The sequence below is a fragment of the Bradyrhizobium sp. F1.13.3 genome (genome assembly GCF_040548265.1).
In the GTDB taxonomy this organism is placed as follows: Bacteria; Pseudomonadota; Alphaproteobacteria; order Rhizobiales; family Xanthobacteraceae; genus Bradyrhizobium.
Genome location: NZ_JBEPRI010000008.1, coordinates 286,985 through 343,774, shown reverse-complemented (window position 1 = coordinate 343,774; position 56,790 = coordinate 286,985). Strand labels below are relative to the sequence as shown.

Below are 56,790 nucleotides of genomic sequence, written 5' to 3'. Positions count from 1 at the left end.
AGTGCGGCCTTGCGAATGGCCTCGGGCTCGAAGCTGCCGTATTTCTCCTTGGCGACCGGCAGCACGTTGTTGAGCAAGATCCAGGTCTGGTTGAAACCCATCGAGCAGTGCGGCGGCACGTCGGTGGCGCTGGTCTTGGCCTGGTAGCGCGAGACCATGGTCTTGGTCAGATCGCCGATGCCAGGCGCGAGCTTGGCGGCATCGAGCAGTTGCGCCGGTACCGGATCGATGTTGCAGAAATTGTCGATGTCGGGGCCGAAGGTCGCGCGCAGCTTGTCGAGCTGGCTGTAGCCGGCGCCCGCGCCGAACAGCATCTTGAAGCGCAGGCCGCTCTCGCGGGCCTGGCGCAGGAACAGGGTGATGTCGGGGTTGTAGCCGGCATGCGAGATCACATCGACCTTGGCGCGCTTGAGCTTGGTCACGAGCACCGAGAGGTCGGGCGCGGAAGCCGAATAGCCTTCGCGCATCACCACCTGGATGCCCGCCTGCTTGGCATAGGCCTCGTCCGCCGCCGCGACGCCGACGCCATAAGGGCCGTCCTCGTGAATCAGCGCAACCTTGACGTCCTTCGGGTCCATGCCGAGCTTGCCTTGCGCGTGCTCGGCGACGAAGCCCGCGAAGGCCTGGCCGTACTGATCGGAATGGATCTGCGCGCGAAACACGTATTGCAGGTTCTTGTCCTTGAACACGGCGGTCGAGACCGCGGTCGTGATCCAGAGGATCTTCTTCTGCTGCTCGACCTTCGCCGCCATCGGCACCGCATGCGCGCTGGAATAGACGCCGTTGATGATGTCGATCTTTTCCTGGCTGATCAGCCGCTCGGCCTCGTTGATCGCCACGTCGGCCTTGCTCTGCGAGTCCGCCGCAACAGGCACGATCTTGGTCTTGCCGCCGATGCCGCCCTTTTCGTTGACGAGGTCGATGGCGATCTGGGCACCGACCGAGGAGGCGACCGAGCCGCCGGCGGCGAACGGACCGGTGAGGTCGTAGATCAGGCCGATGCGCAAATTCTCTGCTTGCGCCTGGGCCCGTGTCCAATCGAGGCTGAGTGCGGCGGCCGCAGCCGCCGAGCTCTTCAGCAGCTGCCTGCGTGAAGTCGGCATTCTATCCTCCCTCAAAAACCGTCTTATGATTTGGTCTTGTTATTCTTTTTCGAAGTATGGGGAGCGGGGCGGCGGAAAGTCAACATGGCGAAAGTCGGGGTCCGGCTTCCGCGACGCAGAACGCAATTGCGAAATGGGCGGCGAGGAGATCGCGCGCTATTGTTTCAAGCGACGGGCGAGATAGCCCGCGGTCTTCCCGCCGGCCTCGGCGACCTCTCGCGGCGTCCCTGACGCCACGATACGGCCGCCTTCGTCGCCGGCGCCGGGACCGAGGTCGATGATCCAGTCGCTGTGAGAGACGACATCCATGTCATGCTCGACCACAACCACGCTGTTGCCGGCGTCCACGATACGTTCGAGCTGGGCGATCAGCCGCTCGACATCGCGCGGATGAAGGCCGGTGGTCGGCTCGTCCAGGACATAGAGCGTGTGACCGCGTTGCGGCCGCATCAGTTCAGTCGCGAGCTTGATGCGCTGGGCTTCGCCACCCGACAATTCGGTGGCGGACTGACCGAGGCGGATATAGCCGAGCCCGACCTCGCGGACGACCGATAGCGACCGGTTCAGTGTTGACTCTTCGCGGAAGAATTCGAAGGCCTCGTCGACGCGCATCGCCAGCACATCCGCGATGGATTTTCCGCGGATCTTCACCTCCAGCGTCTTGTCGTTGTAGCGCGCGCCCTTGCAGGTCGGGCAGGGTGCGTAGACGCTGGGCAGGAACAGAAGCTCGACGCAGACAAATCCTTCGCCCTCGCAGGTGCTGCATCGGCCTTTCGCGACGTTGAAGGAAAAGCGCCCGGCATCGTAGCGGCGGGATTTTGCCTGCGGCGTCGCCGCGAACAGCTTCCGGACGTGGTCGAACAGGCCGGTATAGGTCGCAAGGTTCGATCGTGGCGTGCGACCGATCGGCTTCTGGTCCACCACGACGAGGCGATCGACCTGGTCGAGGCCGGCGGCAATCTTCCCGCCCAACGTTTCGACGGTGGGTGCTGCCAGGCTGTCGTCCTCCGCTTCCGCGGCGCGTGCATGGCCGAGATGCTTCGCCACGGCATCGACGAGGAATTGGCTGATCAGGCTCGATTTGCCGGAGCCCGAGACGCCGGTCACGCTGGCGAGAACGCCGAGCGGGATATCGACGTCGAGGCCGCAAAGATTGTTTCGGGTCACACCTCTGATCTTCAAGTGTCCCTTCGGCTCGCGGCGGACCGTCGGCAGCGGCTTTCGTGGATGCGCGAGATAATGGGCGGTTCGCGATTGCGCGACCTGCCCGAGCCCTGCGGGCGGCCCGCTATAGAGAATGTTTCCGCCGCCTTCGCCGGCGTCCGGCCCGACGTCGACCAGCCAGTCGGCATGCCTGATCACCTCGATCTCGTGCTCGACCACGAAGATCGAATTGCCCGCGTGCTTGAGCCGGTCCAGCGCCCGCAGCAGCGCCTCGGTGTCGGCGGGATGCAAGCCGGCGGATGGTTCGTCGAGCACGTAGACGACGCCGAACAGGTTGGAGCGGACCTGTGTCGCAAGTCGTAGCCGCTGCAACTCGCCCGGCGACAGCGTCGGAGTGCTGCGTTCGCAGGCGAGATAGCCGAGGCCGAGATCGAGCAGGACGGCCAGTCGCGCCGACAGATCCTCGCAGATCCGCCTGGCGACGATGGTTTTCTCCGATGCTCCCTCGGTCGCAGTCTTCGCGAACGGCTTCATCATCTCCTGCAGCTGCTTGAGCGGCAGGTGCGACATCTCGGCGATATCAAGGCCGGCGAACTTGACCTTGAGCGCCTCCGGCTTCAATCGCGTGCCGTGGCAGGTCGGGCAATCCTGGGTGATCATGAATTGCGCGACGCGGCGCTTCATCATCGCACTCTCGGACTTGGCGTAGGTTTGCATCACGTAGCGTTTGGCGCCGGTGAACGTGCCCTGATAGCTCGGCTCCTCCTTGCGGCGCAGGGCCCGTTTGACCTCGGCCGCCGTGTAACCGGCATAGACCGGAACGGTCGGCTGATCCTCCGTGAACAGGATCCAGTCGCGGTCCTTCCTGGGCAGCTCACGCCAGGGCTTGTCCACGTCGTAGCCCAGCGTGGTCAGGATGTCCCTGAGGTTCTGTCCCTGCCAGGCACTCGGCCAGGCCGCGACGGCGCGCTCGCGGATAGTCAAGGTGTCGTCGGGCACCATGGATTTTTCGGTGACGTCGAGCATCCTGCCGATGCCGTGACAGGTCGGGCAGGCGCCTTCCGGCGTGTTCGGCGAGAACGATTCCGCATAGAGCATCTTTTGTCCGCGCGGGTAATCGCCGGCACGGGAATAGAGCATCCTGAGCAGGTTCGAGATGGTCGTCACGCTGCCGACGGACGACCTCGTCGTCGGCGCGCCGCGCTGCTGCTGGAGCGCGACGGCGGGCGGCAGCCCTTCGATGTCGTCGACCTCCGGGATTTGCATCTGGTGGAAGAGGCGCCGCGCGTAAGGCGACACCGATTCCAGATATCGCCGTTGCGCCTCGGCGTAGATCGTCCCAAAGGCGAGCGAGGATTTCCCGGAGCCCGACACGCCCGTGAACACGACGAGGGCGTTGCGCGGAATGCTGACGTCGACGTTCCTGAGGTTGTGCTCACGCGCGCCGCGCACGCGAACGAAGCCGTCGTCCTGCACCAGGCCATCGGGTTGTCTTGATCGGTCATCCATCTGGCTGCTCCGGCCCACGTTTGGGAGGTTAACGGCAGGATCGCAGGATGGGTCCACCGATGCCAGCGCACTGGTTGCGTTCTGCACACAACGAAGGCCCGTCGCGGTTGAAGCGACGGGCCTTGCAAGGGTGATGGGGCGCTCGGTACCGAGCCCGGTGGCCGGCCCGGCGTGTTACTGCGACAGCTTCACGAAGCTCGGAAACTTCAGCTTGCCTTCCGCGATCTTCTCCGGCCAGACCACGACCTGCTTGGAGTCCTGCCACTGGAAGACCAGACCGGATACGGTCGTCGGACCCGACTTGATGCCGTGGGTGAACTCGTCGTCCTTGCCGTAGAACTGGATGCGGCCGATCGTACCCTCGTAGTCGGTCTTTTCGAGTTCAGTGACCATCTTGTCGGGATCGGTCGAGCCCGCACGCGTGATCGCCTCCGTGATGAAGTAGACCTCGTCATAGGCGGTGTAGCCGGTATAGGCCGGCGGCGAGCCGAACTTGGCCTTGAACGCCGCCGCGAACGGCTTCGTCTTGGACGTCACGGCGACGTCGGGCGTTGCGACCGCCAGCGACGGGACGCCGTCGGCGGCGCCATTGGTGTCCTTCCAGAAGGTCGGGCTCAGCGCCTGCGCGCTGATGCCGAACATCGGGATCGGCACCTGCTGGTTCTTCCACTGCACCGTCGGCTGCACGCCGACATGCGAGATGCCGGTGACGATCACGTCCGGCTTCTTGGCTTCGATGTTGTTGAAGATCGGCGTGAAGTCGGTGGTGTCGGGCGAGAACCGCACGTGCTCGACGACCTTGAGGCCTGCTTTCGGAAGACAGGCCTCGTAGCCGACGTCGAGAGGCTTGGTCCAGGCGGCGTCCTCGCTCATGATCGCGACCGTCTTGAACTTGAGCTTGTCCACTAGAAGGTCCTTGGCGGCGTCGCAGACGAGCTGCGCTTGCGCGGCCGAGGTCAGATAGCCGTGGAAGGTGTACTTGTTCTTCTCGTAGTCGTTATGGATCGCCTTGGTGATCTCGTTCGAGGCGGCACCGGGGGTGATCAGTGGCATCTTCAGCCGCGCCGCCCAGGGTTCGAGCGCCAGCACGACCTCGCTGATGTAGCTCGCGATCACGGCGGAGACCTTGTCCTCGCTCACCGCGCGCTGGAACGCACGCACCGAGTCCGCCGAGGAGCTCTTGTTGTCGTAGGTCACGATCTCGATCTTGCGGCCGAGAATGCCGCCCTTGGCGTTGATCTCGTCGGCGGCGATCTGCGCGCCGCCGGGCGTCGCGGCACCGGCGATCGATTGCACTTCAGCGATGACGCCGATCTTGATTGGATCCTTCGATTGCGCGTAGGCGGGAGCGGCAAGGCACAACGCGAGCGCGGAGGCGAGGAAAAAGCTGCTGCTCGGATTCGTCGATGGTCGCATGGTCGTTTCCCTTTCGTTTGTTTCTTGTTGATGCTTGCGAACTAGAGAAAATCGGCGCCAGCCTCCGCGGCGAAGCGGCCGGGATCGCCCTCCCAGACGATCCTTGCATGTTCGAGCACATAGACGCGGTCGGCATGCGGAAGCGCGAAGGTCACGTTCTGCTCGCCGAGCAGCACCGTGATCGACGTCGTCTGCCGCAGCCTCGTTAGTGCCTTGGACAGGAGTTCGAGGATGACGGGGGCGAGGCCCAGCGTCGGCTCGTCCAGGATCAGGATCTGAGGCTGCATCATCAGCGCGCGGCCGATCGCAAGCATCTGCTGCTCGCCGCCGGAGAGCGTTTGCGCCATCTGACCCTGACGCTCTTTCAGGATCGGGAACAGCTCGAACAGCCAGGCGAGCTGTGCCGCGCGCTTGTCGTCGGCCAGATGTTGCCCGCCGAGATCGAGGTTTTCCCGCACACTCATCTCGCCGAACAGCTCGCGCGATTCCGGGCACTGCACAAGACCGCTGCGGGCGATCTTCGCCGGCGTCGTGCCGCGCAGCTTCTCGCCGTTGCGCACGATCTCGCCGCTATAAGGCAGGAAGCCGGAGATGGTGTTGAACAACGTGGTCTTGCCGGCGCCGTTGAGGCCCACGATCGAGACGAACTCGCCCTCATGGACGTGGATCGAGACGTTCTCCAGCGCCTGCGCCTTGCCATAGAACACGCTGACATTCTCGACCTGGAGCAGCGGCACCTTGTCCTTGAAGCTGGTCTCGGGCCGCGCATGGGTCTCGATGGCGCCGCCGAGATAGACCCGCCGCACCGTCTCGTTCTTCATGACCTCCTCGGCCTTGCCGGTGACGATCTCCTCGCCGAGATACATCGCGAGCACGCGGTCGACCAGCGCCGCGACGCTCTTGACGTTGTGGTCGACCAGCATCACCGCACGGCCCTCGTCGCGAAAACTGCGGATCAGGTCGGAGAAGACGTCGACTTCCGCGCGCGTCAGCCCGGCAAAGGGCTCGTCCACCAGCACGACCTTCGGGTCGCGCGCGATCGCCTTGGCGAGCTCGAGCCGGCGCAGGTCGGCGAAGGGCAGCGTCGGCGGGCGGCGGTTCATCACGTTGCCGAGCCCGACGCGGTCGGCGATCCATTTGGCACGCTCGACCAGCGCCTTGTCCGGAAAAAGCATGAACAGGCTGTCCGGCAGCAGCGCGACCATGATGTTCTCCAGCACGGTCTGCCGGTTCAGCGGCCGCGAATGCTGGAACACCATGCCAAAGCCTTTACGCGCGATCTTGTGCGCGGGAAGGCCGGCGACGTCCTCGCCCTCGAAGATCACTTCGCCTGATGTCGGGCGCTCGATGCCCATCACGCTCTTCATCGCGGTCGACTTGCCCGAGCCATTCGGCCCGATCAGGCCAAAAATCTCGCCGCTGTTGACCTCGAAGCCGAGGTTCTTCACCGCCGTCAATCCGCCGAAGCGCTTGGTCAGGCCGCGGACTTCGAGCACGGCCCTGTTTGAAGATCGCATATCCATCACGAGCGCGCCTCACGCGAGAGGGCCGCTCCGAGGAAGCCGCCGGGGAAGAACAGCACGACGAGGAGCGCGACCGCGGAGACGATGAAGGTCGCGAGCTCGCCGGTGGGCCTTAAGAACTCGCCGGCGACGATCAGGAAGATCGCGCCCAGCGCCGCGCCAAGCACGGTGCGCCGGCCGCCTAGCACGGCGGACACGATCACGTTGACGCCGACTGCGACGTCGACGACGGTGCCGACCGAAGCGGTGCCGAAATAGAACACCAGCAGCGCGCCTGATAGCCCCGAGAAGAACGCGCTGACGATGAAGGCGGCGAGCTTGTGCTTGACGATGTTGAACCCGAGCGCGCCGGCCTGCACCGGATCCTGGCCGCTGGCTTGCAGCACCAGCCCGATTGGCGATTGCGAGAGGCCATAAAGAATGGCCGCCGAGATCGTCATGAAGCCGAGCGCGATCCAGTAATTGACGCCGGCGTTGATGGAGATGACGTCGGGGATGGTCAGGCCGATCTCGCCGCCGGTGAGGTCGGCAAACACCACGATGAAATTCTGCAGCATCAGCACCGCGACCAGGGTGGTCAGGCCGAAATACGGTCCGCGCACCCGGAGCGCCGGCAGTGCCAGCACGAGGCCGGCGATGACGGAGGCGAGCGCGCCGAGCACGATGCAGGCGTAAACCGACCAGCCGAACTGGGCATTGAGGATGCCGGCGGTGTAGGCGCCGACGCCGATCAGAAAGGTCGGCCCGAAATTGACCTCGCCGGCGAAGCCGAACAGCAGGTCCCATGCCATCGCGAACACGCCGAAATAGAAGGCGACGGTGAGAAGCCCGAGCACGTAGCCGGAGACGTAGAGCGGCAGCGTCGCCGCGATCACGACCAGCGCGAGCGAGATGAAGAACAGGCGGGTCGTAAAGAAGCTGGCCATCTCAGCGCCTCCCCAGAAGGCCCTGGGGCCGGATGTACATCACGAACACGAGCAGCAGCAGCGCCGGAATGGTGCGGTAGGCCGGCGAGACCAGATAGGCCGTGAGCGTTTCGAGATAGCCGACCACGAAGGCCGCGATCAGCGAGCCGGAGACGCTGCCGAGACCGCCGAGCACGACGATCGAGAACGCGCTCGCGGTCAGCGGTCCGACGCTATAGGAGCTGACGCCGAGGAACATTCCGAGCAGCACGCCCGCGATGCCGGCGAGAATGCCGTAGATCGCCCATACCACGACGTAGATGTTGGTCAGCTCGAGGCCGAGCAGGGTGACGCCGCGCGGGTTCATCGAGGCCGCCAGCACCGCCTTGCCGGTGCGGGTGCGGTTCACCAGGAGCCACAACAGCGCGATGACGAAGCAGCACACGATCGCGGTAAAGATCTCGTTCCTGGGCGTGCGTACGCCGAGAATCTCGACGACGCCCTCGACGATCGGCAGCACGGTCTTGGCGTTGTTGGTGAAGAAGTAAGCGATCACCTCCTGGATCATGATCCCCCACAACAGCGTGCCGGTGAGGACGAAGATCTCCTTCTCTTCATTCGGGATCCGCCGGGAGTCCTGGATCGGCTTCACCACCGCGAAATAAGTCGCGAAGGATGTGAGGAGGGCGACACCGACGCCGATCAGTGCGCCGGCGTAGGTGCCGACATTCAGGATGCTGGCGGCGGCCCAGGCCGCCACCGCTGCCGCCACCATGATGGCCCCGTGGGAGAGATTGAGGACGCCGGAGACGCCGAAGATCAGCGTGAAACCGGTGGCACCGAGAGCATAGAGAGCGCTGATGGCAAAGCCATCGATCAGAATCTGGAAAGCACGCATCTAGGATTGGCAATCTGATTGATGAGAGACGATGTTGCTGGAGCCACGTGCGGCGGGAGCCGCATGTGGAAGCTCCCGGGAGCTGGTCCCGGGAGCGTGTCCCGCTAGTTCGAGAGCTTGATGAAGCTCGGGAACTTGATGTCGACCTTGGCGACTTCCTTGGGCCAGACCGCGCTCTGCTTGCCGCCCTGCCATTGCAGCATCAGCCCGGTGATCAGGCCCTTGCCGTATTTGATCGAGTGCGTGAACGGATCGTCCTTGCCGTAGAACTGCACGCGGCCGATCGTGCCTTCCCAGTCGGTCTTCTCCAAGGCATCGACGAGCTTGTCGGCGTCGGTCGAGCCGGCGCGCTTCACGGCGTCGGCGATGTAGTAGACCTCGTCATAGGCGGTGTAGCCGGCATAGGAGGGGTAGTTGCCGAACTTCTTCTTGAAGGCTTCGGCGAACGGCACCGATTTCGGCGTCACCGCGACGCCTGGACCGGAGACACCCTGGTAGAGCACGCCTTCCGCCGCCTGATTGGTGTCCTTGCCAAAAGTCTCGTTGGTGGCCTGCGAGGCGATGCCGAACATCGGGATCGGCACCTGCTGGTTCTTCCACTGCACCGTCGGCTGCACGCCGACATGCGAGATGCCGGTGATGATCACGTCGGGCTTGGAGCCTTCGATCTTGTTGAAGATCGGCGTGAAGTCGGTGGTATCGGGCGAGAAGCGGATGTGGTCGAGCACCTTCAGCCCGATCTTGGGCAGGCATTCCTGGTAGCCGACGTCGAGCGGCTTGGTCCATGCGGCGTCCTCGCTCATGATGACCGCGGTCTTCATGTGCATCTTGTCGACCAGCAGGTCCTTGGCGCCGTCGCAGACAGAAAGCGCCAGCGCGGCGGAGGTCAGATAGCCGTGGAAGGTGTACTTGTTCTTCTCATAGTCGGCATGCACGCTCTTGCTGATCTCGTTGGAGGCTGCACCGGGTGTGACGAACGGCGTCTTCAGCCGCGAGGCCCAAGGCTCCAGCGCCAGCACCACTTCGCTGATGTAGCTGGCGATGACCGCGTTGACCTTGTCCTCGTTCACCGCGCGCTGGAACGCGCGCACCGAATCTGCCGAGGACGAGTGATTGTCGTAAGAGACGATCTCGATCTTGCGGCCCTCGACTCCGCCATTGGCGTTGATCTCGTCGGCGGCGAGCTGTGCCGCCTGAGGGATGGAGGCGCCGGCAATCGCCTGCGCTTCCGCGATCACACCGATCTTGATCGAGTCGGCCGCGAGTGCCGCGCCTGAGGTCATCAACACAACGGCCGCGGCGGTACCGAGTGTTATTCGCAACGCAACAGAGAGCGGTTTCTTCATCTTGTTCTCTCCCTTAACAGGCCTCTTATGAGCCATTATGCGCGCGACTATACCGGCGGAGACATTCTCGGCAAGTGAAACCGCGTTCAGGATTGTGAGGCACGGACTAAAGTCTAGCGCTGCGCAAATAGCTGGCAGGAAAGCTGCCGGACCCGTTTCACGCGCAGTCATGCAGATTTCGTTGGTAGGCATGCGCAGCTATCGCACGCGCGCAGCAACCCAATCGTTGGATTGCGATGCCGTCGCGTCGGCTCAGCGCGCTCGCAGCAGCGATGGATCGAGCGGCTCGAGGCGGGCCGGATCGAATGCCGAGATATCGACGTTGCGCGTCGCACCTTCCGCGATCAGTTGCGCCATGGCCTCGCCCGTGGCGGGCGCATTCAGGATGCCCCACACATTGTGCCCGGTCGCAACATAAAGACCTTCACTTCGCGGCACCTTGCCGATCAGCGGCAGGCCGTCCTGTGTCACCGGCCGGAAGCAGGCTTGCCGCGCAATGATATTCTCGGAGCGGAACAGCGGCGACAGCCGCTCGGACATGGTCTGCAGGCGCGCGATCGCATCGTGGTCCGGCGTCACGGCAGCCGGATCGAGCGGAAGCGGCGCGATGTCGGAGAGCGCGGTGATATGCGTGCTGCCGTCAGCGCGAGGAAAGACCTCGATCGACACGGCACTGCCATTCTCCTCGTAATCCAGGAACAGCGCATCGCCCGGCACATCCGTGCCGGTGTCGTACACGATGCTCGGGCTGCGCTGGCCGTAGACGGCGGGCAGGCTCATCCATTGCGCGGCGAGCAGCGACCATGGTCCCATCGCGATCACGACGGCGTCCGCCTCGACGATGCGGCCGTCGACCTCGACGCCTGTCGCGGTCGTACCGTTCGTATCGCGCATGATGCCGGTCACCTGGCCGGTGCGAAGCTCGGCGCCTTGCGCGAGCGCCGCGTTCATCACGGCTGAGGTGAATTTTCTGGGGTGAACGATCGCAGTGTTCTCCATCGTGCCGATGCGCTGCGCGGTGATGATGCCGTTGCTGAGCCAGCCGAGCGCGGACGGTGCATCCCGGCGCGGATGGCCATCGGCGGCAACGAAGCCGCTATAAGCGGTCATCGGGCGGTAGCCCCAATCGCCTGCGATCTGTTCCGGCAGCTGCGCATGAATCGCAAAGCTCCGTCGCGCCAGCGCATCGAGCGGCGAGCCGTCGCACCAGTCGCGCGCGAGGAAGCCGCCCGCCTTGCCTGACGCCGCGGCCGCGACGTCTGTCCGCTCCACGACGATGATTTCGATGCCGCGGCGGCGGAGAAACCAGGCGGTGCAGGCGCCGATCACGCCGCCGCCGCAGATCACAACGCGCATGAATTCCCTCTACACAATGAAATCCTTCGCATGGAGGTCCACGGTATGGACCCCCGCCAGTGTGATCGTATCGGTCGCCGTCAGGTGGATCACTGCATTTCCCGTGCTGTCATCACTGATCAGGCTTTTCAGCGCCGCCCAATCTGCGAAGCCGTAATCGTGCAAATTGATCACGTCATGCTCGCGCGCCGTGCTGCCGACTGCCTTGTTGCCCTGATCGAAATCGTTGATCACGTCCAGGCCCGAATTTTGGTCGAAGACGAATCTGTCGTTGTTGGGTCCGCCCCAGAGCTGGTCATTTCCACGACCGCCATTCAGCATGTCCTCGCCGCCGGTGATCGAGCCGGCTGTGAACGGGGCGTAGGTCTGTGCATCGCCATAGAGCAAATCGTCGCGGCTGCTGCCGTGGAGGATATCATCTCCGCCGTGCGCATTGCCTGACATGTTCGAGGCATCCCCGACGAGCACGATGGACGTGGAGTCCGGGTTGCCCTCGACCGCCGCGATCAGGATGTCGTTGCCGCCGCGGGTATCGTCGCTCATGTAGCCGGCGTCTCCGACCAGAGACGCGCCTCCGGATTGGGCGGTAGCACCGACGGTGTAGATGAGGATGTCGTTGCCGCCGCGAGCATCACCGCTCATGGAGACGAGGGCGTCGCCCGATATCGAAGCGCCGCCGTAACTGCCGACCTGGGTCACGGTGAGGATATCATTGCCGCCACGCGCATGATCGCTCATGGAACCGGAGTCTCCGCTGAACGTGCCGGACGATCTGTTTCCCATCGATGCCATGACGACGTCATTGCCGCCCCTCGTGTCGGCCGACATGGCGCTTTCGGCATCGCCAGAAATGCCGAGAGTCGCGTAGATCGATGAGGATGCATCGACATGAAGTACATCGTTGCCGCCATGGGCGTCGCCGGACATCGCCTGCGCATCCCCGTCCAGGATCGCGTAGTCGCCGAAGCCTGTGACGGTCGCAGCGAGATGGTCGTTTCCTCCGTAAGAATGTCCTTGCAGGGTCTGGTCGTCGCCAACGAATACCAGGACCGCGTTGCTCCCGTCGACGGTCGCGATCATCTTGTCGCTGCCGCCCCGGCCGTCGTTCGGCAGGCCCGGGTCTCCGAACTCAGTCACGAATTGCTGGTTCCCAACGCTGACGATGATGGTGTCGTTTGGCATACGGCGCATCGCGCAACTCCCGGTTCAAGTCGGGCGCGGCAACGAGAGCATCATGCCTCGCGCCGCGCTGCGGCCCTGCCGCGCGATTCAATCTTCGTTGGATTGATGGCGGAGATTTGCCCGGGGCGTAACTTGATTGCGATCAGGGAACCACGGGCGCCGGCGGTCCACGCCGACGCCCATGCTTGCGATCTCGCGCGGGGGCTCAGCCCGGGCCTGCGCCTTGCGTGGCGGTGTACACCGCATAGAGCGATTGGCTCGCGGCCATGAACAGGCGGTTGCGCTTCGGGCCGCCGAAGCAGACGTTGCCGCACACTTCGGGCAGCCGAATGCGGCCGAGCAGCTTGCCGTCCGGTGACCACGTCGTGACGCCGCTGTAGCCGACGGCACGGCCGGCATTGCTGGAGGCCCAGACATTGCCGTTGACGTCGCAGCGCACGCCGTCCGGCCCGCACTTCACGCCGTCGATCACGCACTCGCTGAACCGCTTATGGTTGGTGAGCTTGTTGTCGGCGCCGACGTCGAACACGAATATCTCGCCCTTGCCGCCGGGACCGGTGTCGCCGGGTCCCTTGCCGGTTGAGACGACGTAGAGCTTCTTGAAGTCCGGCGAGAAACATAGCCCGTTCGGATCGGGCACCTGCTCCTCGGTGACGACGAGATCGACACGGCCGCTGGGATCGATGCGATAGCAATTGGTCGGCAGCTCGCGCTTGCCCGGTGCGAAGCCGGCCGGTTGTCCAATCCGCGGATTGAGCTTGCCGCCGGAATTGCTCGGACCGCCCGCGGCGTCGGGCTCACCTTCGTAGAGCTGGCCGCCATAGGGCGGATCGGTAAACCAGTAGCTGCCGTCGGGATGCGCGACGACGTCGTTCGGCGAGTTCAGCTTCTTGCCGTTGTAGTTGTCGCAAAGCACGGTCGCGGTGCCGTCATGCTCATAGCGCGTCACCCGCCGGGTCAAATGTTCGCAGGAGAGTTGACGACCCTGGAAGTCGAACGAGTTGCCGTTGGAGTTGTTGGACGGCGAGCGGAATACGCTGACGCGACCGTCGTCTTCGCTCCAGCGCATCTGCCGATTGTTGGGAATGTCGCTCCAGAGCAGATAGCGGCCCTGTGCACTCCACGCCGGGCCTTCGGCCCACAGCAGCCCCGTATAGAGACGCTTGATCGCCGTGTTGGGCTGCGCGAGATCGTTGAAGGACGGATCGACCGCGATGACGTCGGGGTCCCAGAAATAGGTGGTCGGCGCGCCGTTGGGACCGAAATCGCGTGGCGGGGTGGTGATCGTCGTCGGCGGCGCGGCCGGTCCGGTCTGGGCCTGCGCGGAGCCGGCGCCGACCATTGTGGCGGCGGCGCCGAGCGCGAGCCCCTGAACGAGCGTTCGTCGTGAAAGCGCAGCATCCTGGTCACGCTGCTTTTGGCGTGTCATCGCGTCCTCCCGATCATGTTCGGCTAGCCGGTTGATCCGGCCGAGCAGGGCAACGTTAGTCCGGGCCGATGACGGTTGCGAGGGGGAGGTACGCATCCTCAGCGAGATCGGGGCGGCAAAAGCGCTGCAACATTGAACATGGAAACGACAAATTCATCCGGCGTGACGGGGTTTACCGGAGCTGCCTTCGGGGACATTGCCAAGCGGGAGAAATGTCAAGCCTTGACCTCCTGCGCGATGCTGGCAGAACGTCATCCGGGGCGTAAGTCGGAGTTTGCTGTGGTCGCTGTCGTCGTACTGGTTTTGCTGCTCGGGATTGCATTTGCGGCTGGCTATTTCACCCGCGACTACGTGTCCCGCAAAAGGCGAGCCGAGGCGCGCCGCTGGCGTGAGTACAGCGAGCCGGATTGGCTCAGTGCCAACGCACCGGCCAATACCAACGAGATCGCCATCGCCGGCAAGGCTGCGCCGATCGCCAACGGCGAGCTCGGCCAGATGCTGAACCGCTGGGAGAGCAGGGCTCGGGCTCGCCGTACGGCGTAGCTCGACGGTCTCGCCTAGGTCCAATCGGCCAGACACACCGGCACCGGGTCCTTCCGCGCATCCGGCGGTGCGATCATGTCAGCCCTTCTGTCCATCTTTTGGCGTTGCAGTTGCTGCCATTTCTCGTCTAGAAACGGAAGATCGAGCCTCCCGGCAACCAACCGTCAACGGTTTTGACCGAGGATTTGAGGGCTCAAAGGGTCTGGCAATGCTGATTCGCGGCCAAATCGATGGGATTTCGGGGGAGGTGGCTCTGGCCGCCGCCACGATCCCGGCCGCGCTGCTGCCCACCCTCCTGATTGGCGGCCTCCTTCTTACTTGCCCCTGAGGGCCGGCTGGGCGCCATGCGCCTGGGCGCTCAGGGGTTGGTCGAGATCACCGGACACCTCAAGCGCCCAGAAGACTGTCGGCGCAAAAGCTCAAAAGGAATTTTCGAAATGGCTCCCGTGAACAAGTCCGACAAGGACCGCGTCATCATTTTCGACACCACCCTGCGCGACGGCGAGCAGTGCCCCGGCGCCACCATGACCTTCGAGGAGAAGCTCGAGGTCGCCGAGATGCTGGACGATATGGGCGTCGACGTCATCGAGGCCGGCTTCCCCATCACCTCCGAAGGCGACTTCCAGGCGGTCAGCGAGATCGCCCGCCGTTCCAAGAACGCAATCATCGCCGGTCTGTCGCGCGCCCATCCGGCCGACATTGACCGCTGCGCAGAGGCGGTGAAATTCGCCAAGCGTGGCCGCGTCCACACCGTGATCGCGACGTCGCCGCTGCATATGCGGGTGAAGCTGAACAAGACCCCGGAGCAGGTGCTCGAGACCTCGGTTGCCATGGTCGCGCGTGCCCGCAACCAGATCGACGACGTCGAATGGTCGGCCGAAGACGGCACCCGCAGCGAGATGGACTATCTGTGCCGCATCGTCGAAGCCGTCATCAAGGCCGGCGCCACCACGGTGAACATTCCTGATACCGTCGGCTACACCACGCCCGACGAATACACCCACTTCATGAAGACGCTGATCGAGCGCGTGCCGAACTCGGACAAGGCGGTGTTCTCCGTGCACTGCCATAACGATCTCGGCATGGCGGTGGCGAACTCGCTGGCCGGCGTCGTCGGTGGCGCGCGCCAGGTCGAGTGCACCATCAACGGCATCGGCGAGCGTGCCGGCAACGCCGCGCTGGAAGAGATCGTGATGGCGATCAACGTCCGCAACGACAAATTTCCCTACTGGAACAAGATCGACACCACGCAGCTGACCCGCGCCTCGAAGGTGGTGTCGGCGGCGACCTCGTTCCCGGTGCAGTACAACAAGGCGATCGTCGGCCGCAACGCGTTCGCGCATGAGAGCGGCATCCATCAGGACGGCGTGCTGAAGGACGCCTCGACCTACGAGATCATGCGGCCCGAGATGGTCGGCCTGAAGCAGTCCTCGCTGGTGCTGGGCAAGCATTCCGGCCGCCATGCCTTCGTGCACAAGCTGGAGGAGATGGGCTACAAGCTCGGCCCGAACCAGCTGGAAGATGCGTTCACCCGGATGAAGGCGCTGGCCGATCGCAAGAAGGACATCTACGACGAGGACATCGAGGCGCTGGTCGACGAGGAAATGGCCGCTTCGCACGACCGCATCAAGCTGACCTCGCTGACCGTGATCGCCGGCACCCATGGCCCGCAGCGCGCGACCATGAAGCTCGACGTCGACGGCCAGATCAAGATCGAGGAGGCCGAGGGCAACGGTCCGGTCGACGCGGTGTTCAATTGTATCAAGCGCCTGGTGCCGCACGAAGCCAAGCTCGAGCTGTACCAGGTCCACGCAGTGACCCAAGGCACCGACGCGCAGGCCGAAGTCTCGGTCCGGCTGTCGCATGAGGGACGTGCGATGACCGCGCGCGCGGCGGATCCGGATACGCTGGTGGCCTCGGCCAAGGCCTATCTCGGCGCGCTGAACAAGATCGTCATGAAGCGCCAGCGCGACACCGTGACGACCGCGGCGGCGAGCTGACGAACGGAGTTCGTCATTCCGGGGCTCGCGAAGCGAGAACCCGGAATCTTGAGATTCCGGGTTAGGTCCTAACGGACCTCCCCGGAATGACTCTGCATGTGGCGGCGAATACCTGCCCTGCTAAGGGCCAATAGCGGCTCCGCCTCCCAGCCGCTATTGATGCAACCGGCATAAGGATAGGCCACCCGCGCGACGGGTGGCCCAAACAACAAAGGGAGAGATTATGCGCATCTTCGCGATCGCTGCGTCCATGGCGGTCCTGGCACTTGGCTTGACCGGGCCGGCATCGGCCCAGTCGCCCATCATCATCAAGTTCAGCCACGTGGTGGCTACCGACACGCCGAAGGGCAAGGCGTCGGAGAAGTTCAAGGAGCTTGCCGAGAAGTACACCGGCGGCAAGGTCAAGGTCGAGATCTACCCGAACTCGACGCTCTACAAGGACAAGGAAGAGCTCGAGGCGCTCCAGCTCGGCAGCGTGCAGATGCTGGCGCCGTCCAACTCCAAGTTCGGCCCGCTCGGGATCCGCGAGTTCGAGGTGTTCGATCTCCCGTACATCCTGCCCGATCTGAAGACGCTGCGGAAGGTGACGGAAGGTCCGCTCGGCGCAAGGCTGCTCAAGCTGCTGGACTCCAAGGGCATCACCGGCCTTGCCTATTGGGACAACGGCTTCAAGGAGATGAGCGCCAACAAGAAGCTGGTGACGCCGGCCGACTATCAGGGCGTCAAGTTCCGCATCCAGTCCTCGCGCGTGCTCCAGGCCCAGTTCAAGGCGCTCGGCTCGCTGCCGCAGGTGATGGCGTTCGGCGAAGTCTACCAGGCACTTCAGACCGGCGTCGTGGACGGGCAGGAGAACACCTGGTCGAACATCTATACCCAGAAGATGCACGAGGTGCAGAAGTACATCACCCAGACCAACCACGGTTATATCGGCTACGTCGTGATCGTGAACAAGAAGTTCTGGGACGATTTGCCGGCCGATATCCGCGACCAGCTTACCAAAGCGATGAAGGAAGCGACCGACTTCAACAACACGCAGTCGCAGAAGGAGAACGAGGACGCGCTCGCCGAGATCAGGAAGAGCGGCAAGAGCGAGATCATCAAGCTCACGCCGGAGCAGGACGAGGCGATGCGCAAGGCGATGGAGCCGGTCTACAAGGACGCCGCAAGCCGCATCGGCCAACCGCTGATCGACGAGTTCCAGAAGGAAGCGAAGGGCACGACGAACTGATTTGACCGGACGACGAATGGGGGCTTCCGTGCCGGCACGGAAGCCCCTTTTGTTGCGAATGATTTCCGATTGCGACTGAACGAAAATTCAGGAGCGTTACATCTTGGAAAGGACGCGCTCCCTGTCCAACTTGTAAGTTGCGCGTAAGCCGCGCTGCGCCCATCCTCACGACATCCTTCCAGAGGAGAGTTCGCATGAGGAAGTTCACCATCGCCGCCATCGCCGTGCTCAGCATCGCCGGCTCGGGCGCGGTCTATGCCCACTATCATCGCCCGTGGATGCACGATCACATGCGCCACATCCGCATGAATCCGGAAGACCGCGCCGCCATGGTCGACGCGCGGATCGCCGCCGTCCATGCCGGGCTGAAGCTCAACGCCGACCAGGAAAAGCTGTGGCCGCCGGTCGAGGCCGCCGTGCGCGACTTCGCCAAGCTGCGCATCGACCGCGCCAATGCGCGGATGAATGCCGGTGACGGCGATGCCGGCAAGGACGCCAATAAGGACGCCAATAAGGACGCCAACAAGGATGCCGACAGGCCGGAGGATCCGGTTGCCCGCCTGCGCCAGCGCGCCGAGGACATGGGGGCGACGTCGGCGGCCCTGAAGAAGATCGCTGATGCCGCCGATCCGCTCTACAAGACCCTGGACGAAGGCCAGAAGCGGCGCCTCGCCGTGCTGACCCGCCACCGCGGCCCGTTCGGCGGCGGCGAAGACGGCCCGCGCCACCACTTCATGGAGCGTGGCATGGACCGCATGATGGAGCGCGGCATGGACCACTTCCACCGTGACCGTTTCGACCGCGACGGCGGCCCAGACCGGGACCGCGAGGGCCGGCTCTGAGCCTGCAAGGGCTGCCGCGATCAACCCTGGCGAAGCCGCTGGAATCCAGCGGCTTTTCGCTTTCTTGGGGGATGTGGGCGAACCCTTGGCATACCCTTGGAAAACTTGCGTGCCATCGCTTGCCAGACCCGGATCGCTTTGCTAAACGACCGGCCTCGCAAGGCTTTTAACCGCCTTTCGGGCGCATAGCTCAGTTGGTAGAGCAGCTGACTCTTAATCAGCGGGTCCCAGGTTCGAGCCCTGGTGCGCCCACCATATAAATCAAACACTTAGCATCAGTCGTGACGCGGTAAGTGGCCTCATTTTACAGGTCATTTTACAGTTTTGTTCGCGCTTCGAGCTTCAGCACCGCAGCTTCGGCGAGCTGAATATCACGACCCAAGTAATGCGCGTCGAGAATGGCTTCGACGTCCTTTAGCGAGTGACCGGTCACGGCAGCGATCTGTGGTACGGTCGCGCCAGCGATCGCCAGCCGCACCACTGCTGTGCCGCGCAGGTCATGAAACGTCAGGCCGCTGATGCCGGCGCGTTCACAGGCCTTGCCCCAGGACGTGCGAAAGCCGTCAGACGTCCACGGCCGGCCGAGCGTGTTCGTCAGGATCAGCGGTCCACGACGCTCAGTGGTGTCGAGGAGAGCGCGCAACGGCCCACCGGCCGGCATCGCAACGCGCCGGCCGCCCTTAGATTGGCGAAGGCGGATATAAGGGCTGTCGTAGGCGGACCAGGGCAACCGCAAGAGGTCGCCCTGTCGTTGCCCGCTCCACAGAGCCAGAATGAGGGCGAGTTGAATCTCGCTCGAAGCGACAGACAGAACGGCGGCAATGTCCTGTTCGGACCAAATCTTGTCTTTGCGGTCGGCCACGTAGAGTCGTCCGCCTCGCTCACATGGGTTGGTTGCGATGATGCCGCGATCTTTCGCAAATGACATGAGGCGCGCCAACGTAGTCCAGGCGTACCCACGCTATCGCAGCATGCGAGAGAAGCCCGCTGCTCCCCGACGAGATCGAAGAATTGTTCGATGTCATTGCAGAGAGCGGGAGTTTGAGGTTCGAGGCCCGAAAGATAAAGGACGACTTGCCATTCATTTTGCGGACGAGCTCGGCAGAAGGGTTGGTCGAGTTAACGGCAAGACTATGGGAATGCGCTGGCCTCGCCCGAAAGCTAGCGGACCTACGAGAAGACCTGCGGGTGGCGCTTCGACTCATCGTCGACATCGACCAAGGGATCTCAAAGCTGGCGGCGCACGTTGAGGATATGGCAGGGGAGGCGGAAATAGCGTGAACTTCGACTCGTGCTGTTGGGTCGTTCGCAGTGACTGACGAAGTGCTAGAACAAAAGAAGCGGGCTCCACATCTTTGTGGAGCCCGCTTTCGTTTATTGCAGTATGCCGAGAGCACTGAACACGTCGGTCGGCATTGGCGTTTTCATCGCATTTGGAGTACCGACTGGTTTTATAATCGCCACTTTGAGATAGAGCGACTGCGCACGGCGCTTTCGGAAGCGCGGGATAGGTCTGGCCAGGGGCCGCGAGTCGAGGGAGCAAATCAGGCGCGATCGACCGAACCAACGGAAGTGGAAGCTACGCCGATTGTAGTTCCCGAGGTCGTTGTTCGGCAGATGCCTCCATATCAGCGGGCGATCTTTCGCGTCAGCACTTCGAACGAGCCGCATGAAGCGCCCGTCTCCACGCTTGCGAATCTGGCTCGAAGGATCGTGGATGCCGAAGGACCGATTCATGTGGAAGAAATCGCTCGACGAGTCGCGTCCTGCTTTGGCAAGGAAAAGGCGGGATCGCGAATATCGAGTGCGACTGAATCGGCTTTGTCGGTCGCCCGATCCGGAAGTGCCGATCTGCTCACCGATGGAATATTCTGGTACACACGAGGTCAGTCGGATTCGCCTCCGGTTCGCGATCGTTCTGCGGAAAGCGGTGCAACTCTCAAGGCTGCGTGCATCTCTATTCTGGAAATACAAGCCGCGTTCAGGATAGCCCGTGAAGATAACGCCGGGGGTGAAGACGAGGAGCTTGTCAGAACAGTGGCTCGCCTACTTGGTTTCAAGCGGGTGGGAGCGGATTTGCAGGCGCGACTAGCCGAGGGCTTAACTTGAGCGGGTCATCGCATCAGGGGAGAAGGACCAGTCGCAGCGGTCTTTAGTCTGACTAACTAGCTAGGCAGGCCGACAAATGAAGCCAGTCCGCTCATAGAAGCTTTGGTCGCAAACGGATTCAGTTCTTCGACTGATAAGGTTTCTAACAAAAGCTTATCAGTTGGGCGCTGGACGGGAGGTGGATGCCTGATTGGCCCGAATAGCAGACCGCAGCTAAACCGCTGGAATGTCAACTATGGGGCGAGAAGCCGAAACAGAGTTTGCCCGATGGTGCCAATCAGTTGAGAGCTTTTCAAGCGCTATGCGATGCGCGTGCTACGGCTCATTTTCTTGATGTGACCACGCAAACAGCAAAGAGTCCAGCGGGCATAGGAGATTGCGGCCTGCCACGCCCGCCCGCACAAGGCGATCTAACCTGTTGCGCGCGGGAGCATGCCCGTTGCCGCAATCTCTGCCGAAAGCTCTTCGATCGTCTTGCGTTGCTCCATGGCGGCTTTTCGGATCAGCGCAAAGGCGGCAGGTTCGGCAAGCATATGCGAATGCATCACCTGGAGAACAGCGGCAAGTACGACACGACGTGACCGCAGGCGTTGCTCGAGCTTGACGATCTGTTGCTTCAATTCGCTTGTGCGTTCGTTTCGCTCGAACGCCATGACGAGCGCTGCATAGATGCCGGCCGATCGCAGCGGCTTGATGAGGAACGAAGCTGGATCGAGCTCGAACACCAACTTCAGGCGGCTTGGGGTCTCGGTGCCGACCAGTGCGATGACAGGTGACCGCGCCAGGTACGCGCGTTGCGCCGGCTGCAGCAAGGGTAGAAACTCGTCATCGATCAGCGACAGGTCCGGTGCGAAGCCGACGTGCTCACCCGGCGTCCATGCGACACCCGCGATCCCGAGACGCTCGAACTGGCGTCGCACGATGATTGCATCGCGTTCGTCCTTGATGGCAACGAGCGCCTTGCGTCCGCGCAGCGAAAACGAAGACGGTCTGCTCATTTCACAACCCGCAAATGCGGCGCGCTCGGCAATGCGCCGCCCACCGAGATCTCCCTCGAAGGGCTGACCGCAACGTCGAGCTGCGTCAGGTAAGGATCAGGCTTAACAGGCGCGTCGGCTTCCCAGAAGATATCAAATTGTCCGTGCGGATTGGATACGGCCAACCGCGGTGTAAGGACGCAATGATTGTTGCCGCCGTCGATCCAGACCGGCCCTTGCGGCGAATTGTAGCGATAGCCTGCCGCGGCGCGCCGCACCTCGGCGATGTCGGATGTGCCCGCGCGCTGCAGCGCGCGCGCCAGCAAATAGACCGCAACATAGGCGGATTGCCCGTCGACGGAGGGGCTGCTGTCGTCACCATACCGCGCCTTCCAGCGTGCGACGAACGCGCGGTTCTCCGGCAGGCGGATGCTCTCGAAATAGGCCGACGACGTGATGCAGCCGGCCGATGCCGGTCCGATGATCGCGAGTTCCGGCTCGCAGAGGCTGCAGCTCAACATGGGAATCTCCAGACCCGCGGCCTTGGTGCCGGCGTGAAAGGCGTGGATGAAGTCGTAGCTCGAGCTTCCGACCAACGTATTGAACACGACTGGCGGTTTGCGACGAACGATCTCGTCGACAATGTGATCGACGGCACCTTCGCCGAGTTCGAGCAGCCGTTCGGCGAGGATTTGGCCATCTGCCGCGCTGACCAGTTCACGGGTGACGCGATTTGTCTCCCAAGTCCAAACGTAGTTGGAGCCGACGCAGAAGATCTCCCGTGACAGATTGTCGAGCACGTATTGGACGAGCGGCAAGACGTTGTGATTTGGAGAAGCGCCGACATAAATCACGTTGTCGGAGCACTCGAAGCCTTCATAGCGCGCAGGATACCAGAGTAGGCGATCGGTGCGCTCCACGATGGGCAGCACTTGTTTGCGCGATGCCGACGTGTAGCAGCCGATGATGTGCTCCACGCGGACATTGCGGATGAGGTCGTCGCAGACCGTATGATACTCCGAGATGACGCCGTGGGGATCGCGAATATGGGGAGCGATCGAGAAATCAAACTCCGCCTGGTTGTTGATCTCGTCGACCGCCATTATGGCGCTCTTGAGGATCTCGCGGCCCATGGCCTGATAGGGCCCGGACTGCGAGCAGATGATGCCAACGGGAACAGACGATTTTGTCATTGCCGACTTTCGGTGGTGCAACGCGACAATGAAATCATCATCGGGGATGGCAGTGCAAGTAGCCTGCCGTTTTGCTGCGCAGCACTATCGAAATTTAGGCAGAGAGCATCGTTGACAATGCGATGGGCAGTTACTTAGACTTTTCTCCTAGGGGTTACCTGCCGAACCTTGCGTGCGCCGATCTGGCCGATGACGTCCAGCTCTTTGCACTAAGTGCTTCGTTCGATTGTGGACCCTAAGCGATAGATCATAGCCGCGGCATTTGAGCCATTCGTTGCCTCATTCGGGAGGGACGGGTGGCTTTTTTCGTTTGCCGCCGGGGAAGCTGGCGATGCGTCCGCGTCGCCAGTGAGGATAGCGCATGCGTGAAGACGACCGTGTGTCACATCGAGTGGGAGGATGATAGGCGATGGCGACAGCAGATCTCCACTATCTAGGACTCGTTGACGTCGGGCGGAAGATCCAGGCGAAGGAGCTATCGCCGGTCGAAGCGACCAAAGCGATGCTCGGGCGGATCGAGCAGCTCGACGGCAAGCTCAAGAGCTTTGCTTATGTAATGGCCAACTCGGCGCTCGCCGAAGCGGCGGCGGCCGAGAAGGAAGTCGCTTCCGGCAAGATCAGGGGGCCGCTGCACGGCGTGCCGGTGGCGGTGAAGGACCTCTGCTGGGCAAAGGGCGCGCCCGCCGCGCACGGCATGACCATCCATCGCGACTTTCGTCCAACCGAGGACGCAACTGTCGTGGCGCGGTTGAAGGGAGCCGGCGCAATCATTCTCGGGAAACTGCAGCAGACCGAAGGCGCTTACGCCGATCATCACCCGAAGATCGACCCGCCGAAAAATCCGTGGAACGCGGATCTCTGGCCCGGCGCGTCCTCGAGCGGCTCCGGCGTCGCCACCGCGGCAGGGCTCTGCTTCGGCTCGCTCGGTACCGATACCGGCGGATCGATCCGTTTTCCGTCCGCGGCCAACGGCATCACCGGGCTCAAGCCGACCTGGGGACGAGTCAGTCGCTACGGCGCGTTCGAGCTTGCGGCGACGCTGGATCATATCGGCCCGATGGCAAGGAGCGCGGTCGACTGCGGCGCGATCCTCGGCGTGATCGCGGGTCAGGACCCCAAGGACACGACGTCGGTCCCGCTGCCCGTGCCCGACTATCTCGCTGGTCTCTCCGGCGACCTGCGTGGCGTGACGATCGGCGTCGACCGGCGCTGGACCAGCGAAGGCGCCGACGGCGATGCGGCCATGGTGTTGGCTGAGGGGTTGCGTGTGGCGGCCGACCTCGGCGCGAAGATCAAGGAGGTCACGTTTCCCGATCCGAAGGCGGTGATCGACGACTGGTTCCCGCTCTGCGGCATCGAGGTGGCCGTCGCGCACGAGGACACTTATCCTGCGCGCAAGGACGAGTACGGCCCGGCGCTCGCGGGCCTGCTCGATCTCGGCCGGCAGCAGTCCGGCATGGACTATCAGAAGATCGTGCTTCGCCGCGAGGCGTTTCGTGGCGCCGTCCGCCTTCTGTTCGAGTCGGTCGATCTCCTCGCGGTGCCGGCGCAGGCATTCGCGGCGCCAACCCTCGCCAAGATGGCGGCCCTCGGCGAGGACGCCTCCCTCATCTCTGGATTGCTCCGCTTTACGTGTCCGTTCGACATGACGGGAAGCCCGACCGTGACGCTGCCCGGGGGCTTCACCGCAAATGGCGGTCCGGTCGGCTTCCAGTTCGTCGGCCGTCACTTCGATGAGGCCGGCCTCGTTCGCGCAGGCGATGCGTTCCAGCGCGTTACCTACTGGCACAAGCGTCATCCCCCGATCTGAGCTGAGGAGCCGATCACATGTCCGAAGACTGGTTGAAGACATCCATCATGGCTGAACGCGCAGTCGCCAAGGGTGCGATCGGCGCGACGCATAGTCTGACCATCGAGCAACAAGGTAGCTTCCACTACGTCTACGGTCCCTATGCCAAGCCGACCTTGTCCATCGATCCGGGCGGAGTGGTCGTCGTCGAGACGGAAGACGCCTTCGGCGGCGTGCTCACCAAGGAGAGCGACAGCCCCACGGCCAAACTGAACTTCCCCTATCTCAACCCGCAATGCGGACCGATCGCCGTCAAAGGCGCCAAGAAGGGCGATTGCCTTGCAATCTATATCCGCGATGTCGAGACGCGGGGTGAACAGCCGGCCGGAACGACCTGCATTATTCCGGAGTTCGGGGGGTTGGTTGGAACAAGCTCGACGGCGCTGCTCAATCCGCCGCTGCCGGAGCGTGTGAAGAAGCTGCATGTCGACAGGAACGGCGTGCGCTGGAACGATAAGATCACGCTGCCCTACGAGCCGTTCATCGGCACAATCGGCGTCTCTCCGGAGATCGAGGCGATCTCGTCGCTGCAACCCGACTACCACGGCGGCAACATGGATCTGCCCGATGTCGCTCCCGGAGCGATCATCTATTTCCCGGTGCATACCGAGGGCGGGATGCTTTACGTCGGCGACTGCCATGCGACGCAGGGCGACGGTGAGCTCTCGGGCGTGGCGCTGGAGCAGCGCGCAACCGTCACGTTGCAGGTCGACCTGATCAAGAACTGGAGCTTCGCCTGGCCGCGGCTCGAGACGAAGGACTTCATCATGACGATCGGCAGCGCGCGTCCGCTTGAGGACGCGGCGCGTATCGCCTATCGCGAACTCGTGCGGTGGATGGCGGCCGATTACGGCTTCGACGAGATCGACGCCTACATGCTGCTCAGCCAAGCCGGCCGCATGCGGCTCGGCAACATGGTCGATCCAAAATACACGATGGGGGCATCGATCCTGAAGAATTACCTCAAGCCATGACGTCCAGACGCTTTCAGAACAGGAGATATCACGATGAATTCGGGACGTAAGCTCAGAATGGTCTTGCTTGGCGCCATGCTCGGTACAGTGGCAGGCGCGTGCGTTGGTCGGGCGGCGGAACCGCCGTTGAAGGTAGGTCTGCTCGAGGATGTGTCCGGGGACCTCGCCTTCATGGGAATGCCAAAGCTGCATGGATCGCAGCTGGCAGTCGAGGAGATCAACAAAAGCGGTGGCATCCTAGGGCGACAGATCGAGCTGATTCACCTTGATCCGCAGGGCGACAACGCGCGCTATCAGGAGTTCGGCCGTCGACTGCTCAACCGCGACAAGGTCGACGTTCTGATCGGGGGCATCACCTCGGCTTCTCGCGAGGCGCTACGTCCCATCGTCGATCGCACCTCGACACCGTACTTCTACACCAATCAGTATGAAGGCGGCGTCTGTGACGCCAGCATGATCAGCATGGGCGCAGTGCCGGAGCAGCAATTCTCAACGTTGATTCCATGGATGGTCGAGAAATTCGGAAAGAAGGTCTATGTCATCGCCGCTGATTACAATTTCGGTCAAATCTCGGCCGAGTGGAACCGCAAGATCATGAAGGATCTCGGCGGCGAGGTCGTAGGCGAGGAGTTCATTCCGCTCGGCGTGTCGCAGTTCGCGCAGACCATCCAGAACATCCAGAAAGCGAAGCCGGATTGGCTACTCACGATCAATGTCGGCGCTGCGCAGGATTCATTCTTCGAGCAGGCGGCTGCGGCCAACCTCAATCTGCCGATGGGATCGTCGATCAAGGTCATGCTCGGCTTCGAGCACAAGCGGTTCAAGCCGCCTGCGCTTAACAACATGCATGCGACTGCGAATTGGTTTGAGGAGATCGACACGCCGGAAGCGACCGAGTTCAAGAAGCGCTGGCATGCGAAATTCCCTGACGAACTCTACATCAACGACATGGGCTACAATGCCTATAATGCGCTCTATATGTACAAGGCGCTGGTCGAGAAAGCGAAGTCGATCAAGCTCGACGACATGCGCAAGGTGATCGCGACCGGCGATGCATGCATCGACGCTCCCGAAGGCAAGGTGTGCATCGATCCGAAGAGCCAGCACACATCGCACCGCATGCGTCTGATCTCGGTCGGGCCGAAGCATGAGGTGAAGGTCGAGAAGGACTATGGGACGATCCAGCCGTACTGGCTTAGCGAAATCGGTTGCGATCTCACCAAGAAGAACGACAAGGACCAATACACGCCAAGCCATCTCCCGAAGAAATCGTGATACCTGACGGGCACGGATTTTGCTCGTATTGAGAGTCGCGTTCTGTACAAGGCCGGCGCCGCAACGATGCGGCGCCGGGATCGACAGAGGAACCAAGATGTCGGCTGAAGTATTCTCAGTGTTCTATCAGTTCGCCGACGTGTTCGCGTTCCTCATTCTCTCGGCTGCAGGTCTTGCCATCGTGTTCGGTATGATGGGCGTCATCAACATGGCGCATGGCGAGTTCATCATGTGCGGCGCTTATGTCACCGTCGGCCTTGTGAATCTGGGCGTTCCGCTCGCAATTGCGCAGATCCTGGCCGCGCTCACGGCGGGGCTCATCGGTGTCCTCGTCGAGTTCCTGGTCGTGCGACGCTTCTACAAGCGGCCGCTGGACTCTCTGCTCGCGACCTGGGGCCTTAGTCTGATCGTAACGCAATCGATGCTTCTGATCGTAGGCTCCGCGGTGCGGGGCATCGGAACGCCCGAGGGAAGTTTTGCGATCGGTGGCTATACGTTTTCGACCTATCGTCTGGTGCTGTTCGCGTGCGCGGTAGCGGTGCTGGCCGGTCTTTACATCATCTTCATGAAGACGCGATTCGGCGTGATCTCGCGCGCGACGATGCAGAATGCGGCTATGGCGAAGGCGCTGGGCGCGCGCACTGGCCGCATCTATGCGATCAGTTTCGGAATCGGCACGGGTCTCGCCGGGCTTTGCGGGGCCCTCTACGCACCAACCATGACGCTGATCCCGACCATGGGAGCGACCTTCGTGGTCGAAAGCTTTGTCACAGTCGTGATCGGAGGGGCGAACGTGCTGCTCGGAACAGCGCCAGCGGCCGTGTTGCTGGCCATGATCCGGATGGCGCTGAACGCGAGCTACGGCCAGATCATCGGGCAGATTGGCATGCTGGTCGCTGTTATTTTGATCATTCGGGTTCTGCCCGAGGGACTCTCCAGTGTTCTAGTTCGTCGTGGGCGCTAAAGGGAATCGTGATGTTGAAGCTGCTGGAAGGTCCGCAGACCCTCGGACGTGGCAAGGTCTTCTGGTCCAGCTTCCTTGTCGTGCTCGCAGGCGCGCTGACATATCCGCTGTTCGCTGATTCCTACGACGTTGGCAATTTCGCCTACTTTCTGATCTGGATCTTCATGGCGCTCGGCCTATGCTTGATGTGGGGTTATGGCGGCATGCTATCGTTCGGCCAGACCTTGTTCTTCGGCATCGCCGGCTACGGGTACGGCGTGCTCGCGATCAACATGGGCGGCGGCACAGCAACGATCGTCGCGCTGATGCTCGCCGTTTTCCTAGCGATGGTGGCGGCGGGCATCCTCGGCTATTTCATGATTTGGGGCGGTATCAGCGGCATCTTCTTCGGTATCGTGACGTTGTCCGCGACCCTCGTGCTCGCCTTCTTCCTTGGCCAAACTGCAGGGCCGGAGTGGCACATAGGCTCGGCTCGGCTCAACGGCTTCAACGGCATGAAGGGCATGGACCCGCTGACCGTGGGCGACTTGTTTATCGAAGGATCGACGCTGTACTACGTCATGATCGCGTTGATCGTGATCGTCTACCTCGCGCTGCGCATGCTGGTGAATTCGGGCATAGGCAACGTCATCGTGGCAACGCGGGAAAACCCGCAGCGTGCCGAGATGCTAGGTTACGATGTCCGAAAATATCAGCTGCTGACTTTTGTGATTGGCAGCGGCCTGGCGGGCCTCAGCGGCGCGTTGTACACGTCATGGGGGCAGTTCATCACGCCGTCCAGCATCGGTCTGCCTGCTGCGGCGATGCCTATCATATGGGTGGCTTTCTCCGGACGGAGCGATCTGACCGCGACGCTGGTCGGATCGTTCCTGCTGCTGTTCGGCTTTCAGACCATCACGGTCTACAGCCAGCAGGCAGCACTCGTGTTGATGGGGGCGCTGCTGCTCGCCACGGTGATGCTGGCGCCGCAGGGTTTTGTGCTCGGCATCGGCAAGCTTGCTGCTGACTGGTGGAGCGGGCGTCGGCGGCGCAAAGGGAACCCCGTCATGGCGGAGGCTGGTCGCTTGCAATCGGAAGAGACCTGATCATGGCGCTGGTTGAAGTCAAAGGCGTATCCAAGCGTTTTGGCGGATTGACCGCAGTCTCCGACGTCGACCTCACGGTCAACGCCGGCGAGGTCCACTGCCTGATCGGACCCAACGGCGCCGGTAAGAGCACATTGTTCAAGCTGATCGTGGGTCTTTACCCGCCGAGCCAAGGCAGCATCCTGTTCGATACCGTCGACATCACGGCTGAACGTCCATATGCGCGCGTGCAGCGGGGCATGAGCATCAAGATGCAGGCTCCAAGCGTGTTCAAGGAGCTGCCGGTCCAGCAAAACATCCGGATTGCGCTCCAGGAGCGATTGTCCGGTGCGGAACGCATCGCCGAGGAGGATCGCCTGCTGACTCTGCTCAACCTCGGGCCGGACAGCGAGAAGCTCGCGGGTGCGCTGTCGCATGGCCAGCAGCAATGGCTCGAGATCGGGATGGCGCTGGCGCTGAAGCCTCAGCTCCTGCTGCTGGACGAGCCGACCGCCGGCATGTCTCCGGATGAAACGTTCAAGACCGGCGAGTTGATCAAGTCGTTCAATGCCGAAGGCATGACGGTGCTTGTCGTCGAGCATGACATGGCCTTCGTGCGTCAGGTTGCCCAGCGCGTCACGGTGTTGCATCTCGGCAAGATTTTCGCGCGCGGTGATCTCAAAGGCATTTTGCAGGACGAAAAGGTCGCGCAGATCTATCTCGGTAAGACCCATGCTCACTAAACCCAATCCCACTGACCAGATTCTCGACGTATCGGAATTGTGGGCGGGATACGGTGCGACGCCGATCCTGCAGGGCGTCACGATGTCGGTCTCGCGCGGCGAGATCGTCGGCGTGATCGGCCGTAACGGTGTAGGTAAATCGACTCTGATGCGGTGCCTGATCGGTTTGCTGCAGACCTGGCGTGGCACGATCAGCTTCATGGGGCAGGACATCACAAGGCTCGAAGCCGACGCGCGGGCGAGGGCAGGCTTCGGCTACATCCCGCAGGGACGCGATGTCTTTCCGCAGATGACTGTCGAGGAAAACCTGCAGGTGGGAGAGTTGATTGGCGGTCCCGGTGGCAAGAAGCTGCCTGAACTCGTCTATGAGTATTTTCCGCGACTGAAAGAACGCCGACGGCAGGCCGCAGGCACCATGTCGGGCGGCGAGCAGCAACAGCTCGCCATAGGCCGTGCGCTGATCGGCAATCCGTCCTTGATGATCCTGGACGAGCCGTCCGAGGGTATCCAGCCCTCGATCGTCCAGCACATCTGCGAGGCGCTGAGGTCGTTTCGGAACGAGCTCGGCACCACGATTATCTTCGTGGAGCAAAACCTCGACACGATCCTGGCGATCGCCGAGCGTTGTTACATCATGGAGAAGGGCAAGATCACGCAATCGCTGGCGGGTGAGGAGGTCAACGAGGACAATGTTCGCGAGCAGCTCCTACTCTGAATGGCCACATAGCATGTTTTCAAGTCGTCAAGGGAGGGAATGGACATGGATCTGGGACTCAAGGGAGCGAAGGTTCTCGTCACCGGCAGCACCAAGGGGATCGGCAGGGCGATCGCTGATACATTCGCGGCCGAGGGCGCGGATGTCGGAATCTGCGCGCGCAACCAGGCAGACGTCGATACCGCAGTCACCGCGATCAAGGCCAAGGGCATCGCCGCGTATGGTAGCTCGGTCGATGTCTCGAACGGTCCGGCGCTCAAGGCCTGGGTCGAGGACATGGCCTCCAAGCTCGGCGGCATTGACATCGTCGTGGCCAACGTTAGTGCGCTGTCGATCGGACAGGACGAGGAGAGCTGGGAGAAAGAATTTTCGACCGACATGATGGGTACGGTGCGGCTGGTCAATGCAGCGATGCCGTATCTGGAGAAGAGCAAGGCCGGCGCGATCGTCACCATCTCCAGCGTCTCAGGCCGCGAGGTCGATTTCGCTAGCGGTCCCTACGGCACGTTCAAGGCCGCGATCATTCACTACACGCAAGGACTCGCCTTCCAGCTTGCCGGCAAAGGCATCCGCGCCAATTCGGTGTCGCCGGGCAACACCTATTTCGAGGGCGGTGTCTGGAATCAGATCAGGGACGGCAATCCCGAGCTGTACAAGAGCGCATTGGCGCTGAACCCTACCGGCCGCATGGGCACGCCACAGGAGATGGCGAACGGCGCGGTGTTCCTCGCCAGCAAGGCGGCGAGCTTCATCACGGGAACCAACCTCGTGGTCGATGGGGCTCTCACGCGCGGCGTGCAGTTCTAAGCATCGAGAGCCCATGGTCACCGGACCGCGTCGGCTGCGGCGCAGGTGGCCTAAACCGCTTTCGACAACAAGAAGGCTGTCAAATGTCAGCAGATCCAATTCACTACAAATCGATTATCGAACTCTCCGATCTGTTCCGCCGGGGCGAGCTGCTGCCCTCGAAGGTATCCGAGGCCATAGTGAGCCGGATCGACAAGCTCGATGGAAAGTTCCACAGCTACGCACTCGTTCTCGCTGAGCGCGCCATGGCGCAAGCGAAGCTATGTGACGCCGAGCTAGCGAAAGGCATCTGGCGCGGACCGCTGCACGGCGTGCCGATCGGATTGAAGGATCTCTGCTACACGATCTTTGCGCCGACTGCGGGCGGCACGACGATGCACGCCAAATTTATCCCGCCCTTCAACGCGACCATCGTGGACCGGCTCGAGCATGCCGGCGCCATCATACTCGGCAAGCTGAAGATGACTGAGGGCGCCTACACCAGTCATCATCCGAACGACGAGGCACCTCTCAATCCCTGGGGCGTCGACTACTGGGTCGGCTCTTCCTCAAGTGGATCGGGCGCGGCAACCTCGGCGGGCCTATGCTTCGGTTCGATTGGCACTGATACTGGCGGCTCGATCCGGTTTCCGTCCGCAACCTGCGGACTGACAGGAATCAAGCCTACCTGGGGACGCGTCAGCCGTCACGGCGTGTTTCCGCTGGCGGACTCGCTCGACCATGTCGGGCCGATGTGCCGGAGCGCGGCCGATGCCGCCGCTATGCTTGGCGTCATCGCGGGCGCCGATGTGAATGATTCCACGGCCCTGCAGGCGCCGGTGCCGAACTATCTGGCCGGTATCGGTGACGGCATCCGGGGCGTACGGATCGGCGTAGACCGCAGCTACATCCAGGACGGGATCGATTCGCAGGTGGTCGCTGCCTTGCTGGAAGCCGAACGCACGCTGGCCGCGCTCGGTGCCGATATCCGCGACGTCAAGTTCCCGGCCTACGAGAAGCTTGTCAGCATGTGGATCCCGATGTGCTCGATCGAAACGGCGGAGGCGCACCTGGAGACCTATCCGTCGCGAAAATCGGAATACGGCCCCGATCTGGCGCAGCTGATCGAGCAGGGCAGGTCGATGAGCGGTGTCGAAATCGCGCAGATCCATCATGAGCGACTGAAGTTTTGCGGCAGTCTCGCCGCCTTGTTCGGCGATATCGACCTGCTGCTGATCCCGACAATGCCTGTGCCGATCCCAACGCTGACCAAGATGGGCGAATACGGTGCCGATCCGAACGTGCTGCTCAGTATCCTCCGCTTCACCGCAGTGTTCGACTTCTCGGGCAGCCCCACTATCACACTGCCGAACGGGATGGCGTCCGACGGCCTGCCGCTCAGCATGCAGTTGGTGGGTCCGCATCTGTCCGAGGATGTGCTTGCCCGCGCTGGTCATGCCTTCCAGTCGGTGACGGACTGGCACACCCGGCGCGCGCCCATTGAATGAACGGTGTCACGGAACACCAAGACGCGCGCGCAATCTCCTAGCCTGCGGAGTCGCCTGGAAGATAGGGCTCATTTAGCGAGTCCGAGACGAAGTGGGGTTGGTGAGCGCAGCAGTCAGTCGGCAACCGATATGGCTTGTCGCAAATGGAGCAGTTTCGCGAACTGATAAGGAAATTGCTGAAAGCTTATCAGTGGTGGCCGGGCCTAGATAAGGTGACGCCGCCGGCCCATCTAGCAGGCATGAGTTGTAGAAAGCCAGCTACGGCCATGAGCGGAAGTCAGATCGAACCGCATATCGTCGATCTCAGCGGATGCCTGGGTAAGCCTTTTTGGGAGCCCGAGGGAGCCCCGACGCCACTCGAATTCAATGACTTCCTACCGTCCATAGGACTTGCAGCCAGTTACGGATTGGCATAAACGGCGCGCTCCGATCGACTGAAGCTATTTCGGCTCGGCCAGTTCGCTCGCAAGCGGCTGCAACCCCTTCCTCATATCGTCGAGACGCTTCTGCCATTCGGCTCCGGCCATGAAAGCGAGGACGGGAGCATCACCGGGTGAGTTCCTGATGTATTCGGGATCGCTGAGGCTCTCGGCGATCGCGGCTTCCAGCTTCTTCGCAATGTCATCGGGCGCGCCCTTCGGCAGCGCAAAGCCGCGTTCGGCGGTCATGATGACGGGAACGCCGGCTTCCTCGGCCGTTGGGACGCCGGGCAATGATAAGGAACGAGCCTTAGAAAGGATTGCGATAGCCCGGAGCTCTCCTTTGTTGGTGCCGTGAAGCTCAGGCACTTCGCTCAGGCTGACCATTCCTATATCCAGATGGCCGCCGAGCACGTCGGTCCTCTGCGCTGCTGTTCCGCGATAGGAAATCTCATTCGGCTCGACGCCGGCGGCCTTTGCGAGCATGCGGATGGCCAGATGCCCGTTCGTGCCTGCGCCGTTATGGCCGAACGTGACTGAACCGGGCGTCTTGCGCAGCGCGTCGAGAACGCTAGTGATCGTCGTGAACGGGCTATCGTTGCGAACGACGATCACGCCGGGATCGTCGACCACGCGCGCGACCAGACGGATCTCGTCCATAGTGTACTGGGTCTTCCGCGTCATCGGCAGAAAGTTGTAGCCGGGCACGTTGACTACCCCCATCGAATAGGCGTCGGGAGCAGCGCGTGCGATCGCGGTGAACGCGATCTCGCCGCCGGCGCCGGGCTTGTTGAGGACAACAAAACGCGCGTTTCCGCCGAGCCGCTTCTCGACGAAAGGAAGCAGCTTGCGAGCCATGACGTCGGTCCCGCCGCCCGCGGCGAAGCCAACGACGACCTCGACCGGCTTGTCATCGGGCCACGCGGCCATCGCCGCCCCCGAGGCCGTCAGGCCAAGTATCAGTACGACTGTTCGAACTTTCCCGAGCATGAAGGCCATTCTTTCGTTCCTCGTAGCAAACAATTGCCGGCTGCTGGGACTCGAACCCTTGCCTATCTCGTCCGGCACTACCGATGCGATTCCATGAGCCGTCCAGCAACAGGAACGCGCGCGACCAACACGCAACCGCTCTCGGATTCCGTGATGTAGAGGTTCTTGTTGTCGGAGCCGCCATAGGCCACGTTGGTCGTGGCGAGGCCCTGGCAAGAGCGAACCCGATAGAGCGGTTCGCCGAGGCGGCTGAAGATCCAGACGGTGCCAAGACCGGCGTGGGCGATCGCAAGGTTGTCCTGCTCGTCCATTGCAAGGCCGTCGGGGCCGCCTAGGCTGCCTGACAGCTGGATGAATATCCCGACCTTCGATGCGGTGCCGTCAGGCATCAGCGGTATGCGCCAGATGGCATTGCCCCGGGTGGCGGCCACGTAAAGAATGTGTTCGTTGCCGTTCAGCACGAGGCCATTTGGGCTGGGGACGTTGCTGACGATCTGGTCGAGCACTCCGTCCACCCGCAATCGATAGACGCGGCCGGTCGGGTCGTGAATCCCGGTTTGGCCCTGGTCGGTGAAATAGATGTCGCCGTTGCCGGCAAAGACCAGGTCATTGACGCCCTTGAAGCGCTCGGACCAGCGCCGCTCCAGCAGGGAGCTGACCTTGCCGCTGGCCGGGTCGAGCGTCATGAGGCCGTGGCGATAGTCCGTGATGACGATCCGCCCGTCGCGCGCGAGCTTCAACCCGTTCGGCTCGCCGTCATATTCGGCGACCAGCGTGAATTCTCCGGCGGGCGAGATGCGGAAGATGCGTCCGTAGGGAATGTCCACGATGTACAGATTACCGTCGCGGTCGAATGACGGGCCTTCAAGGAAGGAATCCGCCACCAGTCCGCGGCGGTTGACTAACGACCATGCATTGTCAGGGTCTTTGCGTCGAAACTTGTCTGGCAGGCGGGCAAAGACCTCAGTCTTGATTTCTTCGGGCGGTGTATACATCAGGGTATCTCGCTCAAGGCAGGGCAGTGACTTGCGAAGGTAGCCACATTGCGATTTCGGGGAAGATCACCAGCAGGCCGAGCAGCGCGAACATGATCAGGTGAAACGGGATCGTGCCCGCGACGACGTCGCTCAGCTTGCCCGACCATATGCTCTGGATCACGAACAGGTTGATGCCGATCGGCGGCGAGATCTGGCCCATCTCGATGAACAGCACCAGCATCACGCCAAACCAGATCGGATCGATGCCGTACTGAACCAGAACCGGATAGAGCAGCGGCACCGTGACCACGATCATGCCGAGGCTTTCGACCAGGCAGCCCAACACCGTGTAAAGAACGAACAGGGCGAAGAAGAACTCCAGCCTGGAAAGCTTCAGGTTGACCAGGAACTGCGTAATCTGCTCGCCGACACCGGCATAACTGATCGCGTAGGAGAACAGGAAAGCGGCATAGACGATGAACAGGATGTTGCCGCAGACGCGCACCGTGGTTTGCAAGGCGTGCCACAGAATCGCGACGCTGAACTCGCCCCAGAACACTGCAATGATCATCGCCAGCACGCAGCCGACGGCCGCTGCCTCGGTTGGCGTGACCAGACCCGAATAGATGCTGCCAATGGTTCCGCCGATCAGCACCATGAACGGGATGACGTCGAGCAGGGCCGCGAGCAGTTCTCGACCCGAACGAGCGCCAACCTCGCCCGGAGCGATCTCGGGTCTGAACCAAGCATGTATGGCGATATAGGCCATGAACATCGCGGTCAGCAGCAAGCCCGGCATCACGCCGGCCATGAACAGTTTCGCGACCGACGTCTCGGTGAATGTGCCGTACACGATCATCGCGATGCTCGGCGGGATCAGGATGCCGAGCGTGCCGCCCGCCGCCAGCGAGCCCGCGGACAGGCGCGGACTGTATTTGCGCTTCTGCAATTCAGGCAGCGCGACGCGCCCAATCGAGGCGGCGGTGACCACGCTCGAGCCGCTGATGGCCGCGAAGATGGCGCATCCCGCAATGTTGGTCTGCAGCAGGCCGCCGGGAATCCAGGAAACCAGTTTGGACAGGCCGTGATACACCCGCAAGCTCAGCCGGCTCTCCTGCAGGATCTCGGCCATCAGGATGAACAGCGGGATCGCGCTGAGCGTGAAGCTGTTCATGCTGCCCCAACTGACGAGGCCGATACCCTTCAGTCCAGGCAGACCTGCATGCAGCACCAGATAAAGGACAGATGGGACTGTGATCGAAAACGGGATCGTCATTCCCACGCAGAGCAGCCCGACGAAGATCGCCAGGACAAAGATCAGTTCGACGCCCGGAGTCATGACTGCGCACTCCTGCGAAGGCGGCGAGCCTTGGCGAGTATGGTTCGGAGAAGGGCGAGGCAGAGCAGGAACATGCCGATGGCCATGGTGGTCTGCGGCATCCACAGCGGCGTCTGCAGCGGCGTGGGCGCCACGTCCTCCGCGCGCCACGAGTTCATGACCAGGCGCGTCAGCTGCCAGGTAAGCGACGCGGAGGCGACCAGCGACATCAGGTCGAAGACGATCTGCGACACCAGCCGGGCGGATTGTCCGAGGCGGGCCTGAACCAGTTCGACCCGGTGAAATGCGCCATGGGCTTCGGCGACCGACATGCTCAGGAAGGTCATGGCCACCAGCAGATAGCCGCCAATCTCATCGGTGATCTGGAGCGACGTCGCAAACAGATTGCGTGCGATCGCCTCTGCTCCGATCAGGATGATCATGGCCATCAGGAAGAGCGCGCAAATCGCTTCTGAGGCGTTCTCGACCGGGCCAGGGCCCGAGGAGACGTTGTCGATGAAGTGGACGGCGCCGTCAGGCGCCACCTCCTTGATCTCCATGCTGCCAGCCATGATCGATTACCGGCCAAGCGCCGCACGAACCTGCTTGAGCGCGGCCGCAGCATCCGGCCCCTTCGATTTTGCCCATTCATCCCAATAGGCCGAAATCGCCTTGGTGCCGACGTCGAGATCGCCGGGTTGCGGCTCGGTCACCGTCATGCCGCCTTCGGCGAACTTCTTGCTGAGGCTGTCTTCCTCGTCCGCCATCGCCTTGGTGATCAGCGGCATGTTGTCGGTGACGGCCTTGCGGACTTTGGCCTGGATCTCCGGCGACAGCTTGTTGAAGCGCTCCTTGTTCACGATGACGACGGAGTTGAAGTAATTGATGCCCAGCCGGTAATTGAACTTGAGCAAGTCCTTCCAGGTGTTACCGCCGCCGGTGTTGGCAGTGAGGACGCCATCGACGATGCTGCGGTCGAGCGCGGACGGAACTTCCGGGGCGCCGAGCGTGACAGGCACGCCGCCGAGCCGCTTGATGAACTCGCCTTGCTCGGGCGATGTCACGCGGATCTTCTGGCCCTTGACTTCGGCCAGCGACGTCAGCTTCTTGCTCGAGAATGCCACCTGGTAGGGATAGAGGTACTGCCCGAGCACCAGAAGGCCCTTCTTTTCGAACGCCTTTTCCAGGTACGGCGCCATGATGTCCGCCGCCTTTTTGTATTCGCCCAGAGACCGGATCAGCATCGGCAGCCGCAGGACGCCGCCAATCGGCACGTTGCCGAGGAAATATCCGTCGTCGCCCATCTGCACGACGTCGTCGCTGACGGCCTGTGTAATCGTGGTGGTATTGATGGGGAGCGAGCCCCCGAGGTGCAGCCGGACCGACAGCTCGCCGCCGGTGTCCTTTTCGATTTGCTCCGCGACGGCACTCATGCCCTTGGCCGCAGCGACTGTCGCCACGGGATTATAGATATAGAGATCCCATTTCTCGGCGGCTGCGGCTGGCGCTGTAAGGCCCGCGAATGCAAATGCCCCAGCGATCACGCCCGCAAAATGGCGACGGCTCGTCGATATCATTGTTTTCTCCCAAGTCTTTTTGTGGTTGGGCGAAACTATGTTTGATCGCGTTCCCGCCAGCAAGAGAGCGGAGGGGCGTAATCAATCGCATATGTGATAATTGGCGTGAGCGTGCCGAACCGTATTGATCGGATTGCGATCACGTAGAAGTTGGACGTCCCGCGCGGAACGCGCCGGCCGTCGCGGCCAATTGAATGAGAGAGCTTCGGGATGGACACGACCCCTGCAGACGGCCCGTTGGGCGGAATTCGCGTCATCGACCTGACCAACGTGATCATGGGACCGTTTGCGACCCACATCATGGCCGATCTCGGGGCTGACGTGGTCAAGATCGAGAGCGAGGAGGGTGACTCCTTTCGCACCTATCGCCCCAATCGCAACGAAGGCATGGCCGGCGGCTTTCTCCATCTCAACCGCAACAAGCGCAGCGTCTTGCTCGACCTGAAGCAGCCCGCGGGAATGGATGCGCTGCGCAGGCTGATTGCGACAGCCGACGTGTTCGTCCACTCGTTCCGACCCAAGGCCATCGACAAGCTCGGGCTTAGCTATCAGGCCGTCCGCGCCATCAAGTCTGATATCATCTATTGCGGCGCTTACGGGTTCAGCGAGAAGGGGCCCTACCGCGACAAGGCTGCCTATGACGATATCATCCAGGCCGGCTCCGGGCTCGCTGCATTGCATATGGTCGCGCGCGGCGAGCCGGCCTTCATGCCGACGGTGCTATGCGACAAGCTGTCCGGGCAAGCGATCGCCTATTCGGTGATGGCAGCTCTGTTCCAGCGTGAGCGTGGTGGCGGAGGGCAGGCCATCGAAGTGCCGATGTTCGAGACCACGGCGGAGTTCGCCTATATCGAGCATTTGCTCGGCTTTGCCTTCGAGCCGTCGCTCGGCGACCCCGGCTATGCCCGCGTCGTCAGCCCGCGCCGCAAGCCGTTTCGCACCGGCGACGGTTATATGTGCATCCTTCCCTATTCGGATCGCAACTGGCGCGACTTCTTCGACTTCGTGGGGCGCCCGGAAATGAAGTATGACGCCCGCTTCTTTCCGCTGGTCGAGCGAGTAGCCCATCTTGAGACACTCTACGAGATCATCGAGCAAGAAGCCCCTCGGCATTCTACGGCCTCATGGGTGTCGTTCTGCGACGACGTCAGCATTCCCTGTATGCCCGTCCTGGGTCTCGCCGATCTGCCAAACGACGAACACATGAAGGCGGTCGAGATGTTCAGCCGCGCCGAGCATCCATCGGAGGGAGCATACAAGTCGATACGGGCGCCGGTGTCCTTTAGCTCCTCGCCGTTCCGAATTCGCCGCCATGCGCCGCGGTTGGGCGAACATACGGCCGAGTTGCTCGCGGAGATCGGAGTGCATGTGCCGGAGACAATCTCCCCGAGCGGCAAGAGCAAGTGAGGCGGGTTGATGATGGATATTGTGCCAAAAGACGATTTTGGACGAATGGAGGCTTGAATGCGCGCGTTCCGGTTCGAATCTCTGACCTTACCGCCCGAAGCAGACGCGATGCGGCGCAAGGTCCGCGCCTTCCTGAAGGAGGAGCGTGACGGCGGTCGCTACGCCGCACACCGGACATCCTGGTCGACATTCGATCCGGAGTTCAGCAAGCGCGCCGCCAAGGCGGGCTATATCGGCATGACCTGGCCGAAACGCTATGGCGGTGGCGAATACTCCAACTTGCAGCGCTTCGTCGTGACCGAAGAGATGCTGGCGGCCGGCGCGCCGGGCGGCGCGCACTGGATCGCGGATCGGCAGTCCGGTCCGCAGATTCTCAAGCATGGCAGCGAGCGGGCGCGCGAGCTGATTTTGCCTCGGATTGCCGCGGGCGAGTGCTATTTCGGCATTGGCATGAGCGAACCCGATTCCGGCTCCGACCTTGCGGCCGCCCGCACCAAGGCGGACAAGGTCGAAGGTGGCTGGGTGATCAACGGTACCAAGATCTGGACCTCGAACGCGCACCGCGTCCACTACCTGATCGTGCTGGCTCGCACCGAGCCGCCCAGCGAGAACCGTCACGCCGGCTTGTCCCAGTTCATCGTGGATACGGGCTCGGAAGGCATCGAGATCAGGCCGATCATGAATCTGTCGGGAGGGCACGAGTTCAACGAGGTATTCTTCAAGAACTGCTTCGTTCCCGACGACATGATGATCGGAAAACCCGGCGAAGGCTGGACGCGCGTGACGGGCGAGTTGGCGTTCGAGCGCGCCGGCCCGGATCGCTTTATGTCGGATATCAGGCTTCTCGTCGAACTCGTCGACAAGATCGGGCGCGAGCCGAATGAGCGGCAGGCGGTCGAGATCGGCCGGCTCGCGGCTCACTTCGCCGCGTTGCGCCGGATGTCGTCGTCGATCGCCGGGCTATTGGAGCGTGGCGAAAGTCCGGTCACCGAAGCTGCACTGGTCAAGGATGTCGGCACGGCATTCGAGCGGGAAGTTCCGGAAGCGGTGCGGAAGCTGTTGCCGGTCGAGGCAAGTCTCGATGATGATGACGAGTATTCGCAGGCGATGGCACATGTGTTGCTGCACGCGCCATCGTTCACCATTCGCGGCGGCACGCCGGAAATCCTGCGCGGGATGATTGCCCGCGGTCTTGGTCTGCGCTGACGGGGAAATGCCATGGAAGACATGTCCGCCATTGTGCTTGAACAGGCCGATCGCCTCTTTGCGCAACACATCGACAAGAAAGTTCTCTCCGCAGCCGACGCCGGGCAATGGCCTGATGAGCTCTGGGGCGCGGTGGAAGATGCCGGCCTGCCGTTGGCGCTGGTAGCCGAATTGAAGGGCGGCGCAGGGCTCGCGCCCGACGTTGGGGCAAACCTGATCCGCAGGTCCGCATTTCATTCCGCGCCGCTGCCGCTGGCGGAGACCATGATCGCCAACGCACTCTGGACCGACGCGGGTGGCGAAGTCATCGCAGGCGCGGTGACGCTTGCGCCGGTTAATCCGAAGGATCGTATCACGCTCGTCTCGGGTGCAGCAGGCATGGCTTTGCAAGGTATCGCCCGGCATGTCGCCTGGGGCCAGCAGGCTCCGACCGCGCTTGTCCTTGCACGCGACGCGAACGGCAAGGCCTTCCTCTGCCGCGTGCCGACTGCCAAAGCGCGTTCGAACAAGACGCGGCGCAACGTCGCCTACGAGCCGCGCGAAGGTGTCGACTTCAGCGGCGTGCAGTTGGCCGTGAGCGATGTCCTGCCGGCGCCCGCCTGTATCGGAGCTGACGGCCTGATGCCATTCGGCGCGGCTATCCGCGTGCAGCAGATGATCGGCGGGATGGAACGGTGCATGGATTATGCGCTGTCCTACGCCAATGAGCGCGTGCAGTTCGGCCGCCCGATCGCGAAATTCCAGGCCATCCAGCACATGCTGGCGATTGCGGCAGGCCACTTTGCCGCGGCGTCTGCGGCAGGCGACGCCCTGACGGAGTCGCCGCGGCTGGGCGACGACGCGCTGGCCGTGGCGATTGCAAAATCACGATGCGGTGAATCTGCCGGTCAGGTCGCGGCCCTGTGCCATCAGGTCCATGGCGCAATGGGGTTTACCCAGGAACACCCGCTGCACTACGCCACCCGGCGGCTCTGGTCGTGGCGCGACGAATGGGGCGCGGAGCCCTGGTGGCAGGAAAAGATCGGCCGGATGATCTGCGCGCAAGGCGGCGAGGGCCTATGGCCGCTGCTCGTCGACCGGCCGGCAGCCGCCGGCGCGGCCTAAATTGAGGCTGTGGGGCGAAGATAGCGCTGCACGACATCGTTGAGCAGCGTGACGATCTCCGTCTGCCGCCGCGTGATGTCCTGGAGAGGGCCAGATACCGCGACCGCAAGCGCGCGGTTCCAGCCGTCGATGCCCTCGGGCAGCGGCACGGCAATCGATCCCGCGCCCGGCGTGACGAGGCCGGCCGAGAAGAAGAACCCCTCACGCCGCGTGCGCTCGACGTTTTCCAGCACCTGATTGATGTCGATCCGGGATATGTCGAGCGCGGCTTCCGCGTTGGTGCGCGTGCACAAGCTGCGGATCTCCTTGTCGCTGCTCGAAGTCAGTAGCGAAAACCCGGTGGCCGACCAGACCACGAGGCGTCTGGACCCGGGCGGGACATGAAAGCGCATCGTCGCGCGGGCCTGCAAAACGTGAATATACTGCGCATAGATTCCGCTCCGCGCGGCGATGATGACGGTGTCGCCCGTTTTATGGGACAGCTCTTCGAGCATTCGCATCAGGCTGCCGTTTCTGACGGGGCCCTTGTCGAGCCAGGTCCCGAGCAGGGTGACGCGCGGCGAGGGCAGGAAGCTGCGGCTTTCCTGCAGATAATCCATGTAGCCGAGCTCGACGAGGCAGTTGAGCAAGATCGAGGTCGACGATTGCGGAAATCCCAGCCGCTCGGCCACTTCGGCCACGCGCGCGTCCCGCTGGATCTCGTCGAAGAACTCCAGAACTCGCAGCACACGTCCCGCAGACTTGACCGATCCCGCGGCCGGCGGGCCGTAGCTCGTGGCTTCCGTGATCTGATCGTCCGCTGTCGCTCTCTTGCTTTTTCTGGCCATCGTCTGATTGTGCCGGCTATACTGCGGAGATCCGGTGATGCCGAGTCGACATTCTGATTTCATGTCTATTTGACGGCAGGTTAGTCGGGTCGCGCAGGCAGGTCCAGCCGAGTGCATCGACAGGGCCGGTATCCCGTTTCAGCGTAACCGTGATGACTTCCACATCGTGCTCGGCTCTAATATACGGCGACGGTGAATGGTAGCGTCTGAGTCGCTTGTGAGTTTCCAGCTTTCGATCCTGAAGATTCTCGACGGCCAGACCGACGGACGCGCCAGCCTCGAGGTCATCAAGCAGCACCTTGCCATCCTCTATACGAGTGGCCAGGAATGGACCGGACGGATGAATCGGCTCGCCGAACGTGCGCCGGATCTTGATATCTTCGGCCAGAAGCTGGTCGTGCGCGAACCGGGCGTGTGGAGCATCACCGAGGAAGGCCGCAGCTTTCTCGTCATCCTCGAGCGGCCCGCCGCGGTCCATCGCGAAATTGCGTCCGCCGAGCCGAGCCCGGCCGTCCCGATTACGGGGGGCAAGCACTCGGCCGGTACCGCATTTTCGTTGAACGACGCATGCGCCCTCGCGCTCACCTGCCGGTGAAGCGCGGCGCCCGCTTCTCGATGAAATGGGCAACGCCCTCTTTGAAGTCTTCCGTCCCGCGGCAGATCGCGACTTCGCTGTTCGCGAGCTGCGTGGCTTCGGCCAGCGTTTGCCGGGGAGCCGCGGTCAGTTGCTGCTTGATGATCCGCATCGAGCGGGGGGAGCAGAGTTTGGCGAAGTCTGAGGCCGTCTGTTGCACGGTCTCGCGAAAAGTATCCGCGGGCAGCATTCTGACCAGGCCGAGCCGCTCGGCTTCCGCCGCCTCGACCACGCGCCCCGAAAGAAGAAGGTCCGCCGCGTTCATCGGCCCGATGAGCTGACGCAACATCCAGGCGCTGCCGTGCTCCGCGATCAGGCCGCGCCGGGCAAAGGACGTGGTCAGTTTTGCGCCAGCTGCCATGAAGCGGAGATCGCAATACAGCGCGATGCAAAGACCAACGCCCGCGACCGCGCCATTGATGCCCGCAATGATCGGTTTGGGAACGGCGAGCAGGTAGCTGTAGCGCTGCTCCAGATCGTCGTCGCTTATGGGGGGAACGACGGGTGCGGCGGTTGCGGTTCCCGACAACGCGTCGGAGAGGCGGCCCATGTCGGCGCCGGCGCAGAAGCCCCGGCCCGCGCCGGTGATCACGATCGCGCGCACGCCGTCGTCCTCGGAGGCGATCGCCATCAGGCGGCGCAGCTCGATCTCCATGACCGGCGTCCAGGCGTTCATCTTGTCCGGCCGGTCGAACGTGATCGTCGCGACGCCATCGGACACTTCGAACTTCATCTGCTCGGCAGAAACCATGGTGACCTCCGTTGGCAAGCCTTCTAGCAAACGCTGGAAATCCGCGAAATGGCTTTCGTCTACGAGAAAACTTTTCTATCTATGTGAAAAAGCAAGCGAGGAAGCATGTCCAAAGAGGTCATCAAGACGGCCAAGCGGCTGTTCGAGATCCTGGAATATTTCGATGAAGTGCAGCGGCCCTTGAGTCTCAAGGAGGTCGCGCTGCGCTTCGGCTACCCCGTCTCAAGCGCGTCCGCGGTCCTCAAGAGCATGGTGGTGCTCGGTTACGTCGACTTTGACCGCTATTCGCGGACCTACATGCCGACGATGCGTATCGTGCAGCTAGGGCACTGGGTGCAGGGCGCGCTTTTTGGCGAGCGCGGAATTTCGGCGCTGGTGAACCACCTCAACAAGGAAACCGAAGAGACCGTCAGCATCGCGACCCAGAGCGACCTTTACATGCAATATATCCATGTCCAACCTTCGCCGCGCACGATCCAGTTTTCGATCAAGCCCGGGACGATCCGGCCGCTCGCGCGTTCGGGCCTCGGATGGATGCTGCTGAGCGCGCGTTCGGACGAGACCATCGAGAAGCTCGTGCGCCGCATCAATTTCGAGGAGGAAGACCGAAAGAAGAAGGTCGACCTGAAGGAGCTGATGCAGAAGCTCCGCAAGATCCGCAAGGATGGTTACGTCATCTCCCTTCACACTGTAACGGCCGGAGCGGGCGTCATCGGGATGTTGTTGCCGGAGCGGCGCCACGGCCGCATCCTGGCGATCGGCGTCGGCGGTCCGGTCGAACGACTGGTATCCAAGCGAACTCAGATCCTGAGATCGCTGCGCGAAGGCATCGACAAATTCGTTACGCGTGAGGATCGCGCATCCGCGACAAATGCCCGCAACTGAACGGATCGATTTTCACATATCTGTAAATACGCGCGCATATCTGTAATGCTCTGGCTTTCAGCTACGTCCCGGCACATTCTTCCGCCCACTCCACGCCTCGAACGCGCGGGGATACAAAATGGTTAGAAGGGTGGAGTCGTGCAGGAGAAGGTCGTCGATCTGAAAACCAAGGACGGGGTGATGAACACGTACGTGTTTCACCCGGACCGTCCAGGACCGTTCCCTGTCGTCATCTTCTATATGGACTCGGTCGGCGTCCGCGAGGAGCTGTCCGACATGTGCCGACGTCTGGCGACAGTCGGCTATTACGTCGTCATGCCGAACATGTACTACCGCATGGTCCGCTGCGTCGATCTCGACGCGAACCGGCTGTGGGACCCCGCCTGCGCGGATAAGCTGGAGTTCATGTGGAAGCTCAACCGCCACCTGACCAACACCATGGTGATGGAAGACACCCAGGCCATATTCGACTTCCTGGCCACTGAGCCGGCTGCGCGGCAGGGCAAGACGGGATGTGTCGGCTATTGCATGAGCGGCCGCTACGTCTATCGCGCGATGGGCGTGTTTCCCGATCGCATGGCCGCCGGCGCCTCCGTCTACGGCGCGCGCCTCGTCACTGACCAGCCGGACTCCGCCCATCTCGTCACCGACAAGATCGAGGGCGAGATCTACTTTGCCCTGGCCGAGCATGATCACTACGCGCCTCCCGAGATGCTCGAGCAGGTATCGCGGGCGATCAAGACGACCGGCATCAACGGGCGGATGGAATACTATCCGGAAGCCGAACACGGCTTCGCTTTTCCAACCCGGCGCCTCTACCACAAGGCCAGCACCGAGCGGCATTGGGAGCGCCTGTTCGATCTCTTTCAGCGCAATCTGAATTGAGCTCGGGCGCTGAGTCCATCAGAAATCAAAGGAGCCGCCGCGTTGCCGCGGGCTGGCGAGACAAATCATAGGGGGAAGAACGATGAAGCGTGTGGATCGCCGAAATGTAATGTTGTCTTTGGGGGCCATCGTGGCGGCGACTGTGCAGCTCGCTGGCGCGCCCGGCGCGATGGCGGCTGACCCGGTCAAGATCGGCCTTGCGCTGCCTCTGAGCGGCGCAGCGGCGACTTATGGGCAGGAATTGCAGCGCGGCGCTGAATATGCAGCCGACCTCGTCAACCAGCGCGGCGGCATTCTCGGCGGCCGGAAGATCGAACTGGTCTTCGAGGATGAGAAGGGCACGCCGCAAGGCGGCGTCGCCGCGGTCCAGAAGCTGATGTCGGTGGGGCGCGTAAAAGCGATAACCGGGGGGACGAACAGCTCGGTCGTGCTTGCCGAATCTTCGGTCACTAAGAAGCGTATCCTGCAAGTAAACGCTGGCGCGCAGGCTGATGCGATCACCGATCAGGGCAGTCCCTGGCTGTTTCAAATCAACAACACGGTGTCGCTCAACTCCGAATCGTTCAATGCCTACATCGTCAAGACGCTAAAGCCGAAGACGGTCGCCTACATGGGCGAGAATTCCGAGTTCAACAAGACGGTCCTTGAGAAACTCAAGGCGAGCCTCCAGTCCGCAGGCATTGAGCTGGTGAGCATCTCTACTTATGACGCCGAGACTAACGATTTCACGTCCATTCTCACCAAGATCAAGGCGAGCAATCCGGACATGATCTACGTCGCCGACGCCTATCCGGCGCGCGCCGCACAACTGTGGAAGCAGGTGCGCCAGCTCGGCGGCTTCAAGATCGAGGTGATGTCGCCAGGCGTGGTGACGCCGGGCATGATCAAGCCATCGGAGGGCGCCATGAACGGCGTCATTACGGGAGAGATATTCATGGCATCAGATCCCGGCGCCGAAGGCAAGGAGTTCGTCGAGAACTATCAGAAGAAGTTCAACTCCTCTCCGGGAAAAGGTGAGCTTGTGATCTTCGAGGCGATTAATCTCATCGCCGCCGCGATGGACAAAGCCGGTACCGACAGCGACTACGACAAGATCTCGAAAGTCATCCGCGAAAACTCCTGGCCGAGCCCGAGGGGACTGCTCAAGTTCGACGAGAAGGGCAGGGCGCGGGCGCCGTACTTCTACATCCAACGAGTCGAAAACGGGGCTGTCGTCCAGGTCGAGCGCGTCGCCTCGAACTGACGATCGCGCGGATCAAATTTAGAAGGCACGTACGGCTTTGGAACTTCTGGTTCAAACCCTCGTCAACGGATTGGTGCTTGGCGCCGGCTATGCCGTCATCGCCGTAGGCCTGACGCTGATCTTCGGAATCGTGGGCATTGCAAACTTCGCCCATGGTGCGTTCTTCGCCATGGGCGGCTATGCCTGCTACCTGCTGACGTCGCGAGGCATGAACTATTTCATCGCTGTTCCGTTGTCGGTGCTGATCGTTGTGGCCATTGGCGCCGTCACTGAATGGGTCGTCATCCGTCGCAGCCTGTATGGCGATTCACATCACGGCTCACTGATCGTCACGTTCGCGCTCGGTCAGGCGGCGGTGGCCGGATTGATCCTGATCTTCGGGCCGGACCCGCTCCCGGTGACATCGCCGCTCGGACAAAGCACGATGCGATTTCTCGGTATCTTCGTGACGTCGCAACGCGCGTTCATCTTTGTCTGTTCAGTTCTCGTGCTCGGCGCGCTCGGTCTGTGGCTCCGTCTGAGCATAAAGGGCCAGCAGGTCGTGGCCGTCGCCCAGAACGCGCGTGGCGCGCTCTATTCCGGCATCGATGTTCCCTGGATCCGCGCGCTGGCCTTCGTGCTAGGCGTCGCCGCCGCTGGTCTTGCAGGCGCGCTGTTGGCGCCGATCTCGACGATCTATCCGACCATGGGATACAGCGCCTTGATCGTCGGCTTCACGGTCGTCATCCTGGGCGGGATGGGCAGTATTCCGGGCGCGATGCTGGGTGCGCTTCTCATCGGTGTCGCCAACGCGCTGTTCGAAACTTACGTCTCTGTCTCGTGGACGCCCGCGCTGGGCTGGGGCCTCGTCATCGCCACGCTGCTGTTCCGACCGCAAGGACTGCTTGGCCAAGTCCAGCAGCATCGGCACTGAGATGGCAATCCAGGATTTCGGCATGACGATGGACAGGAAGCGGGCCGGCGCCATGAATGGCGAAAGGGCCGGGCGCGCCGCGCGAGAGGCCATTTACGTCGCATGCGCAGTCGCGGCCATCGCGGCGTTCGCCTTCGCGTTCACCGACCCGTTCGTGGTGACCCTCGCCGGGTACACCTGTGCGTTCGCCCTGTTTGCTCTGAGCATCAACATCATCCTCGGCGGCGTCGGAGAGGTGCCGCTCGGCCAATGCCTGTTTTTCGGCGTCGGCGCTTACGGCGCGGCGATCGGAATGGGCAAGCTCGGGCTGCCGTTCGAGGTCGCGGTACTGATCGCGCTCGTGCTTTCCGTGGTGCTGGCCGCCATCATTGGCGTCATCACGCTGCGTCTGACCGGCGCCTATTTCTCGATCGTGTCCTGGGGCCTGACCGGCGTCGCCATGGTCGCAGCAACGAATCTCGAGGAGATCACCGGGGGACCGCTCGGCCTGTTCGGCTTTCCGCCGATCGAGATCGGTTCGCTCCAGCTGTCGGATCCGCAGACCTACTTCGCGGTCACCGCCACCATTCTTCTGCTTGCGATCGTCTTCCTGGTGGTCCTGCGCCGGTCTCCTTTCGGCGCCGCCATGGACAGTGTCCGCCAGAATCCTCATCTCGCGCGCTCGGTCGGCGTCGATGTGGCGCGCGTCCGGCTTAAGGCTTTCATGCTGAGCGCGCCGTTTGCCGCGCTGGCTGGTGCGCTCGCCGTTCCCTACACGCAGATTGTCACGCCCGAGGTCTTCAGCGTCGCGAACACGGTGGACGGGCTCCTGATGGTTCTGCTGGGCGGCGCGCAGCTGGTGGTCGGACCGGTGATCGGCGCTGCGATGTTCACGCTGATACCGCAGGCTATGAACCTCGATCCGAACGTGAGGATCCTGGCGTTCTCGTCGATCATCATCCTGATCATGATGTTTGCCCCCGGCGGACTGCATCAACTGGGCGTTGCTCTGCGTGACCGGCTCGGAAGGAGGACAGATGACGATCGCAGCCGCTGAGCGTCCCATCGTCTCGGCCCGGGATATCGTCAAGCGATATGGCGGCGTGACGGCCCTGAACGGCGTCAGCCTCGATGTCGAGGAAGGCGAAATCTTGGGCATTATCGGCCCGAATGGTGCGGGCAAGTCGACGCTGTTCGACATCCTCTGCGGCATCACCGTGCCGACCAGCGGATCGATCCGCATCATGGGAAGCGAGATCTCGGGGATGCCGCCGCATCTCATCGCGCGCTCAGGCGTCGCCCGAACCTTTCAGAGAACTGCGGTGTTCGCTGAAAGCACGGTGCTGGAAAATCTCCTGTTCGGGCGCCATGCGAGCTTTCACCACGGCGTCCTTGGCCGCATCGTCGGCAGCAAGTCCTATGTCCGGGATCAGCAGGCCTTCCACGCCCGCGTCGAGGAGGTTCTTGCGTTGATCGGCCTCTACGGAGAGCGGAACCGCAAGGCCGGCGTGCTGGCCTATGGTGTGCAGCGCCGGCTCGCCGTCGGAATCGCATTGATGTCCGATCCGAAGATCATGTTCCTCGACGAGCCCGCCGCCGGCATGAACGGGCGCGAGACCGCCGACTTCATCGCCCTGATCCGTGCGATTGCACCGGGGCGGACCATCCTGATCGTCGAGCACGACATGGCGGTCATCCGGCAGCTCTGCGGCCGCGCGCTCGTCGTCGTCGACGGCAAGCCTGTCGTGGTCGACGCGCCGCATCACGTTCTCAGTCATCCGGAAGTCGTGACCGCCTATTTGGGGGCTGACGATGACGAGTGATGGCACGCTGCTGACCGTCAAGGACGTCTCGGCGGCTTACGGCAAGGTCGTCGCGCTCCGCGGCGTCTCGCTCTCCGTCAACCGCGGCGAGATCGTCGCCATCCTCGGCGCCAACGGCGCGGGTAAAACCACGTTGTTGAACGCGATCTCCGGCGTCCTGCCGATCACTGCGGGCCGCATCGAGTTCGCGGATCAGCGCATCGACGGGCGCAAGCCCTGGACGCTCAGCCGGGCCGGCATCAGCCACGTCCCCGAAGGGCGCGAGATCTTTCCGTCGATGACGGTCGAGGCGAATTTGAAGATCGTCGACGCATTCGGCAGCGGTCCCGTGTTTACGGTCGATGACGTGCTCAACATGTTTCCGCGCCTGCGCGAGCGTTTCCGGCAGGCCGCCGGAAATCTCAGCGGCGGCGAGCAGCAGATGCTGGCGATCGGCCGCGGCTTGATGGCGCGTCCGCGGCTCATCCTGTTCGATGAGCCGTCACTCGGTCTGTCGCCGTTCTTCTCCAAATTCGTGCTCGGCGCGATCGGAGCGCTGCGGGCCAGGGGCCTCTCGGCGCTTCTGGTCGAGCAGAATATGCGCGCGGCGCTCAAGATTGCCGACCGGGCCTATGTGCTCAGAGTGGGCTCGATCGTGCGCGAAGGAATGGCCGGCGAAATCGCTGATGCCCCCGACATCCAGGAAGCCTATCTCGGCGCTTAGCGGACATAGCTCTTTGCAAGGGATTTGAGACAGACACATGCAGGGTCGACGCAATCTTCCGCTCGATGGCCTTACGGTCATCGATCTTGGTCAGGTCTATCAGGGCCCTTACGCAACTTATCTGATGGCCAAGGCCGGGGCCCAGGTAATCAAGATCGAGCCGCTTGCCGGAGAACCGGTTCGTCAGCGCGACAGCGTCAGTCGCGGGTCGGGCGCACCGTTCGCGATGCTGAACGGTCACAAGAAGTGCATCACGCTGGATCTGAAATCCGCGAAGGGCAAGGAGATCCTCAAGCGCCTGGTCAAGGACGCCGATGTCCTGCTGGAAAACTACGCGCCGGGCGTGATGGATCGGCTCGGGATCGGCTGGTCCGTGCTGCACGAGCTCAATCCCCGGCTAGTCTATGCGTCGGGATCCGGTTATGGACTGTCGGGCCCGGATAAGGACAATCTGGCCATGGACGTGACTGTGCAGGCCGTGTCGGGACTCATGAGCGTTACCGGCTTTCCGGATAGCCCGCCCGTCAAGGCCGGTCCGGCGCTGGTCGATTTCATGAGCGGAATTCACCTCTATGCCGGGGTGATGACGGCGTTGTACGAGCGGCAGATCACGGGCGTCGGCCGGCTGGTGGAGGTGGCGATGCAGGAGGCCGTGTTTCCCGCGCTCGCCTCGAACCTGGCCTACATGTACGACATCGGCAGGGCGCCGCCGCGCACCGGCAATAGACACGGCGGGCTCTCCGCGGCGCCATACAATGTCTATCCGGCGAGTGACGGCTACATCGCGATCATTGCGACCAACGACAAGCATTGGGGCAATCTGCTGCAAGCGATCGGACGGACCGAACTCGCGGACGATCCGCGATTCCGCGACAAGGTCGCGCGCGTTCGCAACATGGACGAAACCGACCAGTTGATCGCGGACTGGAGTTCGAAGATCACCCGCGAGGAGGCCTGCGCTGCACTGGCGAAATTCAAGGTGCCGTCCGCACCGGTCCGCGACCTAGAAGAGGTGTGCAACGACCGACACATGCATTCACGCGGCATGCTGGAATGGATCGAGCATCCGCAGTTCGGGCGGATCGTCATTCCGGACAGCCCGATCCGCATTCACGGCGCGGACAGGCTGCCGGCCGCGGTCTCCTCCAGATTGGGCGCGAACACCGATGAGGTGCTGTCGTCGATGCTCGACATGTCGGAGCCCGAGATCGCTACGCTGCGGAGCGAGGGCGTGATCGGCCCGCGCCCCCCATCCACATAGTGAGAGAATGACGATGTCAGCTTCCGAAACCCTCGTCGTCGAAACAGCCGCGCGTGTCCTTGCGGATCTGGCCGATCCGCAGACCATTGTCCAGAAGCGCGACGATGCTTGGAAGGCGCCGCTTTGGTTGTTTCTTCAGGAGATAGGACTGGACCTCGCCTGGGCTTCCGAGACCGCCGGCGGGGCAGGGGCGTCGCTCGGCGATGGCTTCGGCATCATTCGCGAGGCCGGCCGCGCGGCATTGGGAGTGCCACTCGCGGAAACGCTTCTGGCCGGGTGGCTGCTAGACCGCGCGGGTCTGACCGCGCCGGGCGGGCCGATGACGGTGGCGCCGGTTCGCCCGAAAGATCACCTCACACTCGACAAGACCGGACGCGTCAACGGCCAAGCCCGCATGGTGCCCTTCGCGAGCGATGTCGAGCATCTCGTCGTGCTGGCCAATGGCGACGAGGGGCCGTCGATCGCTCTGGTCCGAACGGCCGATTGCAAGCTGAAGCCCGGCAAAAGCCTCGCGAGCGACGCGCGCGACACCGTGGGTTTCGCGAACGTGCTGCCGGTTCATCGTGCGCGCCTGAAGGAATCGGGAGCGCGCGAGAAGGACGTCCTCCTGCTGATGGGCGCAGCTGTGCGAGCGCAGCAGATTGCGGGCGCTCTGGACAGGATCCTCGAAGTTTCGGTTCTTTATTCGCAGCAGCGTGTCGCGTTCGAGAAGCCGATCTCGAAATTCCAGGCGATCCAGCACAGCCTTGCGCGGCTCGGCGGTGAGGTTGCTGCGGCTGCGTCCGCGGCGGCGTCGGCGGCCGATACCATCGCCAACACCGGCTTTGATGACGATGCCGCGCTGCTTGAGATCGCAGCGGCTAAGATTCGCTGCAGCGAGGCCGCCGAGGTCGGAACCGGCATCGCCCATCAGGTGCACGGCGCGATCGGATTCACCGATGAACATATCTTGCATCGGTTCACGCTGCGCCTTCTTTCATGGCGCGATGAGTTCGGTGACGAAACGTTCTGGAGCCTCAAGCTCGGCGAGTTAATCACCGCCAGAGGTGCCAGGGAACTCTGGCCCCTGCTTGCCTCTCGCTGAAAGGAGCCGCGATGTCTCTCATTCATTTCGACGCCATGCGCCTGCCGGATCATTGCCAGGAGTTGCGCAAGGAGGTCCGGGCGTTCCTTGAGAGCGAGATCGCAGCGGGCACGTTCGATCCCGATCGGCCCGAAGTCGGCGCGAAGAATGCCGATGAATTCTCCCGTCGCGTCGGCGCGAAAGGCTGGATCGGCATGACTTGGCCGAAGAAGTATGGCGGGCAGGAGCGCAGCTTCCTCGAGCGCTATGTCGTCACCGAGGAGATGCGGATTGCCAATGCACCCGTGCGCCGCTTTTTTGTGGCGGATCGGCAGAGCGGCCCAACCCTCATTCGCTACGCGGACGAGAAGATCAAGCAGGACGTGCTTCCCCGTATCATCCGCGGCGAGCTGTTCTTCTGCATCGGCATGAGCGAGCCGAATTCCGGCTCGGATCTGTTCGCGGCGAGCGCGAAGGCGACCAGAACGGACGGAGGCTGGCTGATCAACGGAACGAAAGTCTGGACCAGCAGCGCGCACATCGCGGACTACATGATCGGCCTGTTCCGGACCTCCGGCTCGACCAAGGAAAACCGGCGGCACGGCCTCACGTCGTTCCTGGTCGACATGAAGACGCCTGGCATCACCTGCCGGCCGATCGGGCAGATGAGCGGCCAGCGCGACTTCAACGAGGTCGTGTTCCAGGACGCGTTCATTCCGGACGATCATGTCATCGGGGAGGTCGATGGCGCCTGGAAGCAGGCCACGAGCGAGCTTGCTTACGAGCGCTCGGGGCCTGAGCGGTTTCTCGAAACCTACGATGCGTTGCTTGCGCTTACCAACGCCGCGGGCGCCAAGCCGGACGTGAGGGTGACCGTCGGCATCGGGCGGCTGGTCGCGCAATTGCACACGCTGCGCCGCATGTCCGTTTCGGTGGCAGGGATGCTCGAGGCGGGCCGCGAACCCGTCGTCGAGGCCGCGATCGTCAAGGATCTCGGCACGGTCTGGGAGCAGGGCCTGCCGCATCGGGTCCGCGAGCTCGCTTCGCTGCTCGACCTCGAGGACGACGAAGAGGACGCCTTCCGCAACAAGCTGGATTTCGAGCTCAAGATCGCGCCGAAGCTCACAATCCAGGGCGGCACCACGGAAGTCCTGCGCGGCATCATCGCGCGCGGGCTTGGACTTCGCTGATCAAGACAAAAGGAATCTGACTCCACATGAGCACTGATATCGCGGTTACCACGCAAGGCCACGTCGCAACGATCGAGATCCAGCGGCCACCGCTGAATTATTTCGATCTCCAGCTCATTCGGGACATCGCCGACGCACTCGACAAGATCGATGCGAACGGCGAGATCCGCGCCGTCGTCCTTGCCGCGCAGGGCAAGGCGTTTTGCGCCGGCGCGGATTTCAATACGCCGGCCCGGGACGCGCCGGCCAGTGGCGACCAGCGAGACGGCGGTCACCTCTATATAGAGGCCGTGCGCATCTTCCGGAACAAGAAGCCGATCGTCGCAGCGGTGCAGGGCGCGGCAATCGGCGGCGGCTTTGGTCTGGCGATGTCGGCGGATTTCCGCGTGACGTGTCCCGAGGCCCGTTTTGCCGCGAACTTCACGCGCCTGGGTTTCCATCCCGGCTTCGGACTGACCGTCACGCTGCCCGAGGCCATCGGCAAGCCGAACGCCGAGTTGATGTTCTACACCAGCCGGCGCGTCACTGGTGAGCAGGCACTGGCGATGGGATTGGCGAGCGTTTTGGTCCCTCAGGACCAGGTTCGCGCGGCCGCGATGTCGCTCGCGCAGGAAATTGCCGAATGCTCGCCGCTCGGCCTTCTGTCGACCCGCGCCACCATGCGCGTGGGACTCGCGGACCGCGTCAAGCATGCGACGGATCACGAACTCACCGAGCAGAATCGCCTGCGCGTGACCGACGATTTCCGCGAAGGGGTCAAATCCACGGCGGAGCGCCGGTCCGCCAATTTCACCGGCAAGTGAGGTCACCATGACGGAAAAGCTCGAAAAATTTCCGGAGGGAAGTTGCGATTGCCACGTCCACATCTATGGGCCGTTCGATCGCTTCCCCGTCGACTATTCCGGAAAATTCGCTCCGAAGCAGGAGTTCCCAGTCGATATGCTGTTCGACGCCTGGAAGACGATCGGCATTTCGCGCGGCGTGATCGTCCATGCCGGCAATGCCGGCTCGGACAACGAGGTGACGCTCGAGGCCTTGAAGCGCTTTCCGGACAAACTGCGCGCCGTCGCGATCCTCAATCAGGATGTCACAGACAAGCGGCTGGACGAGTTGACCGATGCCGGCTTCAAGGGCGTGCGCATCAATCTCCTGTATCAGGACGGCAAGCCCGTGTTGTCGGGCGGCGGCATGAATCTGGACGACCTGAAGGCCTTGGCGCCGCGCATCGCCGAGCGCGGTTGGCACGCGCAGCTCTGGATCGAGACCGGCGATCTGCAGCAACTGGCGCCCGAAATCGAGAAGCTCCCGCTCGACTTCGTCATCGACCATCAGGGTCGCACCATGGCAGACAAGACCGTCAATTACAGTGGCTACCAGTGGTTCTGCGACCGCGGCCTCAAGAGCGGCCGCTATTGGTGCAAGCTGTCCGGTGCGGATCGCAACACGCGAGTCGGCAGCCCGTACAAGGACACCGAGGACTTCATGAAGGCGCTGGTCGCGGCCAACCCCGACCGGCTGGTCTGGGGCAGCGACTGGCCGCACGTCGGCCACGCCGACGACGCCGTCCCGAAGGAGTCCGTGCTGATGGATCTGTTCAGGCGCTGCGTGCCCGACCAGGCCGTCCGCAGGAAGATCCTGATCGACAATCCGGCCAGACTCTACGGCTTCTGAGAGCCGAGAGCTGCGAAAGGATTACGCGGGGCTGGTCCCGGCAGGGTTCTTGGGCCGTAGAGCCGCTGTCGAACTCGCCGTTGCGATGAGCACGTCGTTTGAATCCCGCAGCTCGGCTTCCAGGAAGCCGACGCTGCGTCCCTGCCGGACGACCTTGCCGTAAGCCCGATACAGGCCCGGGTGTGCGGGCAGCAGGAATGCGACCTTGATCTCGAGGCTCGCGACTGTAGTCAGGTATTCGCCGCGCAGCAGGCTCGCGGTCGCCATGGCCGCATCGAGCCAGCCCGTCACGATTCCACCCTGTACGATGCCGCCCCTGGGATGTCCTTCGGTGGAATGGCAATGCCGACGCTCGGCATGCCATTCGATCACGACACGATCGCGTGTCTGATCATAGGAAACGGCGCCGACGCCGAGCAACTCCCACGCCGCCGGCCGTCGCGCCTCGGTCTGCTTGATCAAGTCTTCGTACGACATGTCTGGTGATAGCCCGTAATTGCTGGATGTTCACGAGGCGAGCCGCAGCACGCCTCGCAAACAATCAGCACAGGCAATGTCGCTACACAACAGCGCCCGGCGGAGATCAGCTATCCGACGCGATGCCCTTTTGCCACGTGGAGGGATTTCCGCCAAAGCCGCGGCGGGCCCGTTTTTCGAGCCAGTAGCCCATTTGCGGCGGGACCGCGCTGAAGGTCGGATCGACGCCGAGCTTCTGCGCCGCGTCCATCGCCCAGTTCGGGTTGTGGATGAACTCTCGGCCGACAGCGACGAGGTCGGCTTTCTTGTCCTGAAGGATCGCTTCGGCCTGATCGCCGTGAATGATGAGGCCGACCGCCATGGTCATGATGTCTGCCTCGCGGCGGATATAGTCCGCAAACTGGACCTGATAGCCGTACTCGTTGAGGCGGAAGAAGTTGGGGACCTTACTGTTGAGGCCGCCGGTGCTGCAGTCGATGACGTCGACGCCCTTCGTCTTGAAGATGCGGACCAGCCTGGCGTTCTCAGCCGGACCCCAGCCCGCCTCGTCTTCGATCGAAAGACGGACGAACAGCGGCTTTGGCGCCGGCCAGTTGGCGCGCACGGACTCGGCGACCTCGATGGCAAATCTCATCCGGTTGGCTTCGCTGCCGCCATAGTCGTCCGTTCGCTGGTTCGCCTCAGGCGACAGGAACGAATGGATCAGATAGCCATGGGCGGCATGCAGCTCGACGACGTCGAAGCCGGCCTGGTCGGCGCGCGCCGCCGCCTTGCCCCAGGCGTCGATCGCATCAGGAATCTCGTGACGCTCCAGTGCGCGCGGCGTGAAATAGCCATTGCCGAACGCAAGCGCGCTCGGACCGATCAGGCCCCAGCCGTCGACGTC

The 56,790-nt window shown here is 62.6% G+C and carries 53 protein-coding genes and 1 tRNA gene (2 of these 54 only partly in view); 32 read left to right on the top strand and 22 right to left on the bottom strand.

Annotation, left to right across the window (positions count from 1 at the left end; all coding sequences use genetic code 11):
• The 10 genes from ABIB66_RS23325 to ABIB66_RS23280 all read right to left on the bottom strand — a co-directional run.
• Positions 1-1,103: the 5' portion of an ABC transporter substrate-binding protein gene (locus tag ABIB66_RS23325; RefSeq protein WP_354060746.1), read on the bottom strand. The gene continues 208 nt to the left of window position 1, outside the view; 1,103 of the gene's 1,311 nt are visible here — the first part of the coding sequence; its start codon is at positions 1,101-1,103; its stop codon lies beyond the left edge, outside the window.
• Between the two features lie 156 nt (positions 1,104-1,259).
• Entirely contained in the window at positions 1,260-3,776 is a 2,517-nt protein-coding gene (gene uvrA, locus ABIB66_RS23320) for an excinuclease ABC subunit UvrA (protein WP_354208904.1), read from the bottom strand.
• A 174-nt stretch (positions 3,777-3,950) separates the two neighbouring features.
• The gene (locus ABIB66_RS23315; RefSeq protein ID WP_354208903.1) at positions 3,951-5,192 is read right to left on the bottom strand and encodes an ABC transporter substrate-binding protein; all 1,242 of its coding nucleotides are present in this window, start codon (positions 5,190-5,192) and stop codon (positions 3,951-3,953) included.
• Positions 5,193-5,233: 41 nt separating this feature from the next.
• Positions 5,234-6,715, bottom strand: a complete 1,482-nt coding sequence (locus ABIB66_RS23310) for an ATP-binding cassette domain-containing protein (RefSeq protein ID WP_354208902.1) — start codon at positions 6,713-6,715, stop codon at positions 5,234-5,236.
• Positions 6,715-7,641 carry a branched-chain amino acid ABC transporter permease gene (locus ABIB66_RS23305; RefSeq protein WP_027570853.1) on the bottom strand — a complete coding sequence of 309 codons (927 nt, stop codon included), beginning with the start codon at positions 7,639-7,641 and terminating at the stop codon, positions 6,715-6,717. Before ABIB66_RS23305 ends, ABIB66_RS23310 begins: the two co-directional genes overlap by 1 nt.
• 1 nt (position 7,642) lies before the next feature.
• Positions 7,643-8,518: a branched-chain amino acid ABC transporter permease gene (locus ABIB66_RS23300; protein WP_247358895.1), complete on the bottom strand. Its 876-nt coding sequence runs from the start codon at positions 8,516-8,518 to the stop codon at positions 7,643-7,645.
• Between the two features lie 104 nt (positions 8,519-8,622).
• Positions 8,623-9,864: an ABC transporter substrate-binding protein gene (locus ABIB66_RS23295; RefSeq protein WP_354060756.1), complete on the bottom strand. Its 1,242-nt coding sequence runs from the start codon at positions 9,862-9,864 to the stop codon at positions 8,623-8,625.
• Between the two features lie 252 nt (positions 9,865-10,116).
• Positions 10,117-11,220 (bottom strand): NAD(P)/FAD-dependent oxidoreductase, encoded by a 1,104-nt coding sequence (locus ABIB66_RS23290; protein ID WP_354255799.1) that lies wholly within the window; start codon positions 11,218-11,220, stop codon positions 10,117-10,119.
• Between the two features lie 9 nt (positions 11,221-11,229).
• The gene (locus tag ABIB66_RS23285; protein WP_354208899.1) at positions 11,230-12,411 is read right to left on the bottom strand and encodes a calcium-binding protein; all 1,182 of its coding nucleotides are present in this window, start codon (positions 12,409-12,411) and stop codon (positions 11,230-11,232) included.
• A 196-nt stretch (positions 12,412-12,607) separates the two neighbouring features.
• On the bottom strand, positions 12,608-13,831 hold the full coding sequence (locus ABIB66_RS23280) for an SMP-30/gluconolactonase/LRE family protein (protein WP_354208898.1): 1,224 nt from the start codon (positions 13,829-13,831) through the stop codon (positions 12,608-12,610).
• Between the two features lie 279 nt (positions 13,832-14,110).
• Between ABIB66_RS23280 and ABIB66_RS23275 the strand changes: the two genes are divergently transcribed.
• The 5 genes from ABIB66_RS23275 to ABIB66_RS23255 all read left to right on the top strand — a co-directional run bounded on the left by ABIB66_RS23275 (position 14,111) and on the right by ABIB66_RS23255 (position 18,699).
• Positions 14,111-14,374 (top strand): hypothetical protein, encoded by a 264-nt coding sequence (locus tag ABIB66_RS23275; protein WP_354208943.1) that lies wholly within the window; start codon positions 14,111-14,113, stop codon positions 14,372-14,374.
• A gap of 437 nt (positions 14,375-14,811) precedes the next feature.
• The gene (locus ABIB66_RS23270) at positions 14,812-16,374 is read left to right on the top strand and encodes a 2-isopropylmalate synthase (RefSeq protein ID WP_354208897.1); all 1,563 of its coding nucleotides are present in this window, start codon (positions 14,812-14,814) and stop codon (positions 16,372-16,374) included.
• A 223-nt stretch (positions 16,375-16,597) separates the two neighbouring features.
• Positions 16,598-17,602 (top strand): TRAP transporter substrate-binding protein, encoded by a 1,005-nt coding sequence (locus tag ABIB66_RS23265; RefSeq protein WP_354208896.1) that lies wholly within the window; start codon positions 16,598-16,600, stop codon positions 17,600-17,602.
• Positions 17,603-17,796: 194 nt separating this feature from the next.
• Positions 17,797-18,444: a Spy/CpxP family protein refolding chaperone gene (locus ABIB66_RS23260; protein WP_354255796.1), complete on the top strand. Its 648-nt coding sequence runs from the start codon at positions 17,797-17,799 to the stop codon at positions 18,442-18,444.
• 179 nt (positions 18,445-18,623) lie between these two features.
• Positions 18,624-18,699, top strand: a tRNA-Lys gene (locus tag ABIB66_RS23255).
• Positions 18,700-18,760: 61 nt separating this feature from the next.
• On the opposite strand, the gene ABIB66_RS23250 is transcribed toward ABIB66_RS23255, so the two are convergent.
• Positions 18,761-19,372: a tyrosine-type recombinase/integrase gene (locus ABIB66_RS23250; RefSeq protein WP_354255793.1), complete on the bottom strand. Its 612-nt coding sequence runs from the start codon at positions 19,370-19,372 to the stop codon at positions 18,761-18,763.
• An 83-nt stretch (positions 19,373-19,455) separates the two neighbouring features.
• Between ABIB66_RS23250 and ABIB66_RS23245 the strand changes: the two genes are divergently transcribed.
• Both ABIB66_RS23245 and ABIB66_RS23240 read left to right on the top strand, forming a co-directional pair.
• A complete protein-coding gene (locus ABIB66_RS23245) occupies positions 19,456-19,725 on the top strand; it encodes a hypothetical protein (RefSeq protein WP_354255790.1) in 270 nt (89 codons plus the stop codon).
• A 30-nt stretch (positions 19,726-19,755) separates the two neighbouring features.
• Complete coding sequence (locus ABIB66_RS23240) at positions 19,756-20,553, top strand: DUF3320 domain-containing protein (RefSeq protein WP_354255787.1); 798 nt, start codon at positions 19,756-19,758, stop codon at positions 20,551-20,553.
• Between the two features lie 410 nt (positions 20,554-20,963).
• Here the strand turns inward: ABIB66_RS23240 and ABIB66_RS23235 are convergent, their stop codons facing one another.
• Entirely contained in the window at positions 20,964-21,473 is a 510-nt protein-coding gene (locus ABIB66_RS23235; RefSeq protein WP_354208893.1) for an ANTAR domain-containing response regulator, read from the bottom strand.
• Between the two features lie 74 nt (positions 21,474-21,547).
• A complete protein-coding gene (locus ABIB66_RS23230) occupies positions 21,548-22,723 on the bottom strand; it encodes a transporter substrate-binding domain-containing protein (protein WP_129276036.1) in 1,176 nt (391 codons plus the stop codon).
• Positions 22,724-23,132: 409 nt separating this feature from the next.
• Between ABIB66_RS23230 and ABIB66_RS23225 the strand changes: the two genes are divergently transcribed.
• The 9 genes from ABIB66_RS23225 to ABIB66_RS23185 all read left to right on the top strand — a co-directional run bounded on the left by ABIB66_RS23225 (position 23,133) and on the right by ABIB66_RS23185 (position 32,601).
• Entirely contained in the window at positions 23,133-24,533 is a 1,401-nt protein-coding gene (locus ABIB66_RS23225; RefSeq protein WP_354208892.1) for an amidase, read from the top strand.
• Between the two features lie 17 nt (positions 24,534-24,550).
• Positions 24,551-25,546 carry an acetamidase/formamidase family protein gene (locus ABIB66_RS23220; protein WP_247288215.1) on the top strand — a complete coding sequence of 332 codons (996 nt, stop codon included), beginning with the start codon at positions 24,551-24,553 and terminating at the stop codon, positions 25,544-25,546.
• A 57-nt stretch (positions 25,547-25,603) separates the two neighbouring features.
• Positions 25,604-26,821, top strand: coding sequence for an urea ABC transporter substrate-binding protein (locus ABIB66_RS23215; protein ID WP_456769839.1), 1,218 nt, complete (start codon positions 25,604-25,606; stop codon positions 26,819-26,821).
• 97 nt (positions 26,822-26,918) lie between these two features.
• Positions 26,919-27,785 carry an ABC transporter permease subunit gene (locus ABIB66_RS23210; RefSeq protein ID WP_247288216.1) on the top strand — a complete coding sequence of 289 codons (867 nt, stop codon included), beginning with the start codon at positions 26,919-26,921 and terminating at the stop codon, positions 27,783-27,785.
• Between the two features lie 11 nt (positions 27,786-27,796).
• Positions 27,797-28,870, top strand: a complete 1,074-nt coding sequence (locus ABIB66_RS23205) for a branched-chain amino acid ABC transporter permease (RefSeq protein ID WP_354208891.1) — start codon at positions 27,797-27,799, stop codon at positions 28,868-28,870.
• Between the two features lie 2 nt (positions 28,871-28,872).
• Positions 28,873-29,592, top strand: a complete 720-nt coding sequence (locus tag ABIB66_RS23200; RefSeq protein ID WP_247288218.1) for an ABC transporter ATP-binding protein — start codon at positions 28,873-28,875, stop codon at positions 29,590-29,592.
• Entirely contained in the window at positions 29,582-30,307 is a 726-nt protein-coding gene (locus tag ABIB66_RS23195) for an ABC transporter ATP-binding protein (RefSeq protein ID WP_354255783.1), read from the top strand. The genes ABIB66_RS23200 and ABIB66_RS23195 overlap by 11 nt, the downstream gene beginning before the upstream one ends.
• A gap of 45 nt (positions 30,308-30,352) precedes the next feature.
• Entirely contained in the window at positions 30,353-31,114 is a 762-nt protein-coding gene (locus ABIB66_RS23190; RefSeq protein WP_354208889.1) for an SDR family NAD(P)-dependent oxidoreductase, read from the top strand.
• Positions 31,115-31,197: 83 nt separating this feature from the next.
• Positions 31,198-32,601: an amidase gene (locus ABIB66_RS23185; RefSeq protein WP_354208888.1), complete on the top strand. Its 1,404-nt coding sequence runs from the start codon at positions 31,198-31,200 to the stop codon at positions 32,599-32,601.
• Positions 32,602-33,041: 440 nt separating this feature from the next.
• On the opposite strand, the gene ABIB66_RS23180 is transcribed toward ABIB66_RS23185, so the two are convergent.
• The 5 genes from ABIB66_RS23180 to dctP form a co-directional block, all read right to left on the bottom strand.
• Entirely contained in the window at positions 33,042-34,019 is a 978-nt protein-coding gene (locus ABIB66_RS23180; RefSeq protein ID WP_354208887.1) for a tripartite tricarboxylate transporter substrate binding protein, read from the bottom strand.
• 68 nt (positions 34,020-34,087) lie between these two features.
• The gene (locus ABIB66_RS23175; RefSeq protein ID WP_354208886.1) at positions 34,088-35,005 is read right to left on the bottom strand and encodes an SMP-30/gluconolactonase/LRE family protein; all 918 of its coding nucleotides are present in this window, start codon (positions 35,003-35,005) and stop codon (positions 34,088-34,090) included.
• Positions 35,006-35,018: 13 nt separating this feature from the next.
• The gene (locus tag ABIB66_RS23170; RefSeq protein ID WP_354208884.1) at positions 35,019-36,326 is read right to left on the bottom strand and encodes a TRAP transporter large permease; all 1,308 of its coding nucleotides are present in this window, start codon (positions 36,324-36,326) and stop codon (positions 35,019-35,021) included.
• Complete coding sequence (locus ABIB66_RS23165) at positions 36,323-36,877, bottom strand: TRAP transporter small permease (protein WP_354208883.1); 555 nt, start codon at positions 36,875-36,877, stop codon at positions 36,323-36,325. The genes ABIB66_RS23170 and ABIB66_RS23165 overlap by 4 nt, the downstream gene beginning before the upstream one ends.
• Before the next feature lie 6 nt (positions 36,878-36,883).
• Positions 36,884-37,882 (bottom strand): TRAP transporter substrate-binding protein DctP, encoded by a 999-nt coding sequence (gene dctP, locus ABIB66_RS23160; RefSeq protein ID WP_247300392.1) that lies wholly within the window; start codon positions 37,880-37,882, stop codon positions 36,884-36,886.
• A 210-nt stretch (positions 37,883-38,092) separates the two neighbouring features.
• Between dctP and ABIB66_RS23155 the strand changes: the two genes are divergently transcribed.
• Genes ABIB66_RS23155 through ABIB66_RS23145 form a run of 3 tightly spaced genes read left to right on the top strand, consistent with a single transcriptional unit; the run spans position 38,093 to position 41,599 of the window.
• On the top strand, positions 38,093-39,289 hold the full coding sequence (locus ABIB66_RS23155; RefSeq protein ID WP_354208882.1) for a CaiB/BaiF CoA transferase family protein: 1,197 nt from the start codon (positions 38,093-38,095) through the stop codon (positions 39,287-39,289).
• A 57-nt stretch (positions 39,290-39,346) separates the two neighbouring features.
• Complete coding sequence (locus ABIB66_RS23150) at positions 39,347-40,495, top strand: acyl-CoA dehydrogenase family protein (protein WP_354208881.1); 1,149 nt, start codon at positions 39,347-39,349, stop codon at positions 40,493-40,495.
• Positions 40,496-40,507: 12 nt separating this feature from the next.
• Positions 40,508-41,599 (top strand): acyl-CoA dehydrogenase family protein, encoded by a 1,092-nt coding sequence (locus ABIB66_RS23145; protein ID WP_354208880.1) that lies wholly within the window; start codon positions 40,508-40,510, stop codon positions 41,597-41,599.
• Here the strand turns inward: ABIB66_RS23145 and ABIB66_RS23140 are convergent.
• Positions 41,596-42,426 carry an IclR family transcriptional regulator gene (locus tag ABIB66_RS23140; RefSeq protein ID WP_247300398.1) on the bottom strand — a complete coding sequence of 277 codons (831 nt, stop codon included), beginning with the start codon at positions 42,424-42,426 and terminating at the stop codon, positions 41,596-41,598. The genes ABIB66_RS23145 and ABIB66_RS23140 overlap by 4 nt on opposite strands.
• Positions 42,427-42,643: 217 nt before the next feature.
• Here ABIB66_RS23140 and ABIB66_RS23135 point away from each other — a divergent pair, with 217 nt between their 5' ends.
• Positions 42,644-43,021: a hypothetical protein gene (locus ABIB66_RS23135; RefSeq protein WP_247300399.1), complete on the top strand. Its 378-nt coding sequence runs from the start codon at positions 42,644-42,646 to the stop codon at positions 43,019-43,021.
• On the opposite strand, the gene ABIB66_RS23130 is transcribed toward ABIB66_RS23135, so the two are convergent.
• The gene (locus ABIB66_RS23130; RefSeq protein WP_247300400.1) at positions 43,008-43,811 is read right to left on the bottom strand and encodes an enoyl-CoA hydratase-related protein; all 804 of its coding nucleotides are present in this window, start codon (positions 43,809-43,811) and stop codon (positions 43,008-43,010) included. The two genes, ABIB66_RS23135 and ABIB66_RS23130, sit on opposite strands and share 14 nt — an antisense overlap.
• A gap of 105 nt (positions 43,812-43,916) precedes the next feature.
• Here ABIB66_RS23130 and ABIB66_RS23125 point away from each other — a divergent pair, with 105 nt between their 5' ends.
• From ABIB66_RS23125 to ABIB66_RS23070, 12 genes are all read left to right on the top strand, one after another.
• The gene (locus ABIB66_RS23125; protein WP_247300401.1) at positions 43,917-44,696 is read left to right on the top strand and encodes an IclR family transcriptional regulator; all 780 of its coding nucleotides are present in this window, start codon (positions 43,917-43,919) and stop codon (positions 44,694-44,696) included.
• A 138-nt stretch (positions 44,697-44,834) separates the two neighbouring features.
• Positions 44,835-45,581 carry a dienelactone hydrolase family protein gene (locus ABIB66_RS23120; RefSeq protein WP_354208877.1) on the top strand — a complete coding sequence of 249 codons (747 nt, stop codon included), beginning with the start codon at positions 44,835-44,837 and terminating at the stop codon, positions 45,579-45,581.
• A 130-nt stretch (positions 45,582-45,711) separates the two neighbouring features.
• Positions 45,712-46,824 carry an ABC transporter substrate-binding protein gene (locus ABIB66_RS23115; protein WP_354208876.1) on the top strand — a complete coding sequence of 371 codons (1,113 nt, stop codon included), beginning with the start codon at positions 45,712-45,714 and terminating at the stop codon, positions 46,822-46,824.
• Between the two features lie 37 nt (positions 46,825-46,861).
• On the top strand, positions 46,862-47,737 hold the full coding sequence (locus ABIB66_RS23110) for a branched-chain amino acid ABC transporter permease (RefSeq protein WP_354208875.1): 876 nt from the start codon (positions 46,862-46,864) through the stop codon (positions 47,735-47,737).
• 22 nt (positions 47,738-47,759) lie between these two features.
• Entirely contained in the window at positions 47,760-48,773 is a 1,014-nt protein-coding gene (locus ABIB66_RS23105) for a branched-chain amino acid ABC transporter permease (RefSeq protein ID WP_354208874.1), read from the top strand.
• Positions 48,754-49,539: an ABC transporter ATP-binding protein gene (locus ABIB66_RS23100; RefSeq protein WP_354255778.1), complete on the top strand. Its 786-nt coding sequence runs from the start codon at positions 48,754-48,756 to the stop codon at positions 49,537-49,539. The genes ABIB66_RS23105 and ABIB66_RS23100 overlap by 20 nt, the downstream gene beginning before the upstream one ends.
• The gene (locus tag ABIB66_RS23095; protein ID WP_354208872.1) at positions 49,529-50,242 is read left to right on the top strand and encodes an ABC transporter ATP-binding protein; all 714 of its coding nucleotides are present in this window, start codon (positions 49,529-49,531) and stop codon (positions 50,240-50,242) included. Before ABIB66_RS23100 ends, ABIB66_RS23095 begins: the two co-directional genes overlap by 11 nt.
• Before the next feature lie 37 nt (positions 50,243-50,279).
• Positions 50,280-51,503 (top strand): CaiB/BaiF CoA transferase family protein, encoded by a 1,224-nt coding sequence (locus tag ABIB66_RS23090; protein WP_339031558.1) that lies wholly within the window; start codon positions 50,280-50,282, stop codon positions 51,501-51,503.
• Positions 51,504-51,516: 13 nt separating this feature from the next.
• Entirely contained in the window at positions 51,517-52,587 is a 1,071-nt protein-coding gene (locus ABIB66_RS23085; protein WP_354208871.1) for an acyl-CoA dehydrogenase family protein, read from the top strand.
• An 11-nt stretch (positions 52,588-52,598) separates the two neighbouring features.
• Complete coding sequence (locus ABIB66_RS23080; protein WP_247300416.1) at positions 52,599-53,756, top strand: acyl-CoA dehydrogenase family protein; 1,158 nt, start codon at positions 52,599-52,601, stop codon at positions 53,754-53,756.
• Positions 53,757-53,782: 26 nt separating this feature from the next.
• Positions 53,783-54,559 (top strand): enoyl-CoA hydratase/isomerase family protein, encoded by a 777-nt coding sequence (locus ABIB66_RS23075; protein WP_354208870.1) that lies wholly within the window; start codon positions 53,783-53,785, stop codon positions 54,557-54,559.
• A gap of 7 nt (positions 54,560-54,566) precedes the next feature.
• Entirely contained in the window at positions 54,567-55,427 is an 861-nt protein-coding gene (locus ABIB66_RS23070) for an amidohydrolase family protein (RefSeq protein ID WP_247300421.1), read from the top strand.
• A gap of 21 nt (positions 55,428-55,448) precedes the next feature.
• Here ABIB66_RS23070 and ABIB66_RS23065 read toward each other — a convergent pair whose 3' ends face one another.
• Positions 55,449-55,904, bottom strand: a complete 456-nt coding sequence (locus tag ABIB66_RS23065; RefSeq protein WP_354208868.1) for a PaaI family thioesterase — start codon at positions 55,902-55,904, stop codon at positions 55,449-55,451.
• 106 nt (positions 55,905-56,010) lie between these two features.
• On the bottom strand, positions 56,011-56,790 hold the 3' portion of the coding sequence (locus ABIB66_RS23060) for an NADH:flavin oxidoreductase/NADH oxidase (RefSeq protein ID WP_354208867.1). 390 nt of this gene lie beyond the right edge of the window; the window shows 780 of its 1,170 coding nt (coding positions 391-1,170); its start codon lies beyond the right edge, outside the window; it ends in the stop codon at positions 56,011-56,013.

What these genes read in the sequence shown, in the direction of transcription:
- ABIB66_RS23210 (WP_247288216.1), top strand. Translation starts at nt 26,919, where the DNA reads ATGTCGGCTGAAGTATTCTCAGTGTTCTATCAGTTCGCCGACGTGTTC.
- ABIB66_RS23300 (WP_247358895.1), bottom strand. Translation starts at nt 8,518, where the DNA reads ATGCGTGCTTTCCAGATTCTGATCGATGGCTTTGCCATCAGCGCTCTC.
- ABIB66_RS23290 (WP_354255799.1), bottom strand. Translation starts at nt 11,220, where the DNA reads ATGCGCGTTGTGATCTGCGGCGGCGGCGTGATCGGCGCCTGCACCGCC.
- ABIB66_RS23170 (WP_354208884.1), bottom strand. Translation starts at nt 36,326, where the DNA reads ATGACTCCGGGCGTCGAACTGATCTTTGTCCTGGCGATCTTCGTCGGG.
- ABIB66_RS23090 (WP_339031558.1), top strand. Translation starts at nt 50,280, where the DNA reads ATGCAGGGTCGACGCAATCTTCCGCTCGATGGCCTTACGGTCATCGAT.
- ABIB66_RS23180 (WP_354208887.1), bottom strand. Translation starts at nt 34,019, where the DNA reads ATGGCCTTCATGCTCGGGAAAGTTCGAACAGTCGTACTGATACTTGGC.
- ABIB66_RS23095 (WP_354208872.1), top strand. Translation starts at nt 49,529, where the DNA reads ATGACGAGTGATGGCACGCTGCTGACCGTCAAGGACGTCTCGGCGGCT.
- uvrA (WP_354208904.1), bottom strand. Translation starts at nt 3,776, where the DNA reads ATGGATGACCGATCAAGACAACCCGATGGCCTGGTGCAGGACGACGGC.
- ABIB66_RS23195 (WP_354255783.1), top strand. Translation starts at nt 29,582, where the DNA reads ATGCTCACTAAACCCAATCCCACTGACCAGATTCTCGACGTATCGGAA.
- ABIB66_RS23230 (WP_129276036.1), bottom strand. Translation starts at nt 22,723, where the DNA reads ATGACAAAATCGTCTGTTCCCGTTGGCATCATCTGCTCGCAGTCCGGG.
- ABIB66_RS23215 (WP_456769839.1), top strand. Translation starts at nt 25,604, where the DNA reads ATGGTCTTGCTTGGCGCCATGCTCGGTACAGTGGCAGGCGCGTGCGTT.
- dctP (WP_247300392.1), bottom strand. Translation starts at nt 37,882, where the DNA reads ATGATATCGACGAGCCGTCGCCATTTTGCGGGCGTGATCGCTGGGGCA.
- ABIB66_RS23185 (WP_354208888.1), top strand. Translation starts at nt 31,198, where the DNA reads ATGTCAGCAGATCCAATTCACTACAAATCGATTATCGAACTCTCCGAT.
- ABIB66_RS23250 (WP_354255793.1), bottom strand. Translation starts at nt 19,372, where the DNA reads ATGTCATTTGCGAAAGATCGCGGCATCATCGCAACCAACCCATGTGAG.
- ABIB66_RS23085 (WP_354208871.1), top strand. Translation starts at nt 51,517, where the DNA reads ATGTCAGCTTCCGAAACCCTCGTCGTCGAAACAGCCGCGCGTGTCCTT.
- ABIB66_RS23150 (WP_354208881.1), top strand. Translation starts at nt 39,347, where the DNA reads ATGCGCGCGTTCCGGTTCGAATCTCTGACCTTACCGCCCGAAGCAGAC.
- ABIB66_RS23100 (WP_354255778.1), top strand. Translation starts at nt 48,754, where the DNA reads ATGACGATCGCAGCCGCTGAGCGTCCCATCGTCTCGGCCCGGGATATC.
- ABIB66_RS23125 (WP_247300401.1), top strand. Translation starts at nt 43,917, where the DNA reads ATGTCCAAAGAGGTCATCAAGACGGCCAAGCGGCTGTTCGAGATCCTG.
- ABIB66_RS23310 (WP_354208902.1), bottom strand. Translation starts at nt 6,715, where the DNA reads ATGGATATGCGATCTTCAAACAGGGCCGTGCTCGAAGTCCGCGGCCTG.
- ABIB66_RS23265 (WP_354208896.1), top strand. Translation starts at nt 16,598, where the DNA reads ATGCGCATCTTCGCGATCGCTGCGTCCATGGCGGTCCTGGCACTTGGC.
- ABIB66_RS23130 (WP_247300400.1), bottom strand. Translation starts at nt 43,811, where the DNA reads ATGGTTTCTGCCGAGCAGATGAAGTTCGAAGTGTCCGATGGCGTCGCG.
- ABIB66_RS23075 (WP_354208870.1), top strand. Translation starts at nt 53,783, where the DNA reads ATGAGCACTGATATCGCGGTTACCACGCAAGGCCACGTCGCAACGATC.
- ABIB66_RS23070 (WP_247300421.1), top strand. Translation starts at nt 54,567, where the DNA reads ATGACGGAAAAGCTCGAAAAATTTCCGGAGGGAAGTTGCGATTGCCAC.
- ABIB66_RS23280 (WP_354208898.1), bottom strand. Translation starts at nt 13,831, where the DNA reads ATGACACGCCAAAAGCAGCGTGACCAGGATGCTGCGCTTTCACGACGA.
- ABIB66_RS23165 (WP_354208883.1), bottom strand. Translation starts at nt 36,877, where the DNA reads ATGGCTGGCAGCATGGAGATCAAGGAGGTGGCGCCTGACGGCGCCGTC.
- ABIB66_RS23270 (WP_354208897.1), top strand. Translation starts at nt 14,812, where the DNA reads ATGGCTCCCGTGAACAAGTCCGACAAGGACCGCGTCATCATTTTCGAC.
- ABIB66_RS23175 (WP_354208886.1), bottom strand. Translation starts at nt 35,005, where the DNA reads ATGTATACACCGCCCGAAGAAATCAAGACTGAGGTCTTTGCCCGCCTG.
- ABIB66_RS23285 (WP_354208899.1), bottom strand. Translation starts at nt 12,411, where the DNA reads ATGCGCCGTATGCCAAACGACACCATCATCGTCAGCGTTGGGAACCAG.
- ABIB66_RS23065 (WP_354208868.1), bottom strand. Translation starts at nt 55,904, where the DNA reads ATGTCGTACGAAGACTTGATCAAGCAGACCGAGGCGCGACGGCCGGCG.
- ABIB66_RS23145 (WP_354208880.1), top strand. Translation starts at nt 40,508, where the DNA reads ATGGAAGACATGTCCGCCATTGTGCTTGAACAGGCCGATCGCCTCTTT.
- ABIB66_RS23205 (WP_354208891.1), top strand. Translation starts at nt 27,797, where the DNA reads ATGTTGAAGCTGCTGGAAGGTCCGCAGACCCTCGGACGTGGCAAGGTC.
- ABIB66_RS23260 (WP_354255796.1), top strand. Translation starts at nt 17,797, where the DNA reads ATGAGGAAGTTCACCATCGCCGCCATCGCCGTGCTCAGCATCGCCGGC.
- ABIB66_RS23315 (WP_354208903.1), bottom strand. Translation starts at nt 5,192, where the DNA reads ATGCGACCATCGACGAATCCGAGCAGCAGCTTTTTCCTCGCCTCCGCG.
- ABIB66_RS23295 (WP_354060756.1), bottom strand. Translation starts at nt 9,864, where the DNA reads ATGAAGAAACCGCTCTCTGTTGCGTTGCGAATAACACTCGGTACCGCC.
- ABIB66_RS23190 (WP_354208889.1), top strand. Translation starts at nt 30,353, where the DNA reads ATGGATCTGGGACTCAAGGGAGCGAAGGTTCTCGTCACCGGCAGCACC.
- ABIB66_RS23305 (WP_027570853.1), bottom strand. Translation starts at nt 7,641, where the DNA reads ATGGCCAGCTTCTTTACGACCCGCCTGTTCTTCATCTCGCTCGCGCTG.
- ABIB66_RS23080 (WP_247300416.1), top strand. Translation starts at nt 52,599, where the DNA reads ATGTCTCTCATTCATTTCGACGCCATGCGCCTGCCGGATCATTGCCAG.
- ABIB66_RS23105 (WP_354208874.1), top strand. Translation starts at nt 47,760, where the DNA reads ATGACGATGGACAGGAAGCGGGCCGGCGCCATGAATGGCGAAAGGGCC.
- ABIB66_RS23225 (WP_354208892.1), top strand. Translation starts at nt 23,133, where the DNA reads ATGGCGACAGCAGATCTCCACTATCTAGGACTCGTTGACGTCGGGCGG.
- ABIB66_RS23155 (WP_354208882.1), top strand. Translation starts at nt 38,093, where the DNA reads ATGGACACGACCCCTGCAGACGGCCCGTTGGGCGGAATTCGCGTCATC.
- ABIB66_RS23140 (WP_247300398.1), bottom strand. Translation starts at nt 42,426, where the DNA reads ATGGCCAGAAAAAGCAAGAGAGCGACAGCGGACGATCAGATCACGGAA.
- ABIB66_RS23200 (WP_247288218.1), top strand. Translation starts at nt 28,873, where the DNA reads ATGGCGCTGGTTGAAGTCAAAGGCGTATCCAAGCGTTTTGGCGGATTG.
- ABIB66_RS23220 (WP_247288215.1), top strand. Translation starts at nt 24,551, where the DNA reads ATGTCCGAAGACTGGTTGAAGACATCCATCATGGCTGAACGCGCAGTC.